General features: G+C 54.4%; 50 protein-coding genes (1 of these 50 running past the window's edge). 26 read left to right on the top strand and 24 right to left on the bottom strand.

Features of this window, described 5'->3' with window-relative positions; translation table 11 throughout:
* Positions 1-127 carry the end of a PH domain-containing protein gene (locus RC85_RS07185; RefSeq protein WP_068260436.1) on the top strand. Its footprint begins 332 nt before the window's first position, so the window shows 127 of its 459 coding nt (coding positions 333-459); its start codon lies beyond the left edge, outside the window; the stop codon is at positions 125-127.
* 78 nt (positions 128-205) lie between these two features.
* On the opposite strand, the gene leuD is transcribed toward RC85_RS07185, so the two are convergent.
* The 3 genes from leuD to RC85_RS07170 form a co-directional block, all read right to left on the bottom strand.
* On the bottom strand, positions 206-799 hold the full coding sequence (gene leuD, locus RC85_RS07180; RefSeq protein ID WP_068260433.1) for a 3-isopropylmalate dehydratase small subunit: 594 nt from the start codon (positions 797-799) through the stop codon (positions 206-208).
* 139 nt (positions 800-938) lie between these two features.
* Positions 939-2,345 carry a 3-isopropylmalate dehydratase large subunit gene (gene leuC / locus RC85_RS07175; protein ID WP_200836848.1) on the bottom strand — a complete coding sequence of 469 codons (1,407 nt, stop codon included), beginning with the start codon at positions 2,343-2,345 and terminating at the stop codon, positions 939-941.
* 669 nt (positions 2,346-3,014) lie between these two features.
* On the bottom strand, positions 3,015-4,589 hold the full coding sequence (locus RC85_RS07170; protein WP_068260427.1) for an IS1182 family transposase: 1,575 nt from the start codon (positions 4,587-4,589) through the stop codon (positions 3,015-3,017).
* A 475-nt stretch (positions 4,590-5,064) separates the two neighbouring features.
* On the opposite strand from RC85_RS07170, the gene fliM reads away from it, so the two are divergent.
* A complete protein-coding gene (fliM, locus tag RC85_RS07165; protein ID WP_068260425.1) occupies positions 5,065-6,099 on the top strand; it encodes a flagellar motor switch protein FliM in 1,035 nt (344 codons plus the stop codon).
* Positions 6,100-6,475: 376 nt separating this feature from the next.
* Here fliM and RC85_RS07160 read toward each other — a convergent pair whose 3' ends face one another.
* Positions 6,476-6,793: an HU family DNA-binding protein gene (locus RC85_RS07160; RefSeq protein ID WP_068260422.1), complete on the bottom strand. Its 318-nt coding sequence runs from the start codon at positions 6,791-6,793 to the stop codon at positions 6,476-6,478.
* A 192-nt stretch (positions 6,794-6,985) separates the two neighbouring features.
* A complete protein-coding gene (gene typA, locus RC85_RS07155) occupies positions 6,986-8,797 on the bottom strand; it encodes a translational GTPase TypA (RefSeq protein ID WP_235033211.1) in 1,812 nt (603 codons plus the stop codon).
* Between the two features lie 545 nt (positions 8,798-9,342).
* On the opposite strand from typA, the gene RC85_RS07145 reads away from it, so the two are divergent.
* The 7 genes from RC85_RS07145 to RC85_RS07115 all read left to right on the top strand — a co-directional run bounded on the left by RC85_RS07145 (position 9,343) and on the right by RC85_RS07115 (position 16,764).
* Positions 9,343-10,695 carry a Na(+)-translocating NADH-quinone reductase subunit A gene (locus tag RC85_RS07145; RefSeq protein WP_068260482.1) on the top strand — a complete coding sequence of 451 codons (1,353 nt, stop codon included), beginning with the start codon at positions 9,343-9,345 and terminating at the stop codon, positions 10,693-10,695.
* A 12-nt stretch (positions 10,696-10,707) separates the two neighbouring features.
* Positions 10,708-12,009, top strand: coding sequence for an NADH:ubiquinone reductase (Na(+)-transporting) subunit B (locus tag RC85_RS07140; RefSeq protein ID WP_068260416.1), 1,302 nt, complete (start codon positions 10,708-10,710; stop codon positions 12,007-12,009).
* The gene (locus tag RC85_RS07135; protein ID WP_084422427.1) at positions 11,996-12,817 is read left to right on the top strand and encodes a Na(+)-translocating NADH-quinone reductase subunit C; all 822 of its coding nucleotides are present in this window, start codon (positions 11,996-11,998) and stop codon (positions 12,815-12,817) included. The genes RC85_RS07140 and RC85_RS07135 overlap by 14 nt, the downstream gene beginning before the upstream one ends.
* On the top strand, positions 12,810-13,433 hold the full coding sequence (locus RC85_RS07130; RefSeq protein ID WP_068260410.1) for an NADH:ubiquinone reductase (Na(+)-transporting) subunit D: 624 nt from the start codon (positions 12,810-12,812) through the stop codon (positions 13,431-13,433). The genes RC85_RS07135 and RC85_RS07130 overlap by 8 nt, the downstream gene beginning before the upstream one ends.
* Positions 13,434-13,442: 9 nt before the next feature.
* Positions 13,443-14,078: an NADH:ubiquinone reductase (Na(+)-transporting) subunit E gene (gene nqrE, locus RC85_RS07125; RefSeq protein WP_068260407.1), complete on the top strand. Its 636-nt coding sequence runs from the start codon at positions 13,443-13,445 to the stop codon at positions 14,076-14,078.
* Positions 14,079-14,199: 121 nt separating this feature from the next.
* On the top strand, positions 14,200-15,420 hold the full coding sequence (gene nqrF, locus RC85_RS07120) for an NADH:ubiquinone reductase (Na(+)-transporting) subunit F (protein WP_068260404.1): 1,221 nt from the start codon (positions 14,200-14,202) through the stop codon (positions 15,418-15,420).
* Between the two features lie 3 nt (positions 15,421-15,423).
* A complete protein-coding gene (locus RC85_RS07115; protein WP_235033212.1) occupies positions 15,424-16,764 on the top strand; it encodes an FAD:protein FMN transferase in 1,341 nt (446 codons plus the stop codon).
* Positions 16,765-17,350: 586 nt separating this feature from the next.
* Here RC85_RS07115 and RC85_RS28990 read toward each other — a convergent pair.
* From RC85_RS28990 to RC85_RS07095, 3 genes are all read right to left on the bottom strand, one after another.
* Entirely contained in the window at positions 17,351-17,533 is a 183-nt protein-coding gene (locus RC85_RS28990; protein WP_068260401.1) for a DUF1289 domain-containing protein, read from the bottom strand.
* Positions 17,534-17,808: 275 nt separating this feature from the next.
* Positions 17,809-19,641, bottom strand: a complete 1,833-nt coding sequence (locus tag RC85_RS07100; protein WP_068260395.1) for a PQQ-binding-like beta-propeller repeat protein — start codon at positions 19,639-19,641, stop codon at positions 17,809-17,811.
* 17 nt (positions 19,642-19,658) lie between these two features.
* Positions 19,659-20,285: a metallophosphoesterase family protein gene (locus RC85_RS07095; RefSeq protein ID WP_068260392.1), complete on the bottom strand. Its 627-nt coding sequence runs from the start codon at positions 20,283-20,285 to the stop codon at positions 19,659-19,661.
* A gap of 53 nt (positions 20,286-20,338) precedes the next feature.
* Here RC85_RS07095 and RC85_RS07090 point away from each other — a divergent pair, with 53 nt between their 5' ends.
* The 4 genes from RC85_RS07090 (at position 20,339) to RC85_RS07075 (ending at position 24,766) form a co-directional block, all read left to right on the top strand.
* Complete coding sequence (locus RC85_RS07090; RefSeq protein WP_235033228.1) at positions 20,339-20,713, top strand: hypothetical protein; 375 nt, start codon at positions 20,339-20,341, stop codon at positions 20,711-20,713.
* A 241-nt stretch (positions 20,714-20,954) separates the two neighbouring features.
* A complete protein-coding gene (locus RC85_RS07085; RefSeq protein ID WP_068260385.1) occupies positions 20,955-22,250 on the top strand; it encodes a BON domain-containing protein in 1,296 nt (431 codons plus the stop codon).
* A gap of 515 nt (positions 22,251-22,765) precedes the next feature.
* Complete coding sequence (locus RC85_RS07080) at positions 22,766-23,311, top strand: hypothetical protein (RefSeq protein ID WP_149753100.1); 546 nt, start codon at positions 22,766-22,768, stop codon at positions 23,309-23,311.
* A gap of 213 nt (positions 23,312-23,524) precedes the next feature.
* Positions 23,525-24,766, top strand: a complete 1,242-nt coding sequence (locus tag RC85_RS07075; RefSeq protein ID WP_068260383.1) for a 3-hydroxyacyl-CoA dehydrogenase — start codon at positions 23,525-23,527, stop codon at positions 24,764-24,766.
* Positions 24,767-24,855: 89 nt separating this feature from the next.
* Here RC85_RS07075 and RC85_RS07070 read toward each other — a convergent pair whose 3' ends face one another.
* On the bottom strand, positions 24,856-27,552 hold the full coding sequence (locus RC85_RS07070) for a protein kinase domain-containing protein (RefSeq protein WP_068260380.1): 2,697 nt from the start codon (positions 27,550-27,552) through the stop codon (positions 24,856-24,858).
* A gap of 274 nt (positions 27,553-27,826) precedes the next feature.
* On the opposite strand from RC85_RS07070, the gene hemC reads away from it, so the two are divergent.
* Positions 27,827-28,744, top strand: a complete 918-nt coding sequence (hemC, locus tag RC85_RS07065) for a hydroxymethylbilane synthase (protein WP_084422426.1) — start codon at positions 27,827-27,829, stop codon at positions 28,742-28,744.
* A gap of 158 nt (positions 28,745-28,902) precedes the next feature.
* Here the strand turns inward: hemC and RC85_RS27425 are convergent, their stop codons facing one another.
* Both RC85_RS27425 and RC85_RS26690 read right to left on the bottom strand, forming a co-directional pair.
* The gene (locus RC85_RS27425) at positions 28,903-29,103 is read right to left on the bottom strand and encodes a hypothetical protein (RefSeq protein ID WP_162273181.1); all 201 of its coding nucleotides are present in this window, start codon (positions 29,101-29,103) and stop codon (positions 28,903-28,905) included.
* Positions 29,104-29,345: 242 nt separating this feature from the next.
* Positions 29,346-29,585, bottom strand: coding sequence for a hypothetical protein (locus RC85_RS26690; RefSeq protein ID WP_068260473.1), 240 nt, complete (start codon positions 29,583-29,585; stop codon positions 29,346-29,348).
* An 808-nt stretch (positions 29,586-30,393) separates the two neighbouring features.
* Here RC85_RS26690 and RC85_RS07050 point away from each other — a divergent pair.
* Complete coding sequence (locus RC85_RS07050) at positions 30,394-31,239, top strand: hypothetical protein (protein ID WP_149752681.1); 846 nt, start codon at positions 30,394-30,396, stop codon at positions 31,237-31,239.
* Between the two features lie 73 nt (positions 31,240-31,312).
* Here RC85_RS07050 and RC85_RS07045 read toward each other — a convergent pair whose 3' ends face one another.
* The 8 genes from RC85_RS07045 to RC85_RS07010 all read right to left on the bottom strand — a co-directional run bounded on the left by RC85_RS07045 (position 31,313) and on the right by RC85_RS07010 (position 40,486).
* Positions 31,313-31,903: an amino acid kinase family protein gene (locus RC85_RS07045; protein WP_068260367.1), complete on the bottom strand. Its 591-nt coding sequence runs from the start codon at positions 31,901-31,903 to the stop codon at positions 31,313-31,315.
* On the bottom strand, positions 31,900-32,910 hold the full coding sequence (locus RC85_RS07040) for a hydantoinase/oxoprolinase family protein (RefSeq protein ID WP_068260364.1): 1,011 nt from the start codon (positions 32,908-32,910) through the stop codon (positions 31,900-31,902). The genes RC85_RS07045 and RC85_RS07040 overlap by 4 nt, the downstream gene beginning before the upstream one ends.
* 178 nt (positions 32,911-33,088) lie before the next feature.
* Positions 33,089-34,129 (bottom strand): ATP-grasp domain-containing protein, encoded by a 1,041-nt coding sequence (locus tag RC85_RS07035; RefSeq protein ID WP_149752680.1) that lies wholly within the window; start codon positions 34,127-34,129, stop codon positions 33,089-33,091.
* A gap of 218 nt (positions 34,130-34,347) precedes the next feature.
* Positions 34,348-34,668, bottom strand: a complete 321-nt coding sequence (locus RC85_RS07030; protein ID WP_068260358.1) for a metal-sulfur cluster assembly factor — start codon at positions 34,666-34,668, stop codon at positions 34,348-34,350.
* 104 nt (positions 34,669-34,772) lie between these two features.
* Entirely contained in the window at positions 34,773-35,930 is a 1,158-nt protein-coding gene (locus RC85_RS07025) for a trans-sulfuration enzyme family protein (protein ID WP_068260355.1), read from the bottom strand.
* Positions 35,923-37,167 (bottom strand): trans-sulfuration enzyme family protein, encoded by a 1,245-nt coding sequence (locus RC85_RS07020; protein ID WP_084422424.1) that lies wholly within the window; start codon positions 37,165-37,167, stop codon positions 35,923-35,925. The genes RC85_RS07025 and RC85_RS07020 overlap by 8 nt, the downstream gene beginning before the upstream one ends.
* 1,034 nt (positions 37,168-38,201) lie before the next feature.
* Positions 38,202-39,272, bottom strand: a complete 1,071-nt coding sequence (locus RC85_RS07015; RefSeq protein WP_068260352.1) for a succinylglutamate desuccinylase/aspartoacylase family protein — start codon at positions 39,270-39,272, stop codon at positions 38,202-38,204.
* Positions 39,269-40,486 (bottom strand): RimK family alpha-L-glutamate ligase, encoded by a 1,218-nt coding sequence (locus RC85_RS07010; RefSeq protein WP_068260351.1) that lies wholly within the window; start codon positions 40,484-40,486, stop codon positions 39,269-39,271. The genes RC85_RS07015 and RC85_RS07010 overlap by 4 nt, the downstream gene beginning before the upstream one ends.
* 303 nt (positions 40,487-40,789) lie before the next feature.
* On the opposite strand from RC85_RS07010, the gene corA reads away from it, so the two are divergent.
* Complete coding sequence (corA, locus tag RC85_RS07005; protein WP_068260350.1) at positions 40,790-41,869, top strand: magnesium/cobalt transporter CorA; 1,080 nt, start codon at positions 40,790-40,792, stop codon at positions 41,867-41,869.
* Positions 41,870-42,151: 282 nt separating this feature from the next.
* Entirely contained in the window at positions 42,152-42,490 is a 339-nt protein-coding gene (locus RC85_RS28985) for a transposase family protein (protein ID WP_420821375.1), read from the top strand.
* Here RC85_RS28985 and RC85_RS26685 read toward each other — a convergent pair.
* From RC85_RS26685 to RC85_RS06985, 4 genes are all read right to left on the bottom strand, one after another.
* Positions 42,451-42,636, bottom strand: coding sequence for a hypothetical protein (locus tag RC85_RS26685; protein WP_149752679.1), 186 nt, complete (start codon positions 42,634-42,636; stop codon positions 42,451-42,453). The two genes, RC85_RS28985 and RC85_RS26685, sit on opposite strands and share 40 nt — an antisense overlap.
* A 7-nt stretch (positions 42,637-42,643) precedes the next feature.
* Entirely contained in the window at positions 42,644-43,708 is a 1,065-nt protein-coding gene (locus tag RC85_RS06995; RefSeq protein WP_068260348.1) for a calcium/sodium antiporter, read from the bottom strand.
* Between the two features lie 103 nt (positions 43,709-43,811).
* On the bottom strand, positions 43,812-45,056 hold the full coding sequence (locus RC85_RS06990; protein WP_160148091.1) for a vitamin K epoxide reductase family protein: 1,245 nt from the start codon (positions 45,054-45,056) through the stop codon (positions 43,812-43,814).
* A 349-nt stretch (positions 45,057-45,405) separates the two neighbouring features.
* Positions 45,406-45,846, bottom strand: coding sequence for a hypothetical protein (locus tag RC85_RS06985; RefSeq protein WP_149752678.1), 441 nt, complete (start codon positions 45,844-45,846; stop codon positions 45,406-45,408).
* Positions 45,847-45,980: 134 nt separating this feature from the next.
* On the opposite strand from RC85_RS06985, the gene RC85_RS06980 reads away from it, so the two are divergent.
* From RC85_RS06980 to RC85_RS26680, 9 genes are all read left to right on the top strand, one after another.
* The gene (locus tag RC85_RS06980) at positions 45,981-46,844 is read left to right on the top strand and encodes a sensor histidine kinase (protein WP_068260341.1); all 864 of its coding nucleotides are present in this window, start codon (positions 45,981-45,983) and stop codon (positions 46,842-46,844) included.
* A gap of 85 nt (positions 46,845-46,929) precedes the next feature.
* Positions 46,930-48,387 carry a sigma-54-dependent transcriptional regulator gene (locus tag RC85_RS06975; protein ID WP_068260339.1) on the top strand — a complete coding sequence of 486 codons (1,458 nt, stop codon included), beginning with the start codon at positions 46,930-46,932 and terminating at the stop codon, positions 48,385-48,387.
* A 279-nt stretch (positions 48,388-48,666) separates the two neighbouring features.
* Positions 48,667-49,716: a peptidase M42 gene (locus tag RC85_RS06970; RefSeq protein WP_068260468.1), complete on the top strand. Its 1,050-nt coding sequence runs from the start codon at positions 48,667-48,669 to the stop codon at positions 49,714-49,716.
* Positions 49,717-49,821: 105 nt separating this feature from the next.
* Positions 49,822-50,568: a cysteine peptidase family C39 domain-containing protein gene (locus RC85_RS06965; protein WP_084422422.1), complete on the top strand. Its 747-nt coding sequence runs from the start codon at positions 49,822-49,824 to the stop codon at positions 50,566-50,568.
* A 21-nt stretch (positions 50,569-50,589) separates the two neighbouring features.
* The gene (locus tag RC85_RS06960; RefSeq protein ID WP_238383100.1) at positions 50,590-52,119 is read left to right on the top strand and encodes a RimK family protein; all 1,530 of its coding nucleotides are present in this window, start codon (positions 50,590-50,592) and stop codon (positions 52,117-52,119) included.
* 138 nt (positions 52,120-52,257) lie between these two features.
* Entirely contained in the window at positions 52,258-53,490 is a 1,233-nt protein-coding gene (locus tag RC85_RS06955; RefSeq protein WP_068260338.1) for a carboxylate-amine ligase, read from the top strand.
* Positions 53,491-53,532: 42 nt separating this feature from the next.
* Positions 53,533-54,228: an N-formylglutamate amidohydrolase gene (locus tag RC85_RS06950; protein WP_068260337.1), complete on the top strand. Its 696-nt coding sequence runs from the start codon at positions 53,533-53,535 to the stop codon at positions 54,226-54,228.
* 101 nt (positions 54,229-54,329) lie between these two features.
* Complete coding sequence (locus RC85_RS06945; protein WP_235033226.1) at positions 54,330-55,676, top strand: MFS transporter; 1,347 nt, start codon at positions 54,330-54,332, stop codon at positions 55,674-55,676.
* Positions 55,677-55,959: 283 nt separating this feature from the next.
* A complete protein-coding gene (locus RC85_RS26680) occupies positions 55,960-56,109 on the top strand; it encodes a hypothetical protein (RefSeq protein WP_157593894.1) in 150 nt (49 codons plus the stop codon).
* Positions 56,110-56,120: 11 nt separating this feature from the next.
* Here the strand turns inward: RC85_RS26680 and RC85_RS06940 are convergent, their stop codons facing one another.
* Positions 56,121-57,377 carry a serine hydrolase domain-containing protein gene (locus tag RC85_RS06940; RefSeq protein ID WP_068260331.1) on the bottom strand — a complete coding sequence of 419 codons (1,257 nt, stop codon included), beginning with the start codon at positions 57,375-57,377 and terminating at the stop codon, positions 56,121-56,123.
* Positions 57,378-57,671: the final 294 nt, after the last annotated feature.

The raw sequence follows: 57,671 nt of genomic DNA, 5'->3' as shown, positions 1-57,671 counted from the left end.
TCCCGCGTTGTCGCTGAATCGAGTTGAGATCAAAACGAACCAGAAAAGCGTGATCATTTCTCCCGTCAACCGCGACCAATTTATCAAAGACCTCACCGACCGACTTCCAAGACCAAAAGAAGATTAATTGCGATTCACTTTTATCTTTGCGACAGGTCGGATCTAAAACGTGGCATAGGATTCATTCGGCCTAAGGAATATCCCACTACCAGGTTCGGGCTGCTTCATAGGCCGTGATCTTGTCTTCGTGCTGCAACGTTTGAGCGATGTCGTCCAGGCCGTGCAGCAGGTTGTGGCGTCGGCTGGGATCGACATCAAAGCTGCGTTCGAAACCGTGATCGTCGGTGATCTTTTGGTTTTCCAGATCGACGGTGATCTGATAATTCGGATGCTTTTCCGCTCGTTCAAACAATTCGTCAATGTCGGATTCGGGCAGCACGATCGGAAGCACACCGTTCTTGAAACAGTTGTTGAAAAAGATGTCGGCAAACGAAGGCGCGATGACGCTGCGGAAGCCGTAATCTTCCAGCGCCCAAACCGCATGCTCGCGGCTGCTACCGCTGCCGAAGTTTTGCCGAGTGACCAGCACCGACGAACCCTTGACGTTGATCCGGTTGAGTTCGAATTCAGGATTAGGCGTTGTGCCATCGTCCATGAACCGCCAATCGTAAAACAAGAATTGGCCAAAACCCGTTCGTTCAATTCGCTTTAAGAATTGCTTGGGGATGATTTGGTCAGTGTCAACGTTGGCGCGGTCCATCGTGGCAACGATGCCGGTGTGTATCGTAAAGTTTTGCATGGAAGTAGGTATTAGGCGTTAGGCGTTAGGCGTTAGGTATTGGGAACAGCAATCGGGAGGGTGCAAAAGGCTGGCGGCGTCAGGCGTGGTATCTTCCTAAAACCTAATGCCTAACACCTTTTTCCCTACTCTCTACTCTCTACTCCTTGTAATTCCAGTCGCGGATATCAACAAAGTGACCTTTGACTGCTGCCGCAGCGGCCATCGCGGGGCTGACCAAGTGGGTTCGGCCTCCTTTGCCTTGCCGTCCTTCAAAGTTGCGGTTGCTGGTACTGGCACATCGCTCGCCCGGTGCCAACTTGTCCGGGTTCATTGCCAAGCACATGCTGCACCCGGCTTCTCGCCAATCAAATCCAGCTTCTTTGAAAATGTGATGCAGGCCTTCTTGCTCAGCCTGTAATTTCACCCGTCCGCTACCCGGCACCACCATCGCTTCCAGATCGCTGCTGACATGATGCCCCTTCAAGACGGCCGCGGCAGCCCGAAGATCTTCGATCCGTGCGTTGGTGCAAGAGCCGATAAAAATGCGATCCAGTTTGACGTCACCGATCGGTGTACCGGCTTTCAATCCCATGTAATCCAGCGAGTCGCGTGTGGTTTTCTGATCGGTCGCGTTATCAAATTCAGACGGATCAGGAATGTTGGCACGAACACTGCGAACTTGTCCGGGGTTGGTACCCCAAGTCACCTGCGGTTCGATATCGCTGCCTTTGTAAACGTTCGACTTGTCGTAGACCGCACCCGGATCACTGGGAAGCTTTTTCCAACGCTCAACCGCCGCCGCGAAATCCTTGGGTGCTTCGGGCAAGCCATCCAAGTAATCAAACGTCGTTTGGTCTGGTGCGATCATGCCGGCACGAGCACCGGCTTCGATCGACATATTGCAAACCGTCATGCGTTCTTCCATCGTCAGCGCTGAAATGCAGTCGCCGGTGTATTCCAGAACGTACCCGGTTCCGCCCGCCGTCCCGATCTGACCGATCAAGTACAAGATCATGTCCTTGGCTGTCACACCGCGACCCAATTCACCATCGACCCGAAGCTCGAATGTCTTCGGTTTGAACTGCAACAACGTCTGCGTCGCCAGAACGTGTTCGACTTCGCTGGTTCCGATACCGAACGCTAACGAACCGAACGCACCATGAGTCGCCGTGTGCGAGTCACCGCAAACGATCGTCATGCCGGGTTGAGTGTACCCATTTTCGGGACCGATGACGTGAACGATTCCTTGGCGGACATCGTTGATATCGAACAGCGTCACGCCAAACTCTTTACAGTTTTGACGCAGCGTTTCGATCTGCTTGCGACTGATCTCATCCGCGATCGGCAGCGACCGGTCGCTGGTGGGCACATTGTGATCGGGTGTGGCGATCGTGCGGGCTGGTTGCCGGATCGGACGCTTGTTGATTCGCAGTCCCTCAAACGCCTGGGGGCTGGTGACTTCGTGGACCAAGTGCAGGTCAACGTACAGAATCGCCGGTCCAGATTCGGGGGCGTGGACAACGTGTTCTTGCCAGATCTTGTCCAGCATCGTCTGAGGGGGCATCGTCTGAGGAGGCATCGTCTGAGGCGAGTCAGTAGCGTTCATAGGGGTCCCGCAGGGACTAGTCAAAAGAGGGAAAGATTGCTTCTTTGGAACCCCTAACTTTCAACACTGGGTGCGGAAATGTCAATGGATAAGGCAAAAGCGAAACAAACACGAAACACGGGGACAGGCACGTTGAATCGGCAGCCCCATTCGTAGGCCGTGGTGAGCGGAGCGAGTGACGGCATTTTGTGCTGCCCTGCCGTAACTCGCTCCACTCGCTACGGCCTACTTTAGCGCCGCCAGCCGATCGCTTGCCTGCATCGAAACAAACATCGCGAAAGGCCACGTTGAATCGGCAGACCCATTCGTAGGCCGTGGGGAGCGTTCACCTTGCCGATCACCAAGTTGGCACCCAGTTGATAGTGCCAAGAAGGACGATCCAAATCGGTTCCACGAATGATATCAGGCCAGGCACCCGCAACCCCGATCCGCCAACGATTAACTGATCCCTGATGGAGACTGCTGCAATAACAGCAAATACGTTTTGTTTTCGGTCGGGCGTTTCGAGAAAATCGCCAGAGGGCGATATCAGCTAAAGACGAAAGAGTCGTCTTCGCGATTGAAATAGGGCTCAGGGCTTGAATCAAGCATCAGAAAGCCAAAAAAACACCCGCGCAGCCGCCTTTCTTAGGCGGTTTGAGCGGTCGCACTCCCGTCAGCGCACGAAGCCGCCGACAACAGAAGTTTGATCATCCGTTTCGCATTGACCACCATCGCCACGCCGATCTGTTGGATCGCTACCTTGGACCGACCTCGGTAACGTGCCCGGCGGGAACCGTGATGGTTGACACACTCGTTGAGCTTTCGCTCCACCGCCGGATGACGGCGACGCACCTCGGCAAAAGCCTCGGTCTGAGCACGACCTCGAATGCGTTCATATTCGTCGGTGTACTCGCCCTTGCTGACGCTGCGTCCAAACGGTGTCTTGCCCAACTTTGGTGCGCATGCCGCTTGCAAGGGACAGCCCTGACATGTCGTTCTGGCAAACCGATAGACCGTCGAACCTGAACTCTCCTGGCGATACGATGATGTCTGACCTTCAGGACAAGTGACCGTCGAACCGTCTTCGCTTACCGTGAATTCGCTGGCGGCAATCGCCACGTCGCTGCGGTCTTTCTTGGGTGGGACATAGACCGTCACGCCCATCCCGTCGTCTTGGGGATCATCAGCGTCACCTTCAAAACGGCGAATCATTTCCCCGTTGTGGCCCGCTCCGTCGATTGAGATCGCCTCAACTTGGTTACCTTGATGTTCGTGTTCTTGCTCGATCAAACGCACCGCGCTTTCGGCTTCGTTGCCACCGGCTGGCAATACGTCGATCGCCGTGATCAGTTCGCTATCGGGATCCATCGCGATGTCGGTTACATAGCCGTCGTAGTACACACCGTGTTTGCCACGTCCGGCTTCCGGGTCGGACGCGCTGCGAAGCTTGCCCGGTGTTTTGGGGTTCTGATGTTGGCCCAGCAACCGTTTGGCAAGCTGCAACGCTTCGTCGAGTTTCTGTTTTTGTCGTTTGCTAAGTTTGACTTCCGGCGGCAAGTCGCTGCACGTTGCGACGATGTCACCGAGCAATTCGATGCGGGCGAGCAGCCGCGCCGGATCGTCTTGGTCTTTGGTTTGTTGGCGGACTTGTTCGGTCGCGATGCGGAACCCCTGGGCCGCTTCGGGGTCCGCATTTTGAAGGGAATCGATCAGTTGCTCGCGGATTTGAGCGGCCAGCACCAGGGTCGAGGGGACCGAGATGTTGGCGAAGATGTGAGTGGCGTCTTTGAGCCGAAGCTGATCTTTGACGATTCCTTTTTGGCGGGCTTGCCGGACCAGCGTTTGGAAGAGCTTGCGGTAGCCCTGCTCGCCGAACCTGCCTCGAAACCGCGTCAGCAACGTCGAGTGAGGCATGGCTTTATCGATCGGCACCTTCAAGAAATAGCGAAAGGCCACATCCGTCTCGGCCCGCTCGATGACTTGTCGGTCCGAGAGATTGTACCAATACTTCAGCAATTCAAGCTTGAAGCCGATCATCGGCGGGATCGCCGGATAGCCGTATTTGTCGCTGTAGCCGGCGTTGAGCTGCGGCAAGAAGTCGTCAAAGTCGATAAGTTCGATAGCTTGGTAAAGTCGATGATCGTCGTAGATCATCCGGCGGTAAAAATCGAGTTCTTCGGGCTTCGCTTCAAAGAAGCTATCCCACAGAGGGCTACGCATGGCGAACACACGGCAGACAAATTGACAGATGAACCGGAAACAACCTTGTGCGGTGCAAAAATTGAACCATTGAGTAGTGCAGCAGTCTCCTTCGGCTGACTGTTAAACGAAACGTGGCCTCAAACTGATTAAATCGACAGCCTGCTGGGCCCGCTAGGGTTCAGTCGGGTAGAGTTCCTGATGGTCTGAACCCTGGCGGGCCCAGCTACGGGAAGACTGGGAAGTTATTCCGGGACAGTTCGGAAAGGGCGGACGCGAGGGGCTGATTGCATTGCGCCAATGGCGGGGTGGCCGGTTGGAATCGGTTCTAGGGCAGATTCTCGACTGCGATGCAGCGCCGATCTGGACTGAACCGATCTGGACTGAACTGATCTGGTGCTGGCTCCGGCTGCTGCTGTAAAACACATGGGAAACTGTACCTGTAGATCGCGGGCGCAGCGTATTTCACAGCGTATTTCATTGGGAAATCGCAGCCATGTCTGAAGAAACGCTCAGTCAGAATCAAGTCGAAAGCCTGTTGAAGGCAATGGAAACGGTCGAGGGTGCGCCACCCAAGCCGGAGCCGCCCAAGTTCAGCAGCGAAAAAAGCCCAACTGCCGGTGCCAGGCCGTCGCCAATCGTCGGCTCCGGTGCCCGCGTGACCGCGTATGATTTCAAACGCCCCGAACGCGTCGGCAAAGAGCAGATGCGGGCGATGCATTCGTTGCATGAATCGCTGGCCCGAAACTTTGGTGCCAGTATCTCTGGCATGCTGCGGACGATGATCGAAGTCAAGCTGCTGTCGGTTGACCAACTGACCTACAGCGAGTTTGTGTTCAGCCTGGACAACCCCAGTTGCTTTAACGTGGTTTCGATTGACCCGCTGGAAGGCAACTGGATCCTGGACATCGCACCGACGCTTTCCTACGCCATCATTGACCGCATGCTTGGCGGTGACCCGGATCCTAACGAGGCGATTCGGCGTCCGCTGACCGAGATCGAAAATCGATTGATCGGCCGGGTGGTGGAGCTGTTTTTGATTCAGCTAAAAAATTCCTGGGAGAACATCGTCGAATTGAATGTCGGCATCGAAAAGGTCGAAAGCAATCCGCAATTGGTGCAGATCGTGCCTCCCAATGAAGTGGTGATCTTGGTCGGATTTGAGATGCTGCTGGGGCGAAACCGAGGCATGTTGAATCTGTGTATCCCGTTCAACACGGTCGAGCAATTCAATTCAAAACTGTCTCGCAATGGTTGGGTGGGTTACGGCAAGGCGGTTCCGACGGAAGAAAGCCGCGGCACGATTTCAACAAGCATGAACGAGGCGCCCGTGGACATCGCAGTCACCCTGGCACGCTCCAAAATCCGCACAGGCGACCTGCTTGAATTGGCTGTTGGTGACATTATCACGACGGAGAAAGAGGTCACTTCGCCGTTGGAATTCTCGGTTCAGGACGTGCCAAAATTCAACGCTCGCGTCGGTGCATTTAAGGGCAAAAAAGCGGTTCGGATCGAGTCGGCGATCGAATAGCGCCAGCTTGGCGCTGAGGAACTGTCGCGAAATAACTTTCCGATTTTCCCGTAGCTGGTCCCGCCAGGGTTTGGTACTTGCTTAGTACCTGCTCAGTCCATCATTAGCTGTACCCGACTGAACCCTGGCGGGCCCAGCTACGAAAGATTTCGCCAAACCGGGAAGTTGTTTCGGGACAATTCCCAAATGCAGGCCGTGTGGCAGCGGGGATATCGACGCTGCTTGGGCAACGAAAAGCCGCATAGAGAATCGGCGGTTGCGATCGAAGAAGTGGAACGTCATTCACGGACGAGCAAACGCCCGCGAATGGGTTTCCATGACGTCGCGATGAAACGCGACAGAGTGTTCAACAGAATGCTAAAACGAATGAATCGCTTTAGATCATTTCCTTCAGACCCTTCAAAGGTCGGATCGAAAGCTTCTTGCTGGCTGGTTTTGGCTTGAGCCAGATTTCTTCGCCGTTTGCTGGGTTCCGACCCTTACGCTTTGGCTTCGCAGGGACATCCTTCAGGACGATCTTGCAGAGGCCTGGGATCGCGAACTGGCCTGGGCCGCCCTTGGTCAGGGATTTTTCGATTTCGGCTGTGAGAGCGTCAAATACGGCCGCGACGTCTTTCTTGGTCAATTCGGTCGCTTCAGCAACGTTTGCCAAAATCTGAGTCTTGGTTGGGGCCTTAAGCGGAGCTTTTGCCATGAGGTCAAACCTTGTTCTTTGGGTGTGTGTTTTGGGGTGGGGTTCGTGAAAATTGCGGTCCCCGTCAATTCAGATGGGGAAGTGTTATGCCGAGGGCCCCTTCGTTGCAACCCGACATACCACAAAAAACCAATGATTTATGGGCTTTCGACATTGGGGGGTTGACTAACGAACCTGACGGGTGTTCACCAATCAAGACGCATTGCGGCCCACCCGGCGGCGATCGGATTCCTTCAACAGGATCTTTCGCAGCCGAATACTCTCGGGCGTTACTTCCACCAATTCGTCTTCTTCGATGTATTCCAGGGCGGCTTCCAGCGACATATCGCGTGGTGGCTTCAGGATGACGTTTTCGTCGCTACCGCTGGCTCGCATGTTGGTCAGCTTCTTTTCGCGACAGGGGTTCACGGCCAAGTCGTTATCGCGAACGTTTTCGCCAACAATCATGCCTTCGTAGACTTCGGTACCGGCCGGAACCAACAGTTCGCTGCGGTCTTGCAAACCGAACATCGCAAACGGCATCGTCTTTCCAGAAACCATCGAAATCAAAACGCCGTTAGATCGCTTCGGCACGTCGCCTTCCAAAGTTCGGTAGCTTTCAAAGCGGTGGTTAATGATCGCTGTTCCGCGAGTCGCATTGAGCAAGCGGGTACGAAGGCCGATCAAACCGCGTGAGGGAATCAAGAACTTCAGCAACGTGTATTCACCACGCTGCGACATTTCTTCTAATTGTCCTCGACGCAGGCCCACCAATTCCATCACGGGTCCCATCGTGTCGGTGGGAACCTCGACGGTCAACGTTTCAAACGGCTCGTGAGATTTTCCGTCGATGATTTTGTTGATCACGCGAGGCTTGCCAACGCTTAGCTCGAACCCTTCGCGGCGCATCGTTTCGATCAGGATCGCCAGGTGCAAAACACCGCGACCTTTGACGGCGTAGGCTTCGACGCCTTCGACCATTTCGACTCGCAACGCCACGTTTCGTTCGAGTTCTTTTTCAAGACGCCCTTTGAGTTGGCGAGTGGTCACGTACTTGCCTTCGCGGCCGACCATCGGCGAAGTATTGACGCTGAACACCATTTCCAGAGTCGGCTCATCGACCTTCAAACGCGGCAACGCATTGTCGGCTCCGACCAACGAAATCGTGTCACCAATTTCAACATCGGTCAGCCCTTCCACTGCGACGATGTCGCCCGCCGAAGCGGATTCGGCGGCCACTCGTCCAAGATTGTTGAACGTAAACAAGCCGGCGATTTTCAGCTTTTTAGCTCCGTCTTTTTGATGCAATTCGATCGTCGAATTTGCTTCAATGGTTCCAGCGCTAATTCGGCCAACCGCAATTCGCCCAACATATTCGCTCCAGTCCAGCGTCGTGACCATCATTTGCAGCGGCGAATCGAGATCGACTTCGGGGCCGGGCAATTCGTCAACAAACAGGTCCAGCAATGGCCGCATGTCGGTTGTTGGTGTCGCCGGATCGGTTGTGGCGTAGCCTTCTTTTGCGCTGGTGTAAACGTACTTGACGCTGTCCAGTTGTTCTTCGCCACCGAGATCCGCCAGCAGTTCCAGTGCTTCGTCGAGCGCTTCGGTTGGACGACCGTCGGGACGATCGACTTTGTTGACGACGATGATCGGACGCACGCCGGCTTGCAATGCTTTTTCCAGCACGAAGCGAGTTTGTGGCATCGGGCCTTCGGCGGCATCGACCAGCAACAAGCAACCGTCGGCCATCTTCACAACACGTTCGACTTCGCCACCGAAATCCGCGTGACCGGGCGTGTCGATCAAATTAATCTTTACGCCGCGATAAGGGATCGCAATGTTCTTTGACAGAATCGTAATGCCGCGTTCGCGTTCCAGATCATTCGAATCGAGAATGCGTTCGCCTTTGAGTTCAGAGTCTCGGAATTCACCGCTTTGACGCAGGAGACAATCGACGAGCGTGGTTTTACCATGATCGACGTGAGCAATGATGACGATGTTTCGGATGTCGTTGCGGCGCAAGGGAGAATCGTGGGTGGCTGAAGGGGATGCGAAAGAAATAATGTGGGAAAGGCTTCCAGCCTGGCGACCCAAATGGACGCAGGCGGGAAGCCTGTCCCGCATTTGTGCCGCACATCTGACCGAGTTACTGCATCAGCGTCGAGAGACATTCCCACAAGTCAGCCTACAGCCGCATTGGCGACCGTTAGCGGGAACTGCAGAACCGTTAGGCCAATCGCTTGTTTGTAGCGATCGATAGAGATTTTCTAAAACACATTTTCCACAGCAGCCGTTGCGATTTTTTTGCTGCTATGCGATATTGATCGCTCGCAAGAGATTGCTTTGCAGCGACGGTTCGCACTCAATTCTTTGATTGCCAAAACACACGTTCGACCGAATCCCAACAGCCTGAAGTCCGATAAGACTTTGGGCTTCGGCTTGGAGAAAGTTTGTGAAAAATTTCACAAGCTTGCTCGTGATTGACGGCGGGACGGACCAGGGAATCGGGTTCGCCTGTTGCCGAAGGGATCTTACATCCGATTTTGATTTACGAGCAACGTTCATCGATGACAACGATCAAGCAGGGATTGGACTTACCCATTTCGGGCAGCCCCGAACAGCACATTGAACCGGCTCGGCATGTGTCCCGCGTCGCTTTGCTGGGTGACGATTACATCGGGATGAAGCCAACCATGTTGGTTGGTCCTGGCGACCGGGTGAAGTTGGGTCAGCCCATCTTTGAGGACAAAAAGAACGTCGGCGTCGTCTTTACTGCACCGGCGACGGGAACGATTCGCGAAGTCAATCGTGGTGCAAAGCGTAAGTTCGAGTCGATTGAAATCGATGTCGATTCGCAGAGCAACGACCAGGTTGAATTCGACGGCGTTGCTAACAGCGATCCTCTTTCGCTGGGTCGTGAAAAGCTCGCAGAGAAGCTTGTCGAAAGCGGCCTGTGGACATCGCTTCGCACGCGGCCCTATGGCAAGGTTCCAGCGATCGGAACGTCGCCCAGTTCCATTTTTGTTCAAGCGATCGACACAAATCCGCTCGCCGGCGATCCGGCGATCATTATCGCTCAGCGAAAAGATCAGTTTAAGCTCGGTCTGCAAGCGTTGACGCAGTTGACCGATGGCAAAGTGTTCGTCTGCAAGGCTCCCGACGCGGAGATTCCTGGTTCGGGAATCAACGGCGTCGAAGTCGAATCATTTGGCGGTCCCCATCCAGCGGGCCTGCCCGGAACCCACATCCACTTCCTGGATCCAGTCGGCCCGTCGAAAGTCGTTTGGTACATCGGTTGCCAAGATGTTTGTGCCATCGGTTCTTTCCTACAGTCGGGCAAGCTGGATGTTCGCCGAGTCGTTTCGCTGGCGGGTCCAGTGGTCAAGCAGCCTCGGTTGCTGGAAACTCGAATCGGTGCAAGCGTCAGTGAACTGCTGGAAAATGAGTGCGAGGACGGGCTGGAAATTCGGCCAATCAGTGGCAGCGTTTTGTGTGGTCGCGTCGCAAATTCTCCGGTTGATTATCTGGGGCGGTACCACCAACAAATTTGTGCGGTGGCCGAGGGCAAAGAACGAGAATTCCTGGGATGGCAAATGCCGGGCTTTGAGAAGTATTCGTTGACTCGCATTTATGCTTCCGCAGGGACACCTGGCAAGAAGTTTGCGATGACAACGACCACTCATGGCAGCGAGCGTGCGATGGTTCCCATGGGAACTTACGAGAAGGTGATGCCGCTGGACATTTTGCCCACGCAACTGCTGAGGGCACTGATTTACCGGGATACCGACGAAGCTCAGTCGCTTGGAGTGCTTGAGCTGGAAGAAGAAGATCTCGGGCTTTGCACCTTTGTGTGCCCCGGAAAATACGAATACAGCTCATTGCTTCGCGAGAGCCTTTCGACCATTGAACGTGAAGGCTAGGGGAAATAGTAGATGAAACCACTGAGAGACCTTTTGGACAAAGTCCATCCGCTGTTCGTCAAGGACGGTCCGCTATCGGCGGCCTATCCGGTTTACGAAGCGACGGACACGTTTCTTTACACGCCAGGTGAAGTCACCCACGGTGCGACGCACGTTCGTGACGCCATCGACCTAAAACGCATGATGATCACCGTGGTTTTGGCACTGGTGCCAGTCACGTTGTTCGGAATGTGGAATGTCGGGCACCTTGCCAACCAGGCGATGGCCGAAGGCTTGGCCGCTGGCGTCACGCCGGACCAGGATTGGCATCACGCGATCTATACGTCGCTGGGGTTCAGCTACGATCCGGGCAACCACATCGCGAACTTTATCTTTGGTGCGATATTCTTCCTGCCGGTCTACATCGTTTGCATGTTTGTCGGTGGGCACATTGAAATGATTTTCAGTGTCCTTCGCGGTCACGAAATCAATGAAGGGTTCCTGGTCACGGGCCTTCTGTTTCCACTGACGCTGCCCGCATCGATTCCGCTTTGGCAGGTGGCTTTGGGGATCGCGTTCGGAGTGATTGTTGCGAAGGAAGTGTTCGGCGGAACCGGTCGAAACTTTTTGAATGTCGCGCTGACCAGCCGCGCGTTTCTTTACTTCGCTTACGCCGGACAAATTAGCGGCGACCGTGTTTGGACCGCCGTGGATGGTTACAGCGGTGCAACGGCGCTTGGTCAACTTGCACTAGCCGAAGACGGTTCCGACGCAATCGCTTCGCTTGGTTCGATTCAGCACACATTAGGTGTCGGGATGGCCGAACAGGCCACTTGGACCGATTCGATTACATGGATGGATGCGTTCCTTGGCAATATCCAAGGCTGCTTTGGTGAAACCAGTGCGTTGCTTTGCATTGTTGGTGCCGCAATTTTGATTTTCGCCGGTGTTGGATCGTGGAAAATCATGGCGGGTGTTGTTCTGGGTTCGGTGGTGACATCGGCTTTGATGATGGGAACTTACACATCCGGTGCAGAAGGCGGTAACGCGATGTTCAGCATTGGGCCGCATTGGCATTTGGTGATCGGTGGGCTCGCCTTTGGGCTGGTCTTTATGGCGACTGACCCGGTCAGTGCATCGATGACAGATAAAGGAAAATGGGTTTACGGTTTTCTGATTGGTTTCATGACGATCCTGATTCGCGTCGTGAATCCGGCATACCCCGAGGGCATCATGTTGGCGATTTTGTTCGGCAACGTGTTCGCTCCACTGATTGATTGGTTCGTAGTTCAAATGAATGTTCGCCGGAGGGCCGCTCGCTATGCAACAACGTGATTCACTTGGTTACACGCTGATGGCTGCGGCCGTTTTGTGTGTCGTATGCTCGCTGGCGGTTAGCGCCGCCGCGGTTGCATTACGCCCAATCCAAGAGGCCAACGAAAAGTTGGATCAACAGAAAAACATCCTCGACGCAGCGGGACTGGCCATCGGCGAGTACGGCAAGGTGGCGGGTGAATTGGAACCCGAACGTATCAAAGAGTTGTACGGTTGGGTCAGCGAAAAAATGGTTAGCCTGGAATCAGGCACCTACGACGTGGATGCGAATCCAGATACCTGGAAACTGATGGACGCAATGTCCAATCCAGCGACCAGCATCGCAATCACGGATCCTGAATTCGATCCAGGCGAAGAACGCCGGCCAGAAACGATGAAGGTTTTCTTCGTCAAACGACCCGGCAGTGATTCGATTCAGCAGGTCGTTTTGCCGATCTACGGCAAAGGTTTGTGGGGAACGTTGTACGGTTACTTGGCACTCAAGAGTGACCTGAAAACGATTCAGGGAATTACGTTCTACCAGCACAAGGAAACTCCTGGGCTGGGCGGCGAAGTCGATAACCCGCGCTGGAAAGCCCAGTGGGACGGTGTCCATTTGTACGACGAAGATGGCAATCCTGCCGCGAACGTTTTCAAGGGACCAGCACCGACTGACAACGTTTACGCCGTTGACGGTTTGTCGGGCGCGACCATTACTTGCCGAGGCGTCACTAACTTGGTTCGTTACTGGGCCGGCGACGATGCTTACGGCCCGTTCCTGACGCAGCTTAAATCAGAAATGAAGGAGTCGGAGCAAAGCGATGGCTAAAAAATCAATGGATGTCCTTGTTGATCCACTCGTGGACAACAACCCGATCGCTCTGCAGATTCTAGGAATCTGTTCGGCGCTGGCGGTAACAACAAAGATGGAAACGTCGCTGGTGATGAGCTTGGCTGTGATCGCGGTTTGCGGTTTCAGTAACCTTGCCGTCAGTGCGATTCGTCACTTCATCCCCGGCAGTATCCGAATCATCGTTCAGATGACCGTGATCGCGTCGATGGTGATCGTCGTTGACCAAGTGCTAAAGGCTTTCTTTTACGACATCAGCAAACAATTATCGGTGTTTGTTGGTTTGATCATTACGAACTGTATCGTGATGGGGCGGGCCGAAGGCTTTGCGATGAAGAACAAGCCTGGCATTAGCTTCCTGGACGGGATCGGAAACGGTCTCGGTTACGGATTGGTCCTGATGTTTGTCGCCGCGTTCCGTGAATTCTTTGGCAGCGGTTCACTCTTCGGAGTCGAGCTGATGGTGCTGGACCGCAACGGCGGTTGGTACAACCCGAACAACTTGATGCTGTTGCCTCCAAGTGCGTTTTTCTTGATCGGCTTGCTGATCTGGATCATTCGCGCATTCAAGACTGACCAAATCGAAAGCGCTTAGGAACTAACCATGGAAAACTACCTCAGCATTTTCTTGAACGCGGTTTTCATCGAAAACCTCGCACTCGCCTTCTTCCTAGGCATGTGTACGTTCTTGGCTGTCAGCAAAAATGTGAAGACAGCCCTCGGTCTGGGTGCCGCCGTGATCGTGATTGAATTCATCACGATTCCGGCCAACCAATTGATCAATCAATACATCCTGAAAAAGGGTGCGATGTCGTGGGCGAATGGTTTCATTCCCGAAACGACCGTGAACTTCTCCACCGTTGACCTATCGTTCCTGGCCTTCATCAGCTTCATCGGCGTGATTGCGGCAATGGTTCAGATCCTGGAAATGGTGCTCGATAAGTTCTTCCCGCCTCTGTACAACGCGTTGGGTATTTTCCTGCCGTTGATCACCGTGAACTGTGCCATCCTTGGTGGTTCGCTGTTCATGCAGGAACGCAGTTATGACTTCGTCGAATCCTGTTTTTACGGGCTTGGTTGCGGAGTCGGTTGGGCGCTTGCCCTCGTGCTGCTTGCGGGAATTCGCGAGAAAATGAAATACAGTGATGTTCCTCCACCGCTTCGCGGTTTAGGAATTACGTTCATCACCGTTGGCTTGATGGCTTTGGCTTTCATGTCCTTCGGCGGAATTCAACTTTAAGAAGCAAAAGTAGGCCGGATGGATCGGATCGAAGTACGGCATTGAACCCCGCCGTAACTCGCTCCGCTCGCTACGGCCTACAGTACCCAAACACAAAAACTCACCCTCAGAGTCTTTCACTATGGAAATCGTCCTTGGCGTCCTGATGTTCACGCTTGTCGTGATCGCATTGGTCATGGTCATTATGGGAGCCCGCAGCCAATTGGTTGCAACGGGGCCAGTCAAGATCATGATTAACAATCAAAAAGAGGTCGAAGTCGCGGCAGGTGGCAAACTGCTTAGCGCTCTCGCTGATGCTGGCGTGTTCGTCAGCAGTGCGTGCGGCGGCGGTGGCACCTGTGCTCAGTGCAAGGTGAAGGTCCACGAAGGTGGTGGCGATATTCTGGAAACGGAAAAGGGCCACATCAACAAGAAAGAAGCAGCCGAAGGTGAACGCCTCAGTTGCCAAGTTGCCGTCAAGACTGACATGGATGTCGAAGTTCCACCGGAAGCTTTCGACACCAAGAAGTGGGAATGTGAAGTCATCAGCAACGAGAACGTTGCGACGTTCATCAAAGAGTTCAAGCTGAAGCTTCCCGAAGGCGAACAGGTTGATTTCCGTCCCGGTGGTTACATTCAAATCGAAGCTCCACCGCACGTCGTGAAGTACAAAGATTTCGACATCGAAGAACGGTTTCACGAAGATTGGGACAAGTTCGATATTTGGCGGTACGTTTCCAAGGTTGACGAGCCCGTTATCCGCGCTTACTCAATGGCGAACTACCCCGGCGAAAAGGGCATCATCATGCTCAACATTCGCGTCGCGTCGCCGCCGCCGCGTGCTCCCGAAGGAACGCCTCCTGGTCAGATGAGTAGCTGGATTTTCAGCCTCAAGCCCGGCGACAAAGCGACCATCAGTGGTCCCTACGGCGAGTTCTTCATCAAGGATTCGCAAGCCGAAATGGTCTACATCGGTGGTGGTGCTGGGATGGCTCCGCTGCGAAGCCACATCTTTGAACTGTTCAAAGAACAAAAGACGGACCGCAAGGTTTCGTACTGGTACGGCGGTCGAAGCAGTCGCGAATTGTTCTACATGGACCAATTCGAGCAGATTGAACGCGACTTCCCGAACTTCAAGATGAATGTTGCGTTGTCCGAACCGTTGCCCGAAGACAACTGGGAAGGCTACCGAGGATTCATTCACCAAGTGCTGCTCGAAAACTACCTCAGCACGCACCCAGCCCCAGAAGACATCGAGTACTACATCTGTGGCCCACCAATGATGAACCAAGCGGTCTTCAAGATGCTTGATGACCTGGGTGTTGAACCAGAGAACATTGCCTTTGACGACTTCGGCGGCTAACCCGTGAATGACCAGCATCGTCCGGTATGGAGTCACGCTTCCTTCGCGAAGCTCTCGCTAGGGATTCTTTGGCTGATGCTGTTCGTGTCGCCCGCGGCTGCGGGTGAGATCATTGCTTGGTCTGGTGGCACGATGGGCACCAGCTACACGGTCAAAGCCTACGTCAATGATAAATCGGAATCAGGCGATCAGGCTCTGCCCGATCTCGACGAATTGCGGCTAGAAGTCGATGCGGAGCTTCGCCGCGTCAACGACGAGATGTCGAACTACTTGAAGTCGTCTCAAATCTCGCGGTTTAATGAATCAGACTCCACGGATTGGTTTCCGATCAGTAAGCCTTTCGCGGAGGTTGTCGCCTACGCACAAAAGGTCGCAAAGGCGACCGATGGTGCGTTCGATGTCACCATTGGCCCCTTAGTAAACGCCTGGAACTTTGGTCCGGCCGCCAGAACCGATTCGGTACCAACGGACGCTCAGATTGATGAGTTGTCGTCGGTCGTCGGTTACGAAAACCTTTCGGTGCGTCTTGATCCGCCCGCGATCAAGAAGTCCATTGCTGGTTTGCAAATCGATCTTTCTGCCATCGCCAAAGGTCACGGCGTGGACCGAGTCGTTGACCGGCTCACCGAACTTGGGATCGCCAACATGTTCGTCGAAATCGGTGGCGAGGTCCGAACCGTTGGCACGAAGGGCGATCAGGCTTGGAAGGTCGGAATCCAAGTTCCCGATGCGGCAGCCGATCAGTTTGACATTGCCTATGAAATGACCGACCAATCGATGGCAACTTCGGGCGACTATCGCAACTACATCGAAATCGACGGCAAACGTTACTCGCACACCATCGACCCGCGAACTGGCCGTCCGATCACGCACGATTTGGCATCAGTTTCAATCGTCAGCGATCTGTGCATGGAGTCCGATGCGTGGGCGACCGCGATCAACGTTCTGGGTGAAACCAAAGGTCTAGCCGTTGCATCAGAGCAAGATTTATCTGCTTTGCTTGTCAGTCGTGGCGAAGACGGTTTTTGGCGAACCGGCACCGGTGACTTCGCGGCTTATTCAAGACCACGCGAATCCGTTACCGAAAATGCAGTTGCCGACAATGCCGTCGCTGAGAACCAACCCTGGGTTGTTTTGGCAATCACGTTCGTCGCCTTCGCGGTCTTGCTGTTCGCAATGGCCGTTGGTGTGATCTTCAGCGGCAAAAAGATCAGCGGTTCCTGCGGCGGAATCGCCAGCCAGCAATCCGAAGACGGCAGCACCAGTTGCTCTCTCTGCAGTAACCCCGCCGACGCCTGCAAAGAGCTACGAGAGCGAATGCAGGAAAAAGCATCTTCGACGTAATTGTCGTAGCTGGCCCCGCCAGGGTTCAGCACCTTCTCAGTCCATCAGTAGCGGTACCCGACTGAACCCTGGCGGGCCCAGCTACAAAAGATTTCGCCAAACACGGAACAAGTTTCAGCACAGTTCCGGCCCACGTTGGCTGTTTAACCGCGTGGGCAACGCCTGGGCTGATGAAAATGTGTCGTTGTCAGCTTGTCACGCCCCATGAAAGTAGGCCGTAGCGAGCCATAGCGAGTTACGGCGTTGCGCACATTGCCGTAACTCGCTAAGGCTCGCTACGGCCTACATGCTGGCGATCAGGGAAATGTTGCCTGCCATGGTGCAGCTTGCCCAATTTGCTGCGTTGCAATGATTTCCATCAGGCCAGGCTACGTCTGGGCACTAGAAAGTAGGCCGTAGCGAGCCAAAGCGAGTTACGGCGGTGCGCAAATTGCCGTAACTCGCTAAGGCTCGCTATGGCTCGCTACGGCCTACACCCTGGCGATCAGGGAAATGTTGTCTGCCATGGTGCAGCTTGCCCAATTTGCTGCGTTGAAATGATTGTCATCAGGCCAGGCTCCGTCTGGGAACCAGAAACCTGTGCTACTTATTCAGAAGTCTCACGCCGCTTTCTTGCGGCGTCCAGAATCGTAAGTTTCTGTTGATCGCTGCAACTTCCCCACGCAGCAATCTCGTCTAAATTCCGGTAGCAACCGACACACATTTTGCTACCGTCGATAACGCAAACATTAATGCAGGGCGATTCAGGCTCGTTGCGTGGATCGCTCATCGTGTTTTGTGTCCGTACATGAAGACTTCTTTGAGTTCGTTTTCGATTGTGAGCGATTGCAAAATGATGCTCGACTGTCGGTTGAAGGATAGTTGATCGGCAAGAGACAACTCGGCTTGCGCGATCAAGACTGCGTCTCCGTCGCCCGAACGGCTCCGTAAATCAACAAGCCTGTGACCAGGCATACCGAATGACGCAGTAAATCCAAACAGTGCCTCACGGCCAGCGAATCACCATTTCCGTTGGAATATCGGCAATCCGCTGCGTCGTGACCTTTACTGCGACGTGACCAATGGTGCCAGAACGTCAAGCTCGTAGCAGACCATTTCTTCGGCATTGCGAACAAACAACTTGCCGTCAGCGATCACGGGATGATTCCAGGTGATGCCTTCCACGGACGCAATGCGAACGATCTCTTCCAGTTTGTTGGGGTTCACCTTCGCTAGAACCAGGTCACCCTTCTCGGTCACGATCAACAGCGTTTCCATTTCCTTGACCAACAACACTTGTCCATGCCCGTATCGGCCACGCTTCCATGCCTTCTCACCCGTGTCGGCATTCAGACACATAAAAATGGGGCCGTCGAAACCGTACAGAAAGCCTTCGTGGTAAACGCAATCGTTAAAGTAAGGTTTCATCGATTCGGTCCACGCATGTTCGGTTGACCACTGATCGCCATCACGCGAAATATCAATTCGTCGTGTTCCGTTGCCGTAGCCAGTCCCAAGGTAAGCCGTGCTGCCGACGACGGTGGGCTGAGTCACTCGAGCCATCACGTCGATGTCCCATTCATGATTCCAAAGCTCGCGTCCGGTTTGCGGATCGAGTGATTGCAAGCCTCGATTGCTGCTGATCAAGACTTGTTCGGTGCCTTCAATCGTTGCAAGCTGCGCCGAGCTGTAACCGTGATTCCCACCGGGCGTTGACCAAGCAAGCTTGCCGGTGGTTCGATCCAGTGCGATGGTTCCGTGCTCTTCGCCACCGCCAGCGAAAACGATCACCAGATCATCATCAAGCTCTTCTTTCTTGTTGCTGTACAGCAGCGGCGAACTGGCAAATCCCCAAGACGGTAGCGGCACATCCAACTGTTCCATTAAATCGAATTGCCAGATCGGCTGACCCGATTTTGCATCCAAACACTGCACCAAACCGGATGCACCGGTGACGAAAAGTTGTTGGTTGTCATACGTCGGCGTGGCTCTGGGACCAACGCCGCCCATCGATGCTTCGAATCTGGATTCTGTTTCTTGAATCCAGACACTGCGACCATCGGCAACGGTGTACGCCGAGACGGTTTCCTGTTCGCCGCGTTGTTCCTGCGTGTAAAAAACCGGCCCGACGACGCAAAACGAAGACCAGCCTGGACCGATCGGGTGCCGCCAAAGTTCCGCAGGCGGATTTGATTCCCAATCGGTTGAAAAGGAAACATCGTTCAAGATTCCATCACGCTTGGGTCCGCGGAATTCTGCCCAATCTTTCGATGTCACCGCATCCGGCAATTCAAGAGCATCTGAATCGATGGTGGATGCCTCCTCGCTAGCCGATACGTTTTGCAACGAGTCCAGAAAGTTGTCTTCCGCAGTCGGTTTCCATCGCGGAACCAAATCAAATGCAAACTCAGCATCCGGGTCTTCCGCTCGGACGAAAAGTCCCGCAATCATCACGGCCGAAAAGAACGTCAAGCCGATCCACGCCTGTTTGCGGGCGTTGACGAAACTGCCAACAAAAAAACCCGCTACCAGTAACGTCAACGCGATCGGCAGGCCTTTGACCAGCATCGCGATCATGACTGAAAAGTCGATCGAGAACATCGTGACCGCAAAGATCAAAAACATCAGACCGAGTCCAAGCCAACGACTGTTCCGCGGAATGACGCGTGTATTCATCCACCAGATCGAAAGCCCGATTGCACCAAACATTGGCCCCAATTGCATCGAGTAGAAATGCATCTTGGTCAGCGGCGCAAGCATCGCTGGCACGATCAAGATCATCCACATCGCAACAACGATCGCGATCGCGACCCAAACGCGAAACGATTTTGGCGACGACGGAGAACTGGATTCGCTGTCGGTGCCGTAAATTTCGGAAATGGTTTCAGCTTCTTGCATCGGAGTTCATATTTCCATTACGAGGCTTCTGTTGAATTTGAATCATCAATTTCGACAATCATTCCTTGGGGTCCGGCGTTCAAAATGCTGGTCGGTCCCAATTTGATTTTCTTACCCCAATCGCTGTGGATATGTCCGCAGACCACCAATTGAGGTTTCTTCGATTCGACCGCATCACGGATCGCCTGACTGCCGCGGATCAGACCTTTGCTGTCGTGGTCTACGGTGTCGATCGGTGGTGAATGGACGACCAAGACGCCGCCGGTTGGTGTACCAGTCAGCATGGGCACTGCTTCCTCTTCGCTGAAATCATAGCTCCAGTCGCCAAAGGGAGTCACCGGGATGCCGCCGCCCACGCCCCAAAAATTGACACCGCCAACGACGCATCCTTCGCCATGCAGTATCGTAGCGGTGGACCAAGTTGCCGCGGCCAAGCGGAGTTCTTCCACGGTTTCGCCGTTTCCGGGAACCAACACGGCTGGCAAGTTGATTTGCGACAAGATTTCTAGCGTATCGGTTGCACCTTGATGACGATTGGCAAAGTCACCGGCACCGATCACGACATCAACGTCTTCGGCTATGTTGACCAATCGCATGGCTGCGTCGCGATCGCGGTGGAGGTCGCTGAAACAAAGAATTTTCATCGGCTATTTGTCTAGGTTTGGAGGCTAGCGTCACTTCGCCTAAGCTTACCGCAATGACATCTCGCCCACCAACGGACCGTTCCCCAAGCGATTCTATCAGCGATTGGCAAATGCGCCGCCGCTTGGTGCTGGTCATTTCAGTTGTCTTGTTGATCGTTTCAGCCTTTGTGTCTTGGCAGTTCGGAAACGATTCGACCGCTCGGTTTGCCGCGTCGGCATCGGGACGGATTGGTTTGGTGATGGCTGCGTTGTGGTTGGCGTGGCCTTCGCTAAAACGGCCCGCCGCTTGGTTGCCGCCGGGAATCGCCGTTGGCTTGGTCGTGGCCTTGGCCGTGGTCGCCGCTCAACCGCGTTTGATCATTGTTGCTGTACCGGCAATCGGCATTCTTTTCACGCTGGCGTCGGTGGTTCGATCGTTTCGCAGTTGAAATCGGCCGTGAAACAGGTCGATTGGGACGTTTCAAACCGAATCAGCGCCAAAATTGGAAAAAACCTACCAGCGATAGGTCCCTACGACCGAAACAACCAACAACACTCCTCTGGTGTGTCCGTTCGAAGAAGCAAAACAAGAGATCGTCCACCGGGCATGTGCGTCCCACGGACTACGAATCGACGGCCCAGAAGATTTCAGGACTGAACACAACCTAGGACTGCTCGGAGGCATATCTGATGCGACGCAAGAAACTACTGATCGCGATTGCCGCGCTCGCGAGCCTCGGGCCGATCCAGGCCCAGGCCGCAGAAATTAATTCTGCAGACGCCAATTCTGGTGACCGCGAAATCGCCCAACAAATCATGCAACGTCTAAAAAGTAACCGTGACTCGGGTGCTTTAAAGGACTTCACGCTCGACATGAAAGTCGATCAAGGCGTGGTGCTGTTCCGCGGAAACGTGAACGCCAATGACCAAAAACAACTGGTGCTGCAGGCCGCTAGCGGTATCGAAGGCATCGCCAAAGTGGTTGACGAAGTCAGCGTGACACAAATCGCTGCACCGGTGCCTAAAGCCGAAATGGCGACCGAGCCGCCCGAAGCTGTGGTGCTGACACCAAAGCCGGTAATGACCGCAACCGAAGAAACGCCAGAAGACACGAGCGGTTTTTCGTTCAGCCAAGCATTGGCTTCGGAAGCTCAGGTTGTTCGCCAGCTTCGCCGCGAGCCTCTGACGGTCGTGCCAGGCGTCGTCCAACCGGTCGCCGCGATGGAAGACACCAACAGTGACCAAAACGTGGTTTCCGCGGTGGTTTCGGCTCTTGGTCGAGCTCAAAACGCAGGCCAACTGAAAGGTTTTGGCGTCGATGTTCAGTGCAACGACGGCGTTGTTGAACTGACCGGTCGCGCAGCTTCGCCTGAGCAACGAAACACGATCCTGCGAATCGCCGAGCGAACGCCGGGTGTTTCAGGTGTACGTGAATCGATCGCCGTTCCAACGGCCGCTCCTTCGCTGAAGCAATTGCCCGAAGTGGAAACATTGCAAGCACCGCAGCAATCGCCTCAACCACGTGTGCCAGCCCAATTGGCATCCGCACCGATTCAGCAAGCGGCACCGCTGATGAACCCAGCACCGATGAATCCAGCACCGATGCAGCAAATGCAAATGCAGCACGCACCGATGCAACAAGCACCGGTCATGCAAGCTGCTCCGTACCGCATGCAAGGTCAAACCCAAGCAATGGCGACCGGATTTGGTGGCGGTGGCGGAATGATGGGAACACCTGTCCCCATGGCACCTCACGCTCCCGTCGGTGCACCTCGCTACGACAGCCCCAACTTGCCCAACTACGCTTGGCCAGGCTACGCAGCGAATTCAAACTACGCCGCGGTGACCTACCCGCAACAATACAGCCCAACTGCATGGCCCTTCATCGGACCGTTCTATCCTTACCCGCAAGTCCCATTGGGATGGCGTAAGGTCAGCTTGGAATGGGACGACGGTTGGTGGTTCTTGGACTTCACCGATCGCTAAAGAACGCTCATTTCAGCGTCTTTAGTAAGACGAAACAAATGCCTCGCGTCTGACGCAGGCAACCGGATACCCGCAGGCGATGGCACCGTCGTCTGTGGGTTTTTTCGTAGACCGATAAATGTAGGCCGGAACAATCGGAGCGAAGTTCCGGCAATTGCATCGTAGGTCATCGTATTGCCGGAACTGCGCTCCGCTTGTTCCGGCCTACATCATTGTGTCGCAACTCGAAATACAAACGCATGAAACTGGGGCGTGTTTCACGAACGAAGTAACGATAACTTGTTCGGCTTTTTCAGAATCTTCGGAATTACCCGCAAGATCCTCCTAAGTTCACACGATACAGATAGTACGAAGCGAGCGCGAATCGCATTCGCCGACGTCATAAGAACGGCTCGCACAACGAACCACGGAAGGTTACTCGGATGACCACCATGAATTGCCCAACTAACAACAATTCATCGCTCACAGCAGCCAAAGAATCGGCAACGCCGCGTTCTTGGGCCGCCCACATTGCGATGGGCTTGGCTGTGACCGTCATTGTTTCCTCGACCGGCTGCTTCGGCCTGGGCGGCGGATACAATCTCGGATTCCTCGGCTATCCGATGCCAGTGAGCCCGTACTACCAACACAAGCAAGAAGAAAAGTTCTGGAAGAAAGAACGCTACGAGCGAGTGCCAATCCTGGGACCGACCACTTCCGGCGGCAGCGTCAAAGCTTTGGATCCACCAAGTGATGATGAAGTCATGCACGCCCTAGAAACGGCTCGTCCGGTTCAAGGCGGCATTCCGTTGATCTACGAAAAGCAACGTAACAACGTTCGCATCATCAAAGAAAAGATCTCCGACTACATTGACCCGCCTCGATTCTATCCTTTGATCGGGCCCGCTCAATTGCACCACGCCCACTACAAATGCACGATCTACTTTGACGAGAAAACAACGATCGGCTATCCCGTGCCACACACGCTGCACGACGAAGAAGCCATCGAAGTGGTCTACATTGACCATAACCACTTCCACATGGTTGGCGATGTCGAACCGTACACGACGCCGAACCTGTAACGGCTAACACCGACTCGTTCAGAAACCCCAACGCCGCTTTGGATATCCAAGGCGGCGTTTTTCGTGCGCGCCCCGTAGCTGATCCCGCCAGGGTTCAGTAGAACGCAAGTCGTGATCAACTGAACCGTGGCGGGATCAGCTACGGTTACGGTTTCCTTATCCGTAAGTTTTTTCTCAACAGTTCCCAAACATTCTTAAAATCTGTCGGCGTAGATGAATCTTGAATCGACTCCCACCGACCGACGCTGTTCGCCCTCAATTATTTTGGTCGGCGTCGGTGTCGTTGGCAAAGCAATCTTGCGAGCTCACACCGATGCAGGGCTGTCAGTCTGTTTAGTGGATCAGGATCTAAAGGCACTGGTTGCAGCGACCGATTCACTGTCGCTTGATCTCGACCAGTGGGACGTCAGCGAAGCCATGACTCATCCATGCGGGCTGCCATCGGTTTCGCTGATTCATCGACCACAAATCTCTTCGCAGAATCCTGTTCCGCTGCTGATTGAATCAATTCCGGAACGTTTGGATCTGAAGCGATCGTTCTTTTCAGAAGTTCAGAACCGTCTCGATCCAAACACAATCCTATGCAGCAACACGTCAACGCTTCGGATTGGCGATCTGGCCGACGGACTACAGCGGCCCCAGCAGTTTTGTGGAATGCACTTTTTCATGCCCGTTGAATCTCGCGATGCCGTGGAATTGATTCAGGGGAAACAGACGGATTCCAAAAGCCTCGCACGTGCGATCGCGCATATCCAAGACCTTAAAAAGACACCGCTTGTCGTTCGCGACGGCCCAGGTTTCATCGTCAATCGTTTGCTGTCGCCTTACCTGAACGAAGCGCTGATGCTGCTTTGCCAGGGCGTCGAAGCGAAAGACCTAGAAGACGCAGCCATCGAATACGGGATGCCGATCTCGCCGCTGGAATTGATCGACACGATCGGAGCACGAACCATGTTTGATGCCGGGCGAGTGTATTGGCAAGCGTTTCCGAATCGAATCGCACCGTCGCCGTTGCTGGCCGGATTGGTCAAGTCAAAACGAATGGGAAAGCACACGGGCGCTGGCCTGTTCGACTACGACGACGCTGGCAATCGCTCGGAAGGACTCGCGACCGAGTGTTTGGCCTTGGTGGATCGCTATCGCCGTGATGACAACCTTGAATTGTCGCATGCAGATTTGGTTGACCGTTTATCGATTCCCATGTGGATCGAAGCGGCACACGCGGTTGCCGACGGAACCGTCACCGATGTAACGCAGTTCGATCTCGCAATGCAGGGCGGACTCGGTTACCGCCGCGACCGATCCTGGCTAAGTTTTTTTGATGAACTCGGGTCCAAGCGAATGATCGCGGCAATTGATCGCTGGTCTGAACGAACCAAGGCGATTCAAATTCAGCCTGACCTGCGATCAGCGCTGACGAAAGGAAGCCCGAGTTCCGCAATCGCAGGGACTTGAGGCAGTTGATGTAGGCCGGAACAAGCGAAGCGCAGTTCCGGCAATCCAACACAGGAAAATGCAATTGCCGGAACGGAACCGACTGCTGATCACCCTACGGTTTCCACCCACTTTTTCCAATCGACCAATTCTTCATCAGTGATCGCGGCAGCCGGCAGTGCTGGCAGGCGGCGGGTCGTTAGGATACTGGGCGTGGCTTCGCCGGGCATGGGCGCACGAACCGTTAGCAGTCCATTGACGTTGATTTCAAAGCTAATTGTTCGTGATCGCTTCCCGACACCGCTTGATCCCACTTCGATTTCGTGGCGTCCCAACGTCTGCCATCCGCTTCCGTCAACGCCGGATGATTCCACCAGCGATACGTTTAGGTGCTCGCGTGAATCATTGACCGACAATCGGCGGTTGGTGCGAGCCGGTAATAGCGTGCCACGTGGGATGATTGGCAGGATGCGGCGTCTACCTTTCTTGTCTTCCACCACGATTCCGATCGTTTGACTGGTGACGCTGCGGGGCGGTAAACCGTTGTCACTGCGGCCGGGTAGCTCCGCTGCCAAACATGCCGCCGCACCTCTCGCCACGTCACCTCGGTCAATCGATGTCTTGATCGTTGTTTTGGGCAAACCGTCTAACAGCGATTCGGCAACACCAGGCATCCGCAGCAGGCTGCCCAACATGACGCAGCGATCGATTTGCTGAATCGTCAACTTCGATTCCGAACAAACCTGATCAACCGCCTTCTGTAAAGTCTCGATCAAATCCTGACACTGCCCAAGCCAATCGCGACGATACACTTGCACTGCATGCTTCTTACCGGCGACTTCCAAAGCGACCGAAACAGAAGGAAATTGCAGCAGCGAAGTGAGTGCCTCTTCGCAAGCGATCTGCAACCGCACGGCAGACTTCTTGTCGGCTTTCGGAACGATACCATGGTGCTCTTTGAACAGTTTGCCAGCCAAGTCTACAAGCCGCTGCAGCCAAAGTAATTTGCCACAGCTCCAGTGACCTGCCGTCGCCAATTGTTGCAGCCTCGACGGACCACCACGTATGATCGCGACTTCGGTTGCTTGTCCCGTCAGCGAAACGAACAAGATGTTTTGATCATCCGAATCCGAGATCGTTCCCGGGACCGTTTTCGATTGCCTTTCAGCGTCACCCTCTTTTTCCATCCACAACGATTGAACCGCGGCAATGCTGCGGCTTAGCAATCGGACAGACGGAAATCCTGCCATCTGCGCCGCCTGGATCATGCATCGCCGACGTAATTGGTCATAACTAGACGGGATCGTGATGGCGGTCGCGTGGGGAAGACTCAGTTGGTCCCACGATCGAGTGAACACTTGGCGCATCATCAACGCCATCAAAACTTCTGGCGGACATTGGCGACCGGCGAAACGTCGGGCAACAGACTTTTGCCCCATGTAGAGCGGTAAGGAATGAGCGACCTGCAGCGGTGAATCTCGCCGCCGCCCAATCGCGTCCTTGCCGTAAACTAAAAGATGACGGTCCGTTGCAATCGCTAATCGCATGATCGATTGCCCGTCGTCGCCTGCTTGAAGTTTGCGGTTTCCGCCCTTTGGATTGGCAATCGCTGCGGAGGCATACATCATTCCAAAGTCGATTCCAAAGACATTTGATTCGCCGTCGGGATCAGACCGGCTTGAAATGGTGGATGCATCGGTCCCAATTTTTCGCTGAGTAAATTCGACCAACCAATTTGGCGTGTCAGTTTCGCTCGCGTAATCGCCCAGCGCCTCAATCACTTCGTCAAGCGACTCGTAGCGCTCCGATGGCGACTTGGCTACCATGCGAGAAAAAATGTTGGCAAAGTTGAGGTCGATGTCTCCTCGCGATTGCATCAGGTCTGGAATGTCACCGTGGCGATGGCCGTAAACAAGATCCAGATATTCGCCAACATACGGCGGCGTGCCGGTTAGCAGGAAGTAAAGCGTTGCACCAAGCGAATAGATATCACTACGGATGTCAGCGGAGTTGGGGTCTTCCAACTGCTCGGGTGACATGTACGCGAGTGTGCCGACCAACCGACCACTGTTATCTTTGGAATCTGTCTTCGAATCGCTTTGAACGTCACTTAACTTGGCTGTTGGAATGATCGCTGAATTCATCCTGGCAAGTCCAAGATCAAGAACCTTGACGGTTCCGTCGCCGGCACGCATCAGGTTGCCAGGTTTGACATCACGATGAATGATTCCCGCACGATGAGCATGCAACAAACCAAGGGCCGCTTGCCGAATAGCCGCGGTCGCCTCACCGACGCTCATCGGACCTTTGTTGGCAACCGCCTGGGTCAACGTCACGCCATCGACATACTCCATCGCAAGAAAATGAATCTTGCCAAATTCTTGCGTTTCAACGGATCCCGCATCGAAGGCAGCCACAATGTTGGGATGCAACAATCGCGATGCTGCTCGCACTTCGGCAAAGAAACGTTGAACCGCTTCTTCATTTTTCATACGAGCAATCGGAAGCATTTTGATCGCGACGGTTCGCTGCATGCGAACGTGCTGACCCAAGTACACGTTCCCCATGCCGCCGGCTCCGATCATTTGACCGATTTCATAGTCGCCCAACTGTTTGGGAACACGGTCTGACGAAGTTTCTGAGCTAGCGAGCTCAAACTCGCTCGAGTTTTCACCGTCGTCTTCGACCGCTGCACCAAGGAACGACGAATCTCGCGTCGGTTCTTCGGAGATCGGCAGCGGCGTAATCGCATCTTGCGCTGAAGATGAATCGGGGTCAACGAAGTCTGGCGATGAAGACTGATTCACAGATAAGTGGGGTGTAAAAGCCTGACGAAGATCGACGGAATTCAACCTTGTTGATTCTAACGGGCTATTTCGAGCAAAAACCGACTGCTTCTAAGAAACACGAATCAAACCGAAGCAAGGTTCCGCCGATTTCACTTTTCCCCCGTCAGGCCTATCATACCCCGACAAGTTCAGGCCCCCTAGAACCCACGTCGGCGAACTCGCCGAACTCGGCAGATCACTTACATTTGCATCCTAATTTCGTTTTCATCCCTACAGCACGTCTCGCTACCACATGATTCCTGCCCTTCGCATCGCTACTCGTCAAAGTCCGCTCGCGTTGTGGCAAGCCAAGCATGTCGCGGCGTTGCTGATGGAAAACGGCATTGAGTCGGTTTTGGTGCCACTGGTCAGCAGCGGTGATGTTGACATGACGCCAATCGATGGGACGCGGCAGGTGGGCGTTTTCACCAAGCGAATTCAACGAGCGCTATTGGACGATGAAGCCGATGTCGCAGTGCATTCGCTGAAGGATTTGCCGACCGAGCCTGATGATCGCTTGAAATTGGCGGCAGTTCCGACCAGAGAAACCGTCGTCGATTCACTTGTATCCAAAGAAGCATGGTCACTTGCCGATCTGCCACCACAAGCACGCGTCGGAACTGGCAGCCGTCGTCGGGCGGCGCAATTGTTATCGTTAAGGCCTGATTTAAACGTCATGTCCATTCGCGGAAATGTGCAAACGCGATTAGCAAAACTGGATGATGGTGAATTTGATGCGATCATGCTTGCCGAAGCGGGCATCCTGCGTTTGGAAATGCATGACTTATCGCGATACACTTTTTCGCTCGATGAAATGTTACCAGCACCTGGCCAGGGGGCACTGGGAATCGAGGTGCGCGCCGGTGACACCCGTTCATTTGATGCGGTCAACCAACTCGACCACATGCCGACTCGCATGGCAGTAACCGCGGAACGCCGGTTGTTGTCCGCTCTGCACGGGGGGTGCCTCGCACCAATCGCAGCACATGCGATTCTTGAAGACACGCAGTTGAAACTGGCGACGGTGGTGCTGACGCAGCAGGGAGATCGACGACTCGATAACAGTGATTCCGTCGATGCTGGGACTGATAATGCGGCTGAGCATTTAGCCGATTCCATCAGTCGTCTATTGATTGATCAGGGTGCGATTGAAATGATCCGGCCTGATTGATCGCGTATATCAGGCTTTTTTTCCAAGCTTCGGTCAATTGTGTCGCAAAGATGCGCCGATGACCTTTGCTGTGAGGCTAAACGCGTCTAAAATGACACGGCTTGCTTGAACAAAGCTCGCACGCTTCGGCCTAGTAGTTTTCGGCAGAGGGATCATTTTTAGGGTTCGTCAGGATCAATCAAAGGCTTGTGCAGAAGCACGCTGAGATCCTCACGTTTCTCCCAGCGGCTCCATTTTGCCGCCGAAAGGTCGAAGCACTCTATAAAGCCGATTGGCAACTGTGATAAACGGTTGTCAATCGGTTTTTTTGTGGACAATTCCAGGTGAGCGCCCATCCCAAGGGAAGTCGAATAAATCAATGCAAATTGTCGTTGATCGATCCGCAATCATAACGTTCGGTGAATAGTCTCGGAGGGACGGAAGCTCTCTGCCGGGGACGTTAATCCCCGGATGGCAGCGTTATCTCTCACTCATTCACTGGCTCGGGGCAGCCATCCGGGTGCTCGCGCACCCGGCAAGGAGCTTCCGGCCCTCCGGGCCTAACTCGCAGTAACTGATTCAACGTCCCGAGCGAAACGCGACTATAAAAAGTCGTATGTTCCTAAGCCGCAACTTCGATGTTGACCGCGATCTGGCACAAGACACCCGCACGACGGATCGCAGGAACCAACTGCTGGACCAATTGGCCATTGGGAAGTTCACCGCTGAGCACGATTCGTGAATGCTCAATTTCGATTTCGATCAGTTCGACATGGTCTCGAAGAGATGCATCACCACGGAAGATGGTTAAGATTTTTTCTCGAGTGCGTCGGTCACGCTTTTCACATTCGATCACTGTCATAACTGTTCCTTCCCAAAATGCATTTGGGCTCAAAGTAGATTTGAGCACAGTGGATTTGCCGCTAACGACTAAATTCGGCAAGCCTTCGTTGGCCAATTCAACCTTTGCACGATGATTAACAGCGAAACCGAAAGGAATCTTGATTTGTTGCAAATTGTTTCGATTGATTCATCGATGGGCCGATCATATCGGGTTATGCAGGATATGCGTCGCGATTGATAACGAGCTGGTTGAACACGCCTTCGTTCAAAACTCGATCACTTGAAACACCCTCTGCTGAATGCCCCTCTGCTGCATGACCCTTTCGGGGAAACCCAACCCCCACTAAGTGCGAGTTTTAAAAAGTTAGATCTAAGTTCAATGGGCATCTGCCCGATATCTATACAGTGACGGCGTTGGATGCCGATGGATTGCGTGGGGCAGGACATCATCCATCCAATGTCGATCCTTAACGGCCTGGGTTTTTCCATCAACGACGCTGTGGGGCGTTGTCGTTGGGGCACAAGAACCCGGGCCGTTTTTCTTTATCCCAATCCCTTTCTGGGTGCATCAACACGTCGTCTTGCGGTGAACCGCTGGAACGAACGTTGTAAAAAAACAACGTCGTCGTGATGTGACGGTTGGGTTAATCCGTGATCCAGATTCGCTTAAGTGCATGCTGCAATGCGACTTAGTAATGCGATCGACACTTAACGTCTGACTACGGCACGCGAGCTGCTTCTTTGGAAACCCATCAAGTTTCCTTCCCGATGCCGCTCTTGTTGAACGTTCCCGTATGCACTGCGTCCTGATAGCCGATTTAGCTGCGATGATGTCTCAGCATGGACCAGCGATACTACACGGCAGCGATCGCGTGCCCGCGGAAGCCGTTTCTCAATACTGGTCAGCATCCCGGAATCGACTGGAACTCTGGCATCAAACGATGGCGCGTTACCGAGCCGCCGAAGACAGCGGCAATGTGATGCAACTGAAGACGTGGTGGCAGCAACACGCCGGGGTCATGGAGGAAGTTTTAGTCACTGAAATGCTGACGCGCGTGGTGGCCGCGATTGCCGCCGGCCTTGATGCCGTCCAACGGGTCGATGAAATTTCGCCAGTCACGCATGCGGTTTACTTGAGTCATTTGGAGGCGAGGAATCGTGTTCAACAGATCATGCTTTTCGGTCGTGGAAATTCTGTCTCCGACGCAGTCCGACTGAACCGTTTGCGACGCGTTGTGGAGCGTTGGACCGATACGATGATCGGCCGTCTGTCGATCGACATGCCCGATCTGACTCGCTACGGAATCAACGTTGAACTTGCCAAACAGCATGCAAAAGAGTCACGTGATTTCAGTGTCGGTGTCGCCGGTCGAACCACAACATGGCTGATGAACGCAGCAATGCGCGATGCACTTCAACGTCGAACATCCCAGCAAACATCTCTGCCCGGTGCCAACCATGCGGTGGCCTCAAGCGTCGCGATGATGCTTAGGCCAGATCTATTCGATAGCGTCGGCACACTCAAATCACTCTGGATGCATCGGCTAAGCTCGACGACCGGCCAAGCCGATCGAGTGCTCAAAGAACTTCAGCACAAAGACATCGACCAAGCCGTTACAGCGGATGGTTTAGAAATGACGAGCGGAGACTTCTTTTCCCGCTGGTATTTTTAAGCTGCTAACAAAGCTGCTGCGCGGTTTCTAACAAAGCCGCTCCGCAGTTTCTAACAAAGCCGCTGCACAGTTTCTAACAAAGCCGCTGCGCGGTGACCGATGCGATTGATTTTGCGGCATTCGGGAATGCTGCGTCAACAATCCCCCGCCGAGCCAATTCTTGATGTGATAGCCGGCAATCAACTTCGCATGATTTTAACAACACCAACTCGCGTGCGTTAGTTTCCATGGCCAATTGTGCCGCCAATGAATCAGTCGTTGTTCGCCAATCCCAAGGCAACGCGTTCGCCAAAGATCCCGGCGCGCTACCCTCTCGTTCACGATGATAGAACGATTTGCAACGAACGATCGTATTCATCTTGCGTGGTTGCTGTTTTACCAACTCGCGAAACTGTTGCTGTGACTCGATCCGATTCCAATCACTCAACAAACTAGATGCGACCGCAAAGCTAACGTCTAGCAGATCGATGCAAAGCCAGTGCAACCTACTGACATCCAAGCAATGAACTTCGTCAAGCTGACGAACTGAATTGATCACATCACCCCCGCCAAACAAAAACAGATTCTCCGCGATCGATTGACGTTCAGTCCAACACACAATTTGCTCGGCCAAGTCTTTGCGTTTCAGCAAACTGCCGCCAACTTTGACCACCCGCCGAATCATAGCAACGCGTATCGATTGTTTTGAAACAGATGCGCGACAGCCAGCGCGGGAAGGCAACGCGAAGCCGGTTCACTGAATCGATCCGTCAATCGAATGATTCCGCGTCCGCTGGGTGGGTCAAAAAGTGCGTCGCCATGACCACCCAGGATGATTGTGCCGCCTTGGTCAACCGCGTGAAACGATTGTTTGATTCTCGCTTTTGCAGCATCGACAATCTGTTCGGAAAGTTGCTTGGCGACATCCACCGATACTGAACTACGATCCAAGCCAACCATTCGGGCAATTCGATTGGCCGCAAACGGCACCGTCCTTGGTTGGCCATCGGCAGATTGTAAGTCTTCCGCATCGGGCGACGTCATTTCTAAAACGACCAATGCATCGTCGATTGTCGCAAAGACCTCATTCATCACAGGGCACCATTTCCCATCAATCAACAGCGAAGAAACAAGACTGCATACCGGCGTGCGGCCGCACCCAACATAGGCAAGCGCCCCTTCGCAAAGACGATCATGATCAGTTTTAGAAGGGGTGGAAACTTCGCGGTTGTTGATCGGTATCAAATCGGTTGTCGTGGAACCGATATCGACCAGAATGCCATGATCAACTGAAAACTTCGATGCCAACCACGTCGCCGATGCGTGCCAGTTCGCAGACGCCACCGAATCAGTTTCCTTCTTCGATTCCGTCAAACGCGTAAACCTGCCGTCACTACGATAGAAACCGAATCGATCAACGCCCGCCTTCGTCGCCGCCAAACGACAAGCTTCGGCAATCTGCTGGACTCCTAAATGGCGATCGATGAAGCAGTCTGCCATCTCGCCCGTCATCGTGATAGCGAACGCATCAATCTTTCCGAAACTGGATAGTTCGGCAACAAGAACATCGGCCAGACGGTTCGCATCGGTCCACATGGGAAAGAAACAAGAATGACATGCTTCATTGTTTGACTTTGGGTCAACGGCTGCGAACTTAAGGTTCGCTCCCCCAATATCAACGCCGACGATCATGTGGGTTGGTTCTTCAGCGCGTACTTAGGAATTGTCCTGGAATAACTTCACGAGATTAGATTCCACCCAAATCTCAACCCGAACGCGTAAGCGAGGGAATTCCGCGTCAAACAATATCCCTCGCTTACGCGTTCGGCTTGGGAAATTGGGAACTTGTTTCGTGGCAATTCGTTAGCCGTTAAGACATTTCCGCCACTGCATCGTTGACCCAGACCTGACCATCGGCTGCCCATTTCACAGAATTGACCGGCGTGCAACAGGCAACGGGCCCTGTTTCAATATCGAAAAATCGAGCCGCAAGGTTGCCGTGAATCATCCGGCGCAGACCTACGTAAGATGTCGTCAGCCGAGGATTAATTTCAATCACACAATCTTCGCTCGAACGCTTGCCCAGCAACATATCGAATCCGATGAATCCTCTTGCTGTCGGCGGCATTGCCTCGATCGCGCGCATTGCCAGATTGGTCAATCTTCGCTGAGCATCGTCGTCAAGTGGGCCTTGTCCGCCCGCATATTCACAACTGTTGTCGTCAAGTTGTTGCGAGACGGCCGGTAAGAAAACTTGTTGTGTTGACGAGGCAATCAACGAAATCGACACCGCACGGCCCGGCATCCAAGCTTGCAGTAAATCGTTCTCGTGCAGTTCTGCCTTGGCGGTATCAAAACAATCAAACGTTCGGATTTCTTTCGTGCCACATCCGTCACGTGGTTTGACGACGAAACGATCGAATTTCGTCAGCGCCTTGGCGTGCCTGCGATCGGTTGCTGACATGAATAACGGATGCGAAACGCCGGCCGCGATCATCTTTTTGGCCGTCAACAATTTGTCGCTTGCTGTGCGCAAGAAATCTCCACTGCCAGCAACAACGTCAATTCCTGCGGCCCGCAGCATCGCGACTCCTTGGGCAAGTGCTCCGTCGCTTTCAGGTGCGATGATCAACGCCGCGTCGCAATCTTCGGCCGCCGCGATCCATTGGGGCCATAGCGGTTGGTCTTTGCAAAATTCGCGTCGATCGATCGGGCCGTCGGTGAAACATTCGTCCGAACTGTCAATCATTCGCGGATCAACCAAAACCACGACTTCTGCAAATTCCGCAAGGTCAGCGACCAGTGCGCGAAGCATCGACGTGCCTTCGCGCCGAAGGCTTGCGGGAATCGATTCGATTGGCAAGTCGGCCAATCCGCCACCAACAACATATTCGCCTACAAAAATTCGCACGTTCAAACTCCATGATTGAAAGGCACCCCGCCAGTGCAAAAAAGTTGAGTGGGCAGTATCCCATCGAAACCGATGCCCGCCAACGCTCACCACTATCGTACCGGATCAACTCGCAAGTCGCTGCGAGTAAGGAACTGTCCCGAAATAACTTCCCAGCTACGAAAGGTTTCGCCATCTACGGAACTTGTTTCAGGACAGTCCCTAACGCCAATCGAGACCTAAAAGATTCCGAGGTGGTCCCGAGCGTCGTCAGTCATCTTTTCAGGCGTCCAAGCGGGTTCCATCACGACTTTCACTTCACAGGTGTCTACTTCGTCGAGCCCTTCTGCGGCACCTTTGGTTCCCGCTACCAGTTGGGGTCCGGCGGGACACATGGGACTGGTCATGGTCATTTCGACGTGAACATCATGCCGACCGTCTTCTTTTTCTTCGCCGACGGCGACCACGTAAATTAGCCCAAGATCGACGATGTTTACGAAAAGTTCGGGGTCAATGACTTGCTTCAGAGCTTCGCGGACTTTGTCTTCGGCTAAGGCCATGATAAAAATTCCTGGGACACGGGATGGAGTATTTTTGAGGGTACGGTACTTCTTGCTAGCTGCTTCGATCCTAGCGCCAAATCAATTTTTGGCAACCCAACCACTCAGCTAGACGCGGAAAACGCCTGATCTAAATCAGCTTTTAAGTCTTCCATCGATTCCAAACCGACTGACAACCGGATCAGGCCATCGGTGATTCCGAATCGGGCTCGATCGGCGGCATCGTAGCTGGCGTGGGACATCGTCGCCGGTTGCTCGATCAGCGATTCGACTGCACCCAAACTGACCGCCAGACGAAACAGCTTGGTTGATTCACAGGTATTGGCTGTTTGTGCAATGGTGCCGTCAAGTTCAAAGGTCACCATCGCACCAAATCCGCCCTGCAGCGTTTGCCGGGCGAGTTCATGCTGCGGATGACTTGCCAGCCCAGGGTACAAAACCGATTTGACACACGAGTGCTGCTGCAACCATTGCGACAATTCCAATGCAGTCTTGGATTGTTCGCGAACTCGCAAGTCCAATGTCTTCAATCCACGCGTGACCAAAAAACAGCTCAGCGGATCCAAAACCGCACCGGTTGCGTTTTGGATAAAATACAGTTCGTCAAACAACGCTTGATCGGCAACCGAAAGCGTTCCGCCCATACAATCGCTGTGTCCGCCCAAGTACTTCGTCGCCGAGTGCATCACAATGTCGATGCCCAGTTCCAGCGGTCGCAACAGTGCCGGTGTTGCAAACGTGTTGTCCACACCGGTGCGAATGTCTTTTGACTTCGCAAGGCTGGCGATCGCTTTCAAATCAGGGATCGACAAACGTGGGTTACCGATCGACTCAAACCAAATCAGTTTTGTGTTGTCGGTAATCGCCGATTCAATTGCCGCTAAATCGGTCATGTCAACCAGCGTGACTGTTACGCCAGAGCGGTCACAAATCTTGTGCAACAATCGATAGGCCCCCCCGTAAAGGTCGCATCCGGCGATCACATGGTCACCGGTTTTCAGCATCATGGTGACGCAGTGGATGGCTGCCATGCCGGAAGAAAACGCCAGCGATCCACAGCCGCCTTCTAACGAAGTCAGCGTCGTCTGCAAATTAGTTCGCGTTGGATTGCCGCTTCGCGAGTAATCAAATTCGCCCCATTCACCTGCGCCGGGTTGCTGGAACGTGCTGGCCAAATGAATCGGCGGAACTACCGCGCCGGTTGCCGCATCGACTTCATTGCCGACGTGGATCGCACGTGTTCGGAAAGACTTCTCACGCATCAAGTGCCTGCTTCAGATCGGCGATCAGGTCATCGGTGTTTTCGATACCGCACGCCATGCGAATCATATTGTCATAGATGCCGAAGGTTTCTCGTTCTTCGGGTGAGTAATTGAAATAGCTCATCACCAACGGCTGTTCGATCAGCGATTCTACACCACCCAAGCTGGGTGCGATGCGTGGAATCGTTGCCGCATCGACAATCCGCGAAGTTTCTTTCCAGTCAGCATCTTTGACGGTGAAGGAAATCAGTCCGCCAAAACCGTTCATTTGGGCTGCGGCAATTTGGTGAGTCGGATGTGATTTCAATCCCGGATAGTAAACCGTTTCGACGCGAGGATGAGCTTCCAGGAACTCTGCGATCGCTTGACCGTTTTCATTGTGACGCTGCATCCGAAGGGCGAACGTTTTCAATCCTCGTTCAAGCAAATACAAGTTGTGCGATGAATTAATGCTGCCCAGAATTCCACGCAGCCGGCGGACGGGTTCCAGTTGTTCTCGTGAACCGCAGATTGAACCGGCCAACAAATCATTGTGACCGCCCAAGTACTTCGTCGCGGAATGCAGAACATAGTCAACGCCGAACTCGATCGGTTTGATGTTGAACGGAGTCGCCAAGGTTGCGTCGATCAGCGTTTCAACTTCGTGGGCCTTTCCAAGCGCAACAAACTTTTCCAGATCGACTGCGGTCAAGTGTGGATTGGTTGGCGATTCGCTGACCAGCATTCGGGTGTTGGAATTGATCGCCGATTCCATCGCGGCGAAGTCACCGGTTTTGACTTGGCGAGTGACAACACCAAATCGAGAAAGGTGCTTCGAACAGAATTCGCGGCTGCGGTGGTAGCACTGATCGAAGAAGACGATCTCGTCGCCAGCATTCAACTTGCTCATCAGCAGGCCGACGATCGCCGCCATTCCGCTGCTGTACAAAATCGCCTCTTCGGCCCCGTCGAGTGCCGCCAGTTTGGCTTCGACGCTTTTCTCGTTGGGCGTTCCGTAGCGACCGTATTCGGGCCGGTCCTCATCGCCTTCAACGAACCGCAGCAGCGCTTCGGTGTTTTCAAACGCAAAGGTCGAAGAGGTCACAATCGGAGCAGCAACGGCTCCATCGTGTTTTTGCCTCACTTCGCCAGCGTGGACAGAAGTGGTCGAGATGCCCGCCTTACGAAGGGTTTCAGAATCGGTCGGAGAGCAACCGGAATCGGTTGCGCTGTTGTCTATCGATGTTTTTAGAGTCATGGCTCTTTAGCAGTGAAGGCTGCAAGCGGCCGCAAATCCCTGGTGGGAACGCGTAGTGGCGAACAGTTCGCCAGCGTGCAGTCAAGGTTAGCCAGCGAGTCGCAAGTTGACAACCATTTGATTTGCTGAACAGCCAAACTTATCCGAACCGCGTCGATTTTCGGTCACACATGGCTTAGAAACCGTCGCAAAACAGCTTCCCGATTTCCCAACCCGAACGCGTAAGCGAGGGATCTTGTTTGACCTGGAAATCCCTCGCCTAAGCGTTCGGATGCCGATCTTATGGAATCCAGTCTCCTAAAACGACTCTGGACAACTTCTCAGCAGGACCGTCGGCGACGACTGCTGGGCTCCCCTCCAACGCCGTAAAGGGTCTCTAAATTGTCTAAACGCGCGGTGCGAAAAGTAGCATGGCGGCCCCCCGCCGTGGACTCACCCCGCGCACTATGGGACCGCACGGCGCGGGGCGATGCCTGGGCCGCTAAATCATTGGGGTTAAAGTCATTCTTGCTTGCGCTACTTTCTTTCTCTACGCCAACGGCGTTAAACAACATAGCCCAGGGTTAAAGTCGTCAATCGCCTTGGCGATTTGACGCTGCAACCCTGGGTCACTGCAACCCTGGGTCACGGAGCACCAGCAGCCCCCCTCCCCCGTCCCCGATTTTGGCGGCGAAGCCGTCAAAATCGGGCACGGGGGAGACTAATTCGTTAACGTCATCAACCCAGGGTTGCGGTTTGCTTCGCTACGCTCGCAAAACCTTAACCCTGGGCTATGGTGTTCAACGCCGTTGGCGTACTTCAGTAGGGACGGAACAAAACTTGGACCTCCAATGTCCGCGTCAACGCCAAAGATTTAGCGGCCGCACCCACCGCCCCACTGAACCGAAACCTCTACCACGTCGCCGCCTTCATCGTCGGCTACCGCGAAGACGCCTTCCGCGACCTCGGCTTCCGCGTGAGGGAACTTGTTCTGCGACCAGAAACCAGCTCATCACGAACGCCAGGAACTGAGATCAAAGTCTTGACGAGTTCCGTTACGACGACGGAAGTTCTTCGGGCTCGGTTACCTGCACGTTGGTGGCTAGGTGTTGGAGTGCCGTTCGTTGAACGTCGTCGCTGGCCACATGCTGGTCGTGACGTAGGGCCGATTTGGGGTTTGCTAGGCGACCGATGTGGACGACCGGCTCACCAGGTTGAACCGCGGGCAGGGTGGTCATGCCGATGACGATTCCTGAAAACGGGGCTTCCAGTCGGTTTTGATCTTCGGTTAAAAGATTGCTGTTCGATGCGAGCGCTTGTCCTTTGACAACGCTATCACCGGGGGCAACATGCATCGACATGAAACCACCACGTTCGGCGCGTATCCATTTGGTTTGCTTGATGATCGCTTGATGCTCGGGAATGTCCGGCGGGCCATCCATCATCTTCAGCGTTTTTAAAATGTTGAAGACGCCTCGCAGCATGCAATCGGCCACCGACGATTCGACCTTCCAAACTTCGCCGCCTTCGACCACGATCGTTGGACATCCCGCCGCAGTTGCCTCGCGGCGGAATGATCCCTTGGGGCCTTTGCCGTGCAGGATGATGCCGCTACCAAACGCCTCGGCCAGCTTCAAACAAGTTGGGTTGTCGAGATCGGCTCGTGCGTTGGGAAAGTTCGTTCGGCGGACTGCTGCGGTGTGCAAGTCGATCCCAAAATCGCACCTGCGAACGATCGAATCAAACATGACCTTGGCTAACCGTGATGCCATGCTGCCAGTTGTGTTGCCGGGGAAGCATCGGTTCAGGTCGCGGCGGTCGGGTAAGTAACGCGAGTGACGTTCAAATCCCAGAACGTTTAGCACCGGTACCATCAGCAGTGTTCCAGACGCGAGTTCCCAGGAGGGATCGCCCAGCATGCTGCGAATCGCGCCGGTGCCGTTGAGTTCATCTCCGTGCAAAGCAGCGGTTACGAACACGGTTGGTCCAGGATTCAGTCCACGGCGCACGCGAATTGGGATGGCGACATCGCGACTACTGTAGCTTTCAGAGATCACCAATTCGGTGCTGATCGCTTCGCCGGGTTTGACATCATGTCCGAACCAGTTTTCAGATTTTGCGTTCATGAGTACTCCGGTTGCGCGTTGGCGTGAGCGACCATTTCAGGTTCCAAGTGTTGCGGTTCGGGAGCACGTTTCTTGCGGGTTTTCTTGGGTACCATCGACTTCATCGCTTCCTGCTTGCCAAAGCAAAGCAAGCGGTCGCCCGATTCGAGGACCCGTGAGACTTTGGGGTTGGGAATGACGGTTTTGCCTCGGTAGAGCGTCAAGACATTGATATCCTGATCGGCGAACGATGCGTCGGTGATCGTCATGCCAACGAACTTCGATCCTTCAGGGATAACAAGTTCAGAAACCGTATAGCCTTTGCTGACGGTCAGCTTTTGCCGGACATCCATTTCGGGGAAATCCGTGTGAGCGGCGCAGTAGTCGACGATCGCACCGGCGATGTCACTTTGCGTTGCCGCCTCAATGCCTTCCAGACCTGGCGAGCTATTGACCTCCATGACCTGCGGCCCATTCTTGCCTTCAAGCATGTCAACACCTGCGACTCGCAAACCCATGATCTGCGCCGCACGAATTGCAGTCTCGCGGTATTGGTCATCCAGCTCAACTTTTTCAACCCTGCCACCGCGATGGACATTGCTGCGGAACTCGTCACCCTGAGCGACTCGCCGCATCGCACCGACGACTTGGTCGCCGATCACGAACGCTCGGATGTCACGGCCCTTGCTTTCCGAGACGAACCCTTGGACCAAGACATTCTGCTTTGCCGTTTGCAAGGTCTCGATAATCGCTTCGGCAATCTTGATGCTATCCGCCAGAATCACGCCGACGCCCTGAGTGCCTTCGAGCAACTTGATGATGACGGGCGCACCACCGATTCGTTGAATCGCCGGAATCACATCGGCTTTGTCGCGAACGAAGGTCGTCCGCGGCATCCCGATGTGGTGACGACTGAGGATCTGCATGCTGCGCAACTTGTCGCGGCTGTTGGAAATTCCACCCGAGGTGTTGGCAACGAAGACGCTCATCTGTTCGAGTTGACGAACGACGGCGGTGCCAAAGTAGGTGATGCTAGCGCCAATGCGCGGGATCACGGCATCATAATCGTCCAGCGGCTTGCCTTTGTAGTACAGGTCCGGCTTGCCCGATTGCAGGTCAATCGAACACTTCAGTGTGTTGATGACCAATGGATCGTGGCCGCGCGACTTGGCGGCATCCATCAGACGTCGGGTGCTGTAGCAGCGAGGGGATGTGGAGAGGATGCCAAGTTTCATTTCAACAACTTTGATTGGGGATGCAGTGTGTTCCGGTAGGCCGAGTCGGTGTGTCGACCGGGTGCGGTAGGGCATGAGAGGCAAATGCCGGGCCCAAACCGATGCGAATGCCCAACATCAGCCGAATGCTTCGAGGATTGCGAGGAATTTGCAGAACCGAACGCTCCGTGGGGAAAAAGTTCTCGCGGAAGTGGAAAAGTTTTTTCCAATGCGAGTTGCCGGCTTCCGCTACCGACTGATGGCGTCATGCCTTATCGTTCCGTTCTTTCGATACCAACATCGGCACCTTGAAAGATCCTTGTCATGCCGCTTAGCCGATTCAAAAAACGACACACCAAAGTTGGCGCTCGGCCGGGCACGCTCGTCATTCCAAAGGATGCGGCCAAACCAACGATCCGTTCGATCCACTACCACTTGGGCGGCTGTGACGAAGCCGATGTGGTTGACATTGACAACCTGCACGAAACCTTCAAGCCGGACACCGTGACTTGGGTGGACGTGCAAGGGTTCGGCGATCGAAAGGTCATGCAAAAAATTGGCAAGGTGTTTGGTCTGCACTCACTGCTGCTCGAAGACATCGTCAACGTGCCTCAACGACCCAAGACCGAACCCTACGGCGATCAGTTGTTGATGGTCGTTCGCATGGTTCAGCTCGAAAAGAACGAAGACACCCGGTCGGTCGGAGTTGACATGGAACAGATCAGCATCGTGTTGGCAAAGAACTATGTGATCACGTTTCAGGAAAAGCACGGAGACGTCCTGGACCCGGTACGTGCTCGCATTCGATCGGGCAAAGGAGTCATTCGCACTCACGGGGCCGATTACTTGGCGTACGCGATCGCCGACACGATCATCGATTGCTACTACCCCGTGCTGGAATCGGTCGGCGACAAATTGGAATCACTCGAAAATGATGTGATCCACAATCCAACGCCCGCGGTTCTGCAAGAACTCAACGCGATGAAGAATCAGCTAATCAATTTGCGTCGCGCGATCTGGCCTCAGCGGGAAGCGATCAACAGTCTCGTTCGCGGCGATCATAACTTGATGACCGAACCGGTGGGCGTGTACTTGCGAGACACTTATGACCACTGCATTCAGACATCCGAAGTCGCCGAAATGTATCGCGAAATGGTGACGGGATTGATGAACACGTACCTATCATCAATCGCCAACCGCACCAATGAAGTGATGAAAGTACTGACCATCATGGCCAGCATCTTCATCCCGCTGACATTCATGGCAGGCATCTACGGCATGAATTTTGAGCACATGCCCGAACTGCATTACCGATATTCCTACGCGATCCTGTGGGCCGCGATGCTAGCCGTCGGCGGCGGAATGATCGCTTATTTCTGGAAGAAGGGTTGGATCGGAAAGTAGGTTCCCAAATGTAACGGAAGTCGCCAAGAATTTCGGCTCATCCGACAGAAGTGTGCGCGGGGCTTGGTTTTGATAAAAGTGCGATGGATGGATGAAAAAGCGTGGACATGCCATCCTTCAAGGGAGGTTTCTGAAGTCTTCCTTTGAGAGAACGCACATGTCCACCACTCTGTTGTATCAGTCCTTTGGTATCCGTGGCTACCAGCAAACCCGTATTGAGTTCGCCGGAGGCGTCACACGGTTCCACGTTCACCCAAATAAGAAGTCGATCTGCTGCTCTTCGTGTGGGAGCGGCAACGTGTGATCCGGCGGGGCGCCAAGGAGCGAGACTTCAGGGCTTCGCCGATCGGCTTGAAACGAACCATCATCGTTGCCACCTTACCTCGTGTGCAGTGCCACGATTGTGGAGTCGTACGCCAGATCAAAGTCGGCTTCGCAGACGTTCGTCGAAGCTACACCAAAGCCTGGGCCAAACACGCTCGGCAGCTCACTCGCAGCATGACGATCACCAACAACAAAATCAAAACGGTCCAACGACAATTCTACGGCATTCGTGATCGCGAATACTTTGAACTACTGCTCTACTCGCTCCATGCGACAAAGTACGCTTTAGTCGGATGAGCCATTAAGCTGCCCTTGGAAGTGGTTTTCTTGAACCACACCAACGTTGCATACAAAAACGCAGACACCAACAGGATGTCGATCGCATCGACCAAACGAAATGATTGGTGAAGTTCGTCCGCGAAAGAGACTATAGTTTCAATCATGTCGAATCTATTTGTGCGATGAAGTGAATTGCCAGTCTCGCCAAGCGATCACCGAAACCGCCAGAATGCCAGTGGGTAATACGATCATCGCGAAACCTTGCTTTGCGAATGGAATCTCCGCGATTCCTGTTGCATCGCCGATCAGAATTGCCGTGTAGCCAACGTACAACGCCAGCATCAAGAGTGCCTCGCCACGCGAGACGTTCGCATGGCTGATAAACATCGGCAAACACAACACCGCGACCAACATCATTGCCAATAGATCAAAACGCAGGACGCTCGGTGAGACGACGATTCCTGTGGGAGACAACATCGCCGCGGTCGATAGTACCATTAGCAAGTTGAACACGTTGCTGCCGACGACATTGCCTACGGCGATGTCGCGTTGACCTTTCAATGCGGCGGCGATCGACGTAGCGAGTTCGGGAAGCGATGTTCCTGCCGCGACGATCGTCAGTCCAATCACCATGTCACTGACGCCCCATCCGCGAGCGATTGACGACGCGTTATCGACAAGCAGTTGGGCGCCGAAAACCAAACCCACTAGTCCCGCGGCAAGCCAAGCCAGACTCCGAAAGACACTTTTCCATGTAATCGCGGATTCGTTCTCACAGGATATCTCGGATGATTCACGACGACCAACGCGAATCAAGAACCCTGTATAGGCCACAAACGCGACCATCATCATCACCCCCTCGACGAAAGAAATCACGCCGTCGAGTGCAGCCAGGCACACAGCAATCGACGCGGCGATCATCAGTGGCACATCGAGACGCACCAACTGTGATGAGACACTCAGCGGAACGATCGCGGCGGACAATCCCAGAATCACCAGCACGTTGAATAGGTTGCTGCCGACGACATTCCCTAATGAAATTGCTGCGTCACCACGGGCACCGGAGATTGCGGACACGGCAAGTTCGGGGGCGCTGGTTCCGAACGCGACCACGGTCAACCCGATCACCAGTGGTGAAATTTTGGCCAGCGTTGCCAACGACGCGGCTCCGCGAACAAGGCAATCCGCGCCTACAACCAGAATGACGAGTCCAATCGCGAGCAGAAAATAGGCCATGAAGCGTTCCTAAATGTAGCGGAAGTCGCCAAGACTTTCGGCCAGCGGTGGGTTGAGAGGTTGCCGAAAGTCTTGGCGACTTCCGCTACGGGTGCGCTCCGCCTTACTGACCAAACTGCTGTCGAACGAGATCAGCGACACTGTTCGCCGAACCGATTTCGCCGACGACGGTGGTTCGGGGGAACGAGATTTTGGGCACCGTGCCCGCACCGGCGTCTTTGTACAACAAAACGTTCTTGGCAACGTACTTCGACGCGGTTCCCTTCGCCAATTCAGCCGCAAGTGCCTGGCGATCGACAATTGTTTCGGCGTACATGCGTGCTTCAACCGCCGAACGTTTCTGATCGAACAACCAATCGTGATACGCCGTGAACTTGCTGGCATCGACCAACCAAACCGAAATCGCTAGCCGGGCAATTTCGCAAGCGTCGGCTCCTTCGGGACTGTTGTTTTTCGCCGCGTCGTTGCAACTCTGATGCAGGGGAACAGGCAACGTCAACACGGCAAAATCATTGCCCAACAACGGTGCGGCGGCTTTAATTGAGTTGTGCGTGTTGCGACAATGATCGCACGTGTAGTCGAACATCTCCACAATCAAGTATTTTGCATCGACGTTGCCCCACACCGGCCACTTGCGAGCGTCAAGTTGTCGCCTGCCGCCCGAGACGGGAACTAAACGCGGCGGGAGTGCAGGCTGGTCGGTTGCGACCGCTTCGTCCGCCATCACAACACTCACCAGCGACAACCACGACAACGCAGACATCCCGAGCGGTGATTCAAACAACGCGTTATCATCCAACGGATCAAACTCCATCGGCAACATCGACGGATCATTCGTTTGGATCTCAAACGTATCCGGTACCGGGCCAAACGCCTGAATCGCAATCAGACTGCCCGAGAGTGCGACGCCCGCCGTCAGATTTCTGACCATGGAAGAACGTTTTTCCGGATGGTTCCACCAGACCCCGGCGGCCAACAGCAACCCGCAACCGTGAACCACCAAGCAATACGGACAGAAGTGACCGATCGAAAAGACTTGCAACGAAATGAACCACAACGCCGTCGTTGCTGCCGCGACCGAAAGTACCGATAGTGCCAACCAAGCAAAGCGGCGTGCTGATCCCTTTCCGTGACGCAATTGACAGACGGCACCGATGACGACGGCGTACAAACCAATCGCGAGAATACTGACCGGAATGCCCAGCACCTGTGACCACCGACTATTCAAGACATGGTCGCAATTAAAAATTCCTCCGTCGCATCCCACCACCTTCGATTCGGTCAGTCCGACATAAGCCAAATAGCTGCTGAAACAAATCGCAACGAAAGCCAAAATCAAAGATGCCACGACAAACCGCTTAGAAGCCAGTTGAGGGCGATTCGTGGCGAAGTTTTTAGTTGGCGAACTGGAGACGGATTCGGCTTGAAAACGAGAGGCGGAAAGACTTGAAGCAGACAGCATGGAGAGAGCGGCAAATGGTTTCAGGGTGATAGAACAATACACCTCAACTCAATGCACGCGTCGTACCAAAAGCAACGAAAACCGTTCCGTTCCGCTTTCTTGGCAAGTTTTTTGTTCAAATCGTTTATCCACGAATCAAGCCGGAAAGACTTTTTCCAGGTTTGAAAAAAGTTTTCCACACCGCACCCCGATGAATCCGGATCACGCCTGAATCCGGATCACGCCTGAATCCTGATCACGCCAGCGATGAATGGGATGCGAACCACCGCTGAAACGCTTCGCGAACCTGGTGGTAACCATTCAATTGCCCGTACTCCGCTTCCAGCGATTCGGCTTGCTGTAGCAAATCGCTTGCGTTGACCCAACAGTCTTTTTCCGACTCGGCTAAGGCTTGTGATGCAAAGTCTGCCGCCTGGGCTGCATCGGCTTCCACTTCGGTCAACCAGACAACCGCCGCCGCCCAGCAAGCCGCCTCTTCACCGCGAGTCGCCTTTTGAGCCAGTCTGGCCTGCCGACTGCGAATGCCCTGCAAATCTAGCTTTTTTGGACCGAAACGAGTGGGCCAATCACAGCCTTGCCAACCCGACCGAGCCGACTGAATCAATTGCTGCATCGCCTTGTGATGAGCCTGATGATTAGCAAAAAAGAATGAATCAAAGCGTTTGGGATCGACCATGGTACCAACCAAAACCGAGTGAATCGCCCGCCTGATGCCAAAAGCCAAGCGGTACTAGAATAGGGCAATCATTCGCTAAGCATTTCGTGTGCCGTAGCGACAACTCGTATCGGAAGTCGCCGACAGGAAACCCGTTGAACACATCTCCCGAAGATCAAAACGAACAAGCGTTAGTTGAACGTCGACGCCAGCGGCTTGAATCACTCGGGACACTCGCCAGCGGGATCGTTCACGACCTCAACAATCTGCTGACGCCGATTTTGATGAGCAGCCGGATGCTGCAGCGTACCGATGTCAACGTTGATCGCGATGCGTTGTTGGCAACGATTAGCACGAGTGCATCGCGGGGAGCGGACTTGATTGCCCAACTGTTAACGTTCGCCCGCGGCGGCGAAGGCGTGCATGTTCCGTTGCAAGTCGATCAAATCATTCCCGACGTGATCGCGATCCTGCGACACACCTTGCCGGAATTCATTAAACTAACCGCGGAAATCGAATCCGATCTGCCCGCAATGCTAGGCGATGAAACGGAGATCAGCCAAGTGGTGATGAATCTGGCCATCAATGCCCGTGACGCGATGAGCAGTGATGCGATGAGCAGTGACGCGATGAGCAGCGACGCGACGAGCAGCGACGCGACGAGCAGTGACGCGACGATGACGCAGGCACAAACGCTTAGCATCCGTGCCCGTTCAATGAATCTCGATACCGAGCAAACGTTTTCGTATGTCACGCTGCCTGCCGGACGTTATTTGGCCATCGCCGTTTCGGACACTGGCAGCGGTATCGCAGCAGAAGTTCGCGAGCGGATGTTTGACCCGTTCTTCACCACAAAACCACGCGGCCAAGGCACCGGACTAGGGCTGAGCACCAGCCTTGGCATCATCCGTTCCCATGGCGGTGCTATCGACGTGCAATCCCAGATCGGCGCAGGCACGACGATCACCGTCCTGTTCCCCATCGCCGAAACCTCGTCTGAACCGCACCCGCAACCGTAGCGGAAGTCGCCAAGACTTTCGGCCAGCCTTCGCATCAACTAAAAACCGAAACTCTTGGTGAGTTCCGCTACGAAAGATTCACCTCATGCAACCCAACGCCCCAACTCCATCGCTTTTGGTCGTCGACGATGATCCATTGATCTTGCAGGTCATGAAATTATGCCTGCCCGACCCCGACTACCGCGTCTACACCGCCGAGAACGCGACCGACGGACAAGCTCTGTTCAGCAAGCATGCACCCGATGCCGTGTTATTGGACATTCAAATGGCCGCCCAATCTGGTCTCGCTGCGCTTCATGAATTTCGCGAACTAGACCCGCGCGTGCCCGTGATCCTGATGACCGGCCACGGCACCGCCGAAACGGCGATCAGTGCGATGAGCGGCGGTGCGTTCGAGTACATCACCAAACCGTTCGAGCCCGATGATATCCTGCCGCTAATCGACTCGGCCATCGAAACCAGTCGCATGGCAAGGATGCCCGCAGTTCTGCCGGGCGACGATTCACCCAAAGCCAACGATGTCACGGCGGGCGAAAAAGTTCTCGGCCAATGTCCCGCCATGGTCGAAGTGTTCCGCAGCATCGGACGCGTCGCCGCACGTGACGTCGCCGTGTTGGTGCTGGGCGAAACCGGAACGGGAAAAGAAGTCGTCGCCCGAGCGATCTATCAACACAGTCAGCGTCACGACCAAGTCTTTCATGCGATCAATTGCGCCGCGATCCCTGAAAATCTTCTTGAAAGCGAACTGTTCGGCCACGAAAAGGGATCTTTCACGGGAGCGGACCAACGACGGATCGGGAAGTTTGAAGTTTGCAACGGAGGAACGTTGTTCTTGGATGAAATTGGCGACATGACACCGCTGATGCAAACCAAGATGTTGCGAGTGTTACAGGAAAAAGAATTCGAGCGGGTCGGCGGCAGCAAACCGATCAAGACCGACGTGAGAATCATCGCCGCGACCAACCGAGACCTCGATGCAGCCATGGCCGACGGCAGTTTCCGCAGCGACTTGTATTATCGCTTGAACGAATACACGATCAGCCTGCCACCGCTGCGCGATCGCGGGGATGACGTCCCAATGATGACCGAGTTCTTCTTTCGCACCTTCGCGAATCAACTCGGCAAAGACTTCCTCTCCATCGCCCCTGAAACGATGCAGGTCTTAACCTCACACAACTGGCCGGGCAACGTGCGCGAGCTACAAGGCGTCGTCAAGCAAACGCTCCTCAAATCCAGCGGCCCCGTGATCGTCCCAGCGTTCTTGCCGATCGGTTTCGGCGAAACAAAATCACCAACCGGCTCGGACGATCAGCCAAGCCCAAGCTGGACCGGTGACCTCTCCCTCGAAGTCCAGCGTCTACTCGAAAGCGGATCACAATCCATCAGCGAAGAAGTCCACGACCAAGTCGACCGAGTCCTCCTGCAAGGCATCCTCAAAGCCACCCACGGCAACATCAGCGAAGCCGCCACCCGGCTAGGCATCAGCCGCCCAACCTTGCGAAACCGAATTCGTCATCTCGGGATCAATACGACTGGGCAGTAATCGAAAATCACCGTCGCCCGTAGCGAAATTCGCCAAGACGTTCGGCCTGGAGGCGGATGATTCGCTTGAATTGGGTTCGCTTGAATTGGAAAAAACTTTTGCAGCTCCGGCAACTTCTTTTCTATGGTTCCACCCGCTGCCATCGTGTTCAATGCCGTTTTGCCTGTCCGTCATTCTGGCACGAAAACTGCAACCGCACTCGTAGCGGAAGCCGCCAAGACTTTCGACCACTGTCCACGATCACCGAAACTCTTGGCGAGTTCCGCTACGACCCACGCCATGAAACTTCACTACGCTTCGCACGAATTTCTGCACCTGCTTCGATACTTGGTTCGCGAACCGTCGGTCGTCGGCATGGAGGACGCATTCTTTCGAGTGCTTCGTCGGGAACTGGAAGAGTACCCGGTAAAGATCACTCGGTATCATGGGCTGTTGGTCGTCGAAGGCGACGAACCAGAGAGCGTCTATCTCTCCGCTCACGTCGATCGGCACGGGCTGCTATGCACCGGGCCACACGAGTTCCAGTACGCCGCGTTCATTGCGGGCAACCGAGGCGAGCTGAACGGTGATTCGATTTCCGAGCAGTTTATGGAACTGATCGCGGGACGGTTTCGCGGCCAACGGGTTCAGGCTCACGCGCCCTACGCCGGTTCGTACTTAGGGCAAGGTACGATTACCGAATCGTACATCTGTCCGCGACGAAAGAACCTGATCTTTGAAATTGACGGACTCGATTTCTTGCAACCCGGCACGCCGGTGTCCTTCATCGACCGCTTGCAGGAAAACGACGGTTACATTTCCGCTCAGTTGGACAACGTCGTCAGTGTTGCGATGTTGATCGAACTGATCCGCCGCGGCTTTTCCGGAACCGCGTTCTTTTCGGCGGGTGAAGAATCAGGGCGTAGCTGGCGGTTTGTGGCCGAGTGGTTTCAGCGACACGATACGACGACAGACCAGTTGATCGTCATGGACACCAGCCCGTTTGCCACGGTGGACGATTGCGACCAACAAGAAGTGGTGCTGCGGCACGCGGATTCTAACGCAACGTTTGATGCGAAATCGACCGAGCGACTGCGGAAGTCTTGCGATCGACTGGGGATTTCCTATTGCTTCAAAGACGATTACATCATGGCGCTGAACCGCACGCGAGAGAAACAGAGTTCGATCGGACGCACCGAACTAGGCCGACTGATCGCGGCGACGTCGGGACAGGTTTCCGGAACAACATTGCAATTGCCCACGTCGTCGTATCACACGCATTTGGAAACGGCGTCGTTGTTGAGCGTGGACGCAATGCTGCGGCTGCTATGCGATCGGTGTGAATTGTGAGGGTTCGCGCGTAGCGGAAGTCGCCAAGATTTTCGGTGTTCAGTCACGTCGTCCCCAGCACCGCCAAAAGTCTTGGCGACTTCCGCTACCCTGAAGAAACATCCATTGTCGCACGAACTTATTCTTGAAATTCAATCACAACCAAGTGACACGGCGTGCGGACCAACGTGTTTAGCGGCTGTCTATGATTATTGGCAGAAGCCGGTCGATTTAAATGACTTGCTCGGTAAAATCAGCGAACTCAATAGCGGCGGAACTCTGGCCGTCGACCTGGCATGCGACGCGCTGAATCGTGGATTCGCTGCAGAAATCGTCACCTACAACCTGCAGTTGTTTGACCCAACATGGTTTGACGCGCGAGGTGAAATGAAGTCGGGCGAGTGGTTGACGGAAAGATTGACCAAGCAGCTCGATGCGAAACAGCATCGCGGCGATTTTGACGTTGCCAGATTAGCGTCGGCGACGAAGTCGTACCTGCAGTTTCTTTCGCTCGGCGGTCGAGTACAAATGCAACCGCTCGATGAATTATTTCTCGTGTCGATGATGGCTCGCGAGACGCCGATCCTGTGCGGTTTGAGTTCGACGTACCTGTATCAAGAGTCTCGTGAGACACCCATGGGCGACGAAGACGACATCGGTGGCGACCCGACCGGGCACTTTGTCGTGCTGCACGGATTCGATCCCGTCAAACGAACCGTCTTGATTGCCGATCCGCTGCACCCCAACCCCATGGCACCGACCAACAAGTATGTCGCGCCGCTGTCGCGAGTGACGTCGGCGATCCTGCTGGGTATCGTCACGTTTGATGCGAATTTATTGACCGTCTTTCCAAAATCACAACCAAAACCATAGCGGAAGTCGCCAAGACTTTCGGTGTTCAGTCACGTCGTCCCCAGCACCGCCGAAAGTCTTGGCGACTTCCGCTACGAAAAGGAATTTATGAAAACCATCCTTGTTGCTGAATCCGGTGACGATTGGCTTGGCGAATTCGACGGCGTGCAAACCGTTGACCCACGCGACTACCTTGCTTCGCCCGACCCAAAATCACGGGGCCGCACGCGAGTCTTCAACCTCAGCCGTTCGTATGCTTACCAAAGCATGGGCTACTACGTTTCGTTATTGGCCGAAGCTCGTGGGGAACGTCCCATGCCGGACGTGACCACCATTCAAGATCTGTCCGGATCGTCTGCCGTCCGGTTGATCCCGCAACATCTGGAAGAGCTGATCGAAAACTCCTTCAAAGGACTTACCGGCGACGAATTCGTGTTGAGCGTTTATTTCGGCCAGAACCTCGCCAAGAAATACGACCGGCTCGCTCGCGAACTGTTCAACCTTTTTCAGGCACCGCTGTTGCAGTTTAAATTCGCTCGCCGCAGCAAGTGGCGACTTCGTCGTGCGTCCGCGATATCGCTGGGTGCGGTGCCGCTGAACCACCGCGACTTTGTTGCCGAGGCCGCGGCAAAACACTTCGCACGCGGAGTTTCCAGTCGCCCCAAACGCAAGTCGATGCGGTACGACATGGCGATCTTGCACAATCCCGACGAAGGCGATCTGGCACCGTCAGACGAAGCGGCGCTGAAAAAGTTGGTGAAGGCGGCCGCAGCCGAAGGTATCAACGCCGAACTGATCACTCGGTCTGATTCAGGCCGACTGCTTGAGTTCGATGCTTTGTTCATTCGCGAAACGACCGCTGTGAATCATCACACCTATCGGATCGCACGCCGCGCCGAGGCCGCGGGGATGGTGGTGATCGACGACCCGGTGTCGATCCTGCGGTGTACCAACAAGGTCTACCTGGCCGAATTGATGACGCGTGCCAAGGTGCCGACGCCGCAGACGACGATCGTTCACCGTCGCAACGCCGATGAGCTTGCAAAAACGCTTTCTTACCCGTGTGTCTTAAAGCGTCCCGATAGTGCGTTTTCGCAGGGCGTGGTCAAAGCCGCGAATGCAGACGAATTGCAAGCTCGGCTGGCTGAGTTCTTTGAGGATTCCGAACTCGTGATCGCACAAGCCTACATGCGAACCGATTTTGATTGGCGAATTGGCGTGATGGACGGAAGAGCGATGTTTGCGTGCAAGTACCACATGGCGCGCGGCCATTGGCAGATCGCCAAGCACGGCACGGACGTTAAGTCAAAACCAAAATTCGGTAAGTGCGAAACCTTTCCCGTCGAAACCGCTCCGCGAAAAGCCGTCGCGGTCGCCGTCAAAGCCGCGAACTTGATCGGCAACGGTTTGTACGGTGTCGATGTGAAAGAAGTCGACGGACATTTTTACGTCATCGAAGTCAACGACAACCCGAACTTGGATTCCGGCATCGAAGATGCGGTGCTGCGAGAGGAACTGTATCGCCGCATCATGGAATCGTTCGCAAGACGCATCGAAGCCACAAAGTCTTAGGAGCTGTTTATAGCGACCTCTTAGCCCCAAACCACCATCCCAACCGTAGCGGAAGTCGCCAAGACTTTCGGCCACGCCCCCTATCCCCAAAACCTGCCGAAAGTCTTGGCGACTTCCGCTACCATCAAAGATTCTCCCATGACACTCAAACTCTTCGACGCTTTTGGCATCGAAATGGAATACATGCTCGTCGACCGCAACACGCTGGACGTGCGACCGGTCGCCGACACCCTGCTCGCAATTCTGGCGGGCGGCAAGACGGTCAGCGATTATGAGTCTGGACCGATCACGTGGTCCAACGAACTCGCTCTGCACGTCATCGAACTCAAAACCACACTGCCCGCGACCAAGATTCGATCACTGCCATCGCAGTTTGAAACTGCAATCCGCGATTTGCGTCCAGCCCTGGATCGACTGAACGTTCGGCTGCTGCCCACCGCGATGCACCCGTGGATGAACCCCGCGATCGAAACGATTCTCTGGCCGCACGAAAACCACGAAATCTACCAAGCATATGACCGGATCTTCGATTGCAAGTCGCATGGTTGGTCCAACGTGCAAAGCGTTCACCTGAACCTACCCTTCGACGGCGATGACGAGTTCGCTCGGTTGCATGCCGCCATTCGTTTGGTGCTGCCAATCGTGCCCGCCCTGACCGCCAGTTCACCGATCGTCCACGGATGCTATACCGGCAGACTCGACACGCGGATGCAGTACTACGCCGACCATTGCCGAGTGCTCCCATCACTAACCGGGCGATTGATTCCTGAACCACTTTATGACGAAGCCAATTACCGACGCGAGGTTTTCGACAAGATCGCGGCAGACGTGGCTCCGCATGATCCCGCCGGAGTCCTGGAAGTCGACTTCCTGAACGCTCGCGGGGCAATTGCTCGCTTCGACCGTGGTTCGATTGAACTTCGCGTCATGGACGTACAAGAATACCCCGGTGCGGATGTTGCGATCTGCGCCGCCGTGATCGCGGTGGCCAAAGCATTGGTGGCCGAACAGTGGTCAACAACCCAACAGCAGAAAGCGGCGTCGACCGAATCCCTGCGAGCGATCTTGGACCGCGTCACGGTCAGTGCCGAACATGCCGTGATCGACGATGCAAAGTTTCTCGCCTTATTCAATGTTCAGAAATCATCTTGCACGACTCGGGATTTATGGGAAGTCTTGCTGGGGCGAGCGCGGCGCGATGACACCACGCTATCGAACCTCTATGCACCAATCGAAATCATCATGGATCAAGGAACATTGGCGACAAGGATTCGCGTTTCGTTGGGTGAGAAGTTCGATCACGAAGAGTTGCATAGTGTTTACGACCAGATTGCCGATTGTTTGGATACTTGGGAACCGTTCCAGGTTTAGGATTTACGCTACGTTCGATTTACGCTGCGTTCGATTTAAGTCATGACCGAATTCCTAATTACCTGCGAACATGGTGGCGACCGGGTTCCCGCCGAGTACCACTCGCTTTTTGCCACTGCCGGTGCCGCCAAAGCATTGAGAAGCCATCGCGGCTATGACCCGGGAGCTCTCGACGCCGCATTCCAATTTTCCGATGCCTTAAAGACGCAGCGAATCTGTTGTGAAACCACGCGTCTGCTGGTCGATTTGAATCGTTCGCTCGACAACCCCGAGTTGTATTCACGGTTCACTTCAACACTTTCCGAAAAGGCGAAAACCGACTTGTTGCAGAATCATTATTTTCCGTATCGCGATCGCGTGCAGCAGGCGTTGAGTGAGCGAATTGCGACGAATCGCCGAGTGATCCATCTTTCTATCCATACTTTTACGCCCCGATTCCGGGGCAAATGGCGACCGATCGACGTCGGCCTGCTTTTTGATCCGGAACGATTTTCGGAAGAATCGTTTTGTGAAGCTTGGCGTCAAAGGATCAATGATCAACATCCACGAACACGAGTGGTCGCCAACGAACCCTACGCGGGAACCGACGACGGTTTCACAACACATCTGCGTCGAAAATTTCCAGAGACGGGTTACCTTGGCATCGAGGTGGAAATCAATCACCGCTACTGGAAACGATCTGTTGATTCCCAACGAAAAGTTGTAAAAGCGTTGCTGGAAACGATCCCTCATTTGTAGCGGAAGTCGCCAAGACTTTCGGCTCTCCCCAAAACCTCCCAAGCCCGCCGAAACTCTACGCGAGTTCCGCTACTCAAAACTCAATCGCTTTGATGGACCGGATGCTGACCGCCCGTGAACTTTCCAACGATCGACCAGGCGGAGCGTCCGATCCGAACCTCAGTCGCAGCATGGGCGACGCCGCCTGTTTTGGTGGGATGGTCGGTTGTGGCGAAACGTACTTTCCCGCGTTTGCGTTGGCCGTTGGGCTTGGGGAAACCGCGGCCGGATTAGTCGCCAGTATTCCCTTGCTGGTTGGCGGCGTCATCCAATTGGGTTCGCCGTACGCGATCAAGCGAATCGGCGGATACCGTCGCTGGATCGTACTAGGCGCGTCTTTGCAGGCGCTCGCGTTTTTGCCGCTGGCGCTTGCCGCATGGCATGAAACGCTAACACTTTCGATGATGATGATCATCGCCTCGGTTTACTGGGCCGCCGGACTTTCGACCGGGCCGGCTTGGAATACTTGGATGGAACAAATCGTGCCGTCGCAACATCGAGCACGATTCTTTTCCAAACGTTCGCGATTGCAACAAACCTGCACGTTTGCATCCCTGATGGTCGCCGGGTTGGTCTTGCAGTGGGCTTCCCAGGAAGGCATCGCTTTGACTGGGTTCGCGGCGTTGTTTTGCGTCGCCGCAGGCTTACGATTGGTATCCGCCGGATTCTTGCACCGAACGCGAGAACCGAAAACGGAACACCACGCAATGCAATCGGCAATCAAAGGTGAATCAGAGTGCGTTTCAGCGGACAACCATTCTGCGATGCGATTGCTGGCCTATTTGGTCGCAATGCAGGTCTTCATCCAGCTCAGCGGACCCTACTTCGTTCCCTATATGCTGGGTCATTTGCAGTTTGGGTATGGGATCTATGTCAGTTTGGTCGCAGTCGCGTTTCTTAGCAAAGTAATGTCGCTAGCGTTTTGGGGACGCATCGCCGAACGATCCGGCGCGTCCAAGGTGCTTTGGATCGGTGGCATCGGACTGGTTCCGTTGGCGGCGTTATGGATCGTTTCGACGAACCTCTATTGGTTGTTCGCCATTCAAATCCTAAGCGGTATCGCTTGGGCGGCCTATGAACTTGGTTTCTTCCTGATGTTCTTTGAAACGCTTCCTGCGAACCAACGCACACGATTGTTGACGTACTACAACTTCGCCAACACGCTCGCGGTTTGCTTGGGAGCTCTGACCGGTGCCGCGATGCTCGCAACGATGGGATGTGAATCACGAACGTATTACTGGCTATTCGGAACCTCATCGGTTGGTCGGCTGCTTTGCTTGGGTCTGCTTGCGGGGGTCGTGCTACCCAAGGGATCACTCAAAACCATCCGCATGCGAATCCTCTCCGTCCGCCCGGGCGCGGGCAGCGTCACGGTCCCGATTATCGCCAGCGCCGAAGAATCCCCGTAGCGTAAGTCGCCGGGACTTTCGGAATGCCCAGTCTTCTGGACGGTCGATTACGGTGGATCGGAAACGTGGTACGTTGCTTTGTTGGCCTGCGCGAAACCATGTTGCCCGGAAAAGGTGTCCGACACCTTTGATTTTCCTAAAAGTCATAGCGATCACGAGCACACCATTTTTTGTCGCTAATTTTTTTGTCTAAATCCTCCCAGCCTCACTCCTAGGCCGGCAAGCACACCACGCGTTCCAGTGAAGGTTAGACAAAAAAATTAGCGACAAAAAAATTGGGAGCATGAAGGCCGTGTGGGAACTGGAAAAGGTGTCCGACACCTTTGATTTGCCCGTCCATCAAGACTACCTCATCATCCCCTACGCGATGTCCGACTACGCCACCACGTTTGCCACCATCGGAATGAAAGAGTTGCTGTCCGCGATGGCATAGTGCCAAGGTCGTCACGGAATGATCTTGTAACCCTTTTTTAGCGGCCGCCATCCGAAGACTGGGTCGATGTAGTCGGCTTTTAGCGTCGCTTGCCAACTGTCGGCGTCTTTCGCGATCCGCTTTTCGGTTTCGGGAATGTCATCGCCGTCGCTGTAACGTTGCTGAGTCACGATGATGCCGATTGTGTCGGTTTGTCGATCCCACCAGAACATCGTTCCACTTGATCCGGTATGCAAAATCCAGGATGCGACGCCGGATTCCTCGGCGGTTCCGAGCGTGAAGCCTAAACCGTAGAACGCACCGGGACGTTTGCGGAAGTACTGCTGCTGCAGGTAGGGTTTTTCAGTCCAAGTCTTGCCATCGACCAATCCGCCGTTTCGGTGCATCAGCATGAACTTGGCCAAGTCATCGGCTGTCGTCACAATGCCGCCACCGACCGAAGCGTATTGTCCGTGCGGCACGATGCGCGGATCGAGTTGACGGCGGAAGGATCCGTCGCTGCGCCAACGCCAATAGAAACTCGCCAGCTCGTCGGCGGAGTCTTCATCGGCGTAGAACGTTGTGCCCGTCATGCCAAGCGGCTTGCACATGCGGTTTTGCAAAACGTCTTCCAGCAACTGCCCCGTGGCGACTTCGATCACGCGACCGACAATGTCATAACCGATCCCGCTGTAGGCAAACCGGACGCCGGGTTGGCGAGCCATCGGCAATTTCAGTTCGGCGTCGACCGCTTCGGCCAGCGTCACGCCTTGACCACGAAACAGCAACCACGGACGCCCGCCTTTGGCCTCGTCCGCGGTAAATCCTGCGGTGTGATGTAAACACTCCCGCAGCGTTGGCATCCGATCGAGCGGTTTGGATCCTCGCAGTCGAAGCTCACGCGTTTTGGGCAACGCCTTGTCGATCGGATCCTCCAAGTCCAGAATCCCTTCGCTGGCGAGTTCGACTACCAAGGTCGAAATGATCGACTTGGATAACGATGCGGCTCGAAACGGCGTCGTCAATTCAAACCGACGTTGATTCCGCAAATCTCGATACCCAAACGATTCCCGAAACACGGTCTCGCCACGATGAATCAAGATCACGATGCCTCCAGGCACCGATCCATCTCGGACACTGGCGTCCAGGCAGTTTCGCAGTTTCGTTCCAGCCTCGCCCGAAAACTCTTGTGCTTCCAGACGGCTGGCCAATGGATCTTGCCCCGGAAGTGGCGACATCAAAATCAACATTAATAAAAATGCGAAACCGATGAGGGAGATTTTGTTCATGGCATCGGATTGTAATTCGCGAACCCCGTAGCGGAAGTCGCCGAGACCTTCGGCTTGCTTCCGAACCCGCCGAAACTCTATGCGACTTGTTGAACTATCTCGTTTTCGATGGGTTTTGGGGTGGTTTCCCCCTTACCCCCGCTGCGCTCATCGCGCAGCGGGAGCCTCGTTAAGTCGTCGTGTCGGGTTGGAGGGATAGGCGGACGGGGGAAGGCACGATGCTCAGGCCAGGCTGCTAAGGAAAGCCACAACCCGATCCGAGATGACGCTCCAGGATCGTCAGGTTGAAGGCCA

This window comes from Rubripirellula obstinata (assembly GCF_001642955.1).
Taxonomy (GTDB): Bacteria; Planctomycetota; Planctomycetia; order Pirellulales; family Pirellulaceae; genus Rubripirellula; species Rubripirellula obstinata.
The sequence above is the reverse complement of the archived record's forward strand: the minus strand, read 5'-3'. Positions and strand labels throughout refer to the sequence as shown.

Coding starts and splice junctions, on each gene's coding strand:
- hemC (WP_084422426.1), top strand. CDS start 27,827: ATGATTCCTGCCCTTCGCATCGCTACTCGTCAAAGTCCGCTCGCGTTG.
- leuD (WP_068260433.1), bottom strand. CDS start 799: ATGCAAAACTTTACGATACACACCGGCATCGTTGCCACGATGGACCGC.
- RC85_RS07095 (WP_068260392.1), bottom strand. CDS start 20,285: ATGAAAATTCTTTGTTTCAGCGACCTCCACCGCGATCGCGACGCAGCC.
- RC85_RS06970 (WP_068260468.1), top strand. CDS start 48,667: ATGAAACTTCACTACGCTTCGCACGAATTTCTGCACCTGCTTCGATAC.
- RC85_RS07025 (WP_068260355.1), bottom strand. CDS start 35,930: ATGCGTGAGAAGTCTTTCCGAACACGTGCGATCCACGTCGGCAATGAA.
- RC85_RS06975 (WP_068260339.1), top strand. CDS start 46,930: ATGCAACCCAACGCCCCAACTCCATCGCTTTTGGTCGTCGACGATGAT.
- RC85_RS06955 (WP_068260338.1), top strand. CDS start 52,258: ATGACACTCAAACTCTTCGACGCTTTTGGCATCGAAATGGAATACATG.
- RC85_RS07160 (WP_068260422.1), bottom strand. CDS start 6,793: ATGGCAAAAGCTCCGCTTAAGGCCCCAACCAAGACTCAGATTTTGGCA.
- RC85_RS07090 (WP_235033228.1), top strand. CDS start 20,339: ATGACATCTCGCCCACCAACGGACCGTTCCCCAAGCGATTCTATCAGC.
- RC85_RS07040 (WP_068260364.1), bottom strand. CDS start 32,910: ATGATCGTCGGCGTTGATATTGGGGGAGCGAACCTTAAGTTCGCAGCC.
- RC85_RS07130 (WP_068260410.1), top strand. CDS start 12,810: ATGGCTAAAAAATCAATGGATGTCCTTGTTGATCCACTCGTGGACAAC.
- fliM (WP_068260425.1), top strand. CDS start 5,065: ATGTCTGAAGAAACGCTCAGTCAGAATCAAGTCGAAAGCCTGTTGAAG.
- RC85_RS28990 (WP_068260401.1), bottom strand. CDS start 17,533: ATGAGCGATCCACGCAACGAGCCTGAATCGCCCTGCATTAATGTTTGC.
- RC85_RS07075 (WP_068260383.1), top strand. CDS start 23,525: ATGAATCTTGAATCGACTCCCACCGACCGACGCTGTTCGCCCTCAATT.
- nqrE (WP_068260407.1), top strand. CDS start 13,443: ATGGAAAACTACCTCAGCATTTTCTTGAACGCGGTTTTCATCGAAAAC.
- RC85_RS06940 (WP_068260331.1), bottom strand. CDS start 57,377: ATGAACAAAATCTCCCTCATCGGTTTCGCATTTTTATTAATGTTGATT.
- RC85_RS07135 (WP_084422427.1), top strand. CDS start 11,996: ATGCAACAACGTGATTCACTTGGTTACACGCTGATGGCTGCGGCCGTT.
- RC85_RS26690 (WP_068260473.1), bottom strand. CDS start 29,585: ATGACAGTGATCGAATGTGAAAAGCGTGACCGACGCACTCGAGAAAAA.
- RC85_RS07140 (WP_068260416.1), top strand. CDS start 10,708: ATGAAACCACTGAGAGACCTTTTGGACAAAGTCCATCCGCTGTTCGTC.
- RC85_RS07100 (WP_068260395.1), bottom strand. CDS start 19,641: ATGCAAGAAGCTGAAACCATTTCCGAAATTTACGGCACCGACAGCGAA.
- RC85_RS06950 (WP_068260337.1), top strand. CDS start 53,533: ATGACCGAATTCCTAATTACCTGCGAACATGGTGGCGACCGGGTTCCC.
- corA (WP_068260350.1), top strand. CDS start 40,790: ATGCCGCTTAGCCGATTCAAAAAACGACACACCAAAGTTGGCGCTCGG.
- RC85_RS07030 (WP_068260358.1), bottom strand. CDS start 34,668: ATGGCCTTAGCCGAAGACAAAGTCCGCGAAGCTCTGAAGCAAGTCATT.
- RC85_RS07010 (WP_068260351.1), bottom strand. CDS start 40,486: ATGAAACTTGGCATCCTCTCCACATCCCCTCGCTGCTACAGCACCCGA.
- RC85_RS07020 (WP_084422424.1), bottom strand. CDS start 37,167: ATGACTCTAAAAACATCGATAGACAACAGCGCAACCGATTCCGGTTGC.
- RC85_RS07050 (WP_149752681.1), top strand. CDS start 30,394: ATGATGTCTCAGCATGGACCAGCGATACTACACGGCAGCGATCGCGTG.
- RC85_RS06985 (WP_149752678.1), bottom strand. CDS start 45,846: ATGGTCGATCCCAAACGCTTTGATTCATTCTTTTTTGCTAATCATCAG.
- RC85_RS06995 (WP_068260348.1), bottom strand. CDS start 43,708: ATGGCCTATTTTCTGCTCGCGATTGGACTCGTCATTCTGGTTGTAGGC.
- RC85_RS07170 (WP_068260427.1), bottom strand. CDS start 4,589: ATGCGTAGCCCTCTGTGGGATAGCTTCTTTGAAGCGAAGCCCGAAGAA.
- RC85_RS06945 (WP_235033226.1), top strand. CDS start 54,330: ATGCTGACCGCCCGTGAACTTTCCAACGATCGACCAGGCGGAGCGTCC.
- RC85_RS26685 (WP_149752679.1), bottom strand. CDS start 42,636: ATGATTGAAACTATAGTCTCTTTCGCGGACGAACTTCACCAATCATTT.
- RC85_RS07015 (WP_068260352.1), bottom strand. CDS start 39,272: ATGAACGCAAAATCTGAAAACTGGTTCGGACATGATGTCAAACCCGGC.
- leuC (WP_200836848.1), bottom strand. CDS start 2,345: ATGCCCCCTCAGACGATGCTGGACAAGATCTGGCAAGAACACGTTGTC.
- RC85_RS07145 (WP_068260482.1), top strand. CDS start 9,343: ATGACAACGATCAAGCAGGGATTGGACTTACCCATTTCGGGCAGCCCC.
- RC85_RS07085 (WP_068260385.1), top strand. CDS start 20,955: ATGCGACGCAAGAAACTACTGATCGCGATTGCCGCGCTCGCGAGCCTC.
- RC85_RS26680 (WP_157593894.1), top strand. CDS start 55,960: ATGAAGGCCGTGTGGGAACTGGAAAAGGTGTCCGACACCTTTGATTTG.
- RC85_RS07045 (WP_068260367.1), bottom strand. CDS start 31,903: ATGATTCGGCGGGTGGTCAAAGTTGGCGGCAGTTTGCTGAAACGCAAA.
- nqrF (WP_068260404.1), top strand. CDS start 14,200: ATGGAAATCGTCCTTGGCGTCCTGATGTTCACGCTTGTCGTGATCGCA.
- RC85_RS07080 (WP_149753100.1), top strand. CDS start 22,766: ATGGGCTTGGCTGTGACCGTCATTGTTTCCTCGACCGGCTGCTTCGGC.